Source organism: Exiguobacterium sp. UBA7533, from assembly GCF_002479335.1.
GTDB lineage: Bacteria > Bacillota > Bacilli > Exiguobacteriales > Exiguobacteriaceae > Exiguobacterium_A.
The window spans coordinates 1-56,587 of the sequence record NZ_DLMP01000002.1; the positions used below are offsets into that span (position 1 = coordinate 1).

The window sequence follows — 56,587 nt, forward strand, 5'->3', positions numbered from 1 at the left end:
TAGGACGTTGCCAGGCAATTCATTTATTCCGCAATAGCTCAGTGGTAGAGCAACCGGCTGTTAACCGGTAGGTCGTAGGTTCAAATCCTACTTGCGGAGCCAATGGCCCGTTGGTCAAGCGGTTAAGACACCGCCCTTTCACGGCGGTAACACGGGTTCGAATCCCGTACGGGTCACCATTATACTTTTTGTGCCGGTGTAGCTCAGCTGGTAGAGCAACTGACTTGTAATCAGTAGGTCGCGGGTTCGACTCCTGTTGCCGGCACTGTTTTTTCTCAATCGTATAAGTTTCCTAGACAAACTGGGGGGGTAGCGAAGTGGCTAAACGCGGCGGACTGTAAATCCGCTCCCTCGGGTTCGGCGGTTCGAATCCGCCCCCCCCCACCATGTCGAGCCATTAGCTCAGTTGGTAGAGCATCTGACTTTTAATCAGAGGGTCGCAGGTTCGAATCCTGCATGGCTCATTTCTTGCGGAAGTAGTTCAGTGGTAGAATACGACCTTGCCAAGGTCGGGGTCGCGGGTTCGAATCCCGTCTTCCGCTTTTTCTTTCGGGGCCTTAGCTCAGCTGGGAGAGCGCCTGCCTTGCACGCAGGAGGTCAGCGGTTCGATCCCGCTAGGCTCCACCAATTTTATTTAAAGATCTTAAGCGAGTTTCGTTCGTCTTAAGTTTTTTTTATATGAAATGCCAAGCATAACCAGAGTACGTACGCAAGAACACCGTGATTCCCTTCACGGTGTTTTTTTGTATATTCATGCGTTTTTTTGTTGAGTTGAACCACCTATTTGTTACCGCTTACAATACATGTAGAAGTAACTATGACATAGGGGGAATATCGAATGAATATTGCGTATATCAGCGTACCGTACCGTTATGGACAAGGAAAGCCGGGCACTGAACACGGACCTGCTGCTGTCGAAAAAGCCGGTTTGTTAGCGACACTTGAAGCACGGGGACAAGAAGCAGTACGCTACGGGGAAGCGGCTGTTTTATCCGAGGATGCGGTCCGAGAAGAAGATCCGAAGCTAAAGCGTCTTGAAGGCGTCGTCCACACGACGAATGACTTGCATCTGATTGTTCGCGATGCGTTATCAGAGCAACGCTTTCCGTTGTTAGTTGGTGGTGATCACAGCATGGCGATCGGAACGATTGCGGGGTTACGTCAGACCGTACCACGTCTTGGCGTCATCTGGTTCGATGCACACGGTGACTTGAATACACCGGAAACATCACCGTCTGGCAACATCCACGGTATGCCGCTCGCTGTAGCCCTTGGGGAAGGACATCAGCGTTTAACGGAAGTAGGAGGAACAGATGTTAAGCTGCAACCGGAACATCTCGTCTTCATCGGATTACGTGACGTTGATCCAGGCGAACAAGAACTGATTGATCGTCTTGGTATTCGTGTCTACGATATGGAAGCGATCCGAACTCGGGGGATGGACGCGATCATGGAAGAAGCGATTGCCTATTTGAAGGAAACAACGGATGCATTCTATCTTAGTTTCGATATGGACGGTCTTGATCCATCGCTTGTCGTCGGTACAGGAACACGTGTTGCTGATGGCATTTTCTTAGACGATGCGAAGACGGTGTTACAGCATTGTGCGGTAGCAGAAGATTTCATTGCAGCTGAATTCGTTGAAGTGAATCCTTTGCTTGAAGAAGGAAACGGAACCGCGGAACTTGCGAATGAACTGATCGGAGATTTACTTTTGGCAATGGAAACACATCGCTTAGTAAAATAATGGATAGAACTTGAACTCTTTTCATCGGGGTTCAAGTTTTTTTGTTACAATTTAAAAGGAGATGAAACATTTATCGGTCGACTTCGTATAAGAGATTGACCGCATAGAGCGGGGGGTATTCAAAGTGGAAGAAACGACACTACGCTTAATTGAGCGAGTGAAACAGGGAGACCGTGATGCATTCGCGGCACTTGTTGATCTATATAAGGAAGGTGCCTTTCTTGTGGCTTTCCGGGTCTTGCGCGATCGAATGGAAGCGGAGGATGCGACACAAGAAGCCTTCATCCGTGTATTTACGAAGATCGATTCGTATAATGCACAATGGAAGTTCCGGACTTGGTTATACCGAATCGTTACGAACGTATCGATTGACCGATTACGGAAAAAGAAACCTGACTATTCTCTTGATGCTGAGATGTCAGGTACTGAAGGACTGACATTGTATTCACAACTCGAAAGCAAGGACACCTTGCCGGAGGACCAAGTGGTCGATAACGAGCAACGAAGTGAAGTCGGGGATGCGATTGCAGCTTTACCAGAAAAATACCGCGTCCCACTCGTCCTGAAATATATAGAGGATCTTTCACTAAAGGAAATCAGTGAAATGATCGAATTACCTGTCGCTACTGTCAAAACTAGAATTCATCGTGGACGGGAAGCGCTGAAGAAGCATTTTGCCAAACGATGAGAAGGAGGAACTCACCATGTCACGAGAGCATGTACATGAACGAATTCAGGATTATTTAGATCAAAACCAACCACCTGAGGAATTCGAGCGATTGGAAGCAGAGTTACGGGAAGCGGACGCGATGGACGAGTTCGAAGAGTATCGACTCCTTGATGCTCGACTGCGTCAACTTCCAGCGCCCAAATTATCGGCAGATTTTACATCCCGCGTGCTGGCACAATTGCCCGACCAGGTGGATACGCCGAGCGCTGCTTTACTGCACCAACCGCAACCGTCCCGTTTTGGAGGGAAGATGAAGCAATATCCATTGCTCGCGGCGGCGGCTGTTTTCTTACTTTTGTCGGTCGGTAGCCTTGGTGGTTATATGGCACAGGAAGAACATGACTTATCTTATACAAATGCACCAGGCATCGTCGCTCAAAATGGTGAGGTCGTCGTGCCAAAAGGCGTCACGGTCGATCAAGATCTCTATGTCGAAGGCGGGAACGTCCGAATCGAAGGGAAAGTTAATGGCGACGTCATGACCGTTGACGGGAAAGCTTACACGGCGAGTGCCGGTAGCGTGACCGGAGAAATCAAGGAAATTGATCAATTATTCGAACGCGTTTGGTACGGAATCAAACGTCTATTTCAATAATCAGATGGGACGAGTCGAACTCGTCCCTTTGTGCTATAATGGAAACTGTTTAAATCAGATGAGTTAGGGGGCACGGTTGGTGAATTACTTCAGCTGGCAACCACTTCAATTTCAATTGTTGAAACTGGGAGAAAACGTACATTGGTACGATTATATTAATGATGTGATTGATATCGCGGTTGTGACGTTCGTTATTTACCGTCTCATGATCATCGTCAAAGGAACAAAAGCGGTCCAGCTCATTAAAGGGATTTCGGTCATTTTGATCAGTTGGTTCCTGAGTGGCTTTTTTGGACTCAAAACACTTCAATTCTTACTCAATCAAATTATCACCTATGGGTTACTGGGGATCATCATCATCTTCCAACCCGAACTCCGGCGTGGACTGGAACACTTAGGACGAACGAGTAAATTCTTCTCACGTAGTGCGATCAGTGATGAAGATGAACAAGTTCGAATCGTCGATGCGCTCGTATCGTCTGCCCAGTACATGTCAAAACGCCGTATTGGAGCACTCGTGACGATTGAACGTGAGACAGGACTGAGTGAATACGTAGAGACGGGCATTCCGCTTGGTTCACAAATCACGAGTCAGTTGCTGATCAACTTATTCATTCCGAATACACCATTACATGATGGCGCCGTCATCGTCCAGCAAGGCAAGTTAGCAGCTGCCGCTTGTTACTTACCGTTGTCAGAAAGTGCACATATCTCAAAAGAGCTTGGAACACGTCACCGCGCTGCAATCGGTGTCAGTGAAGTAACGGATAGTGTTACGCTCGTCGTCTCGGAAGAAACGGGTGGTGTCTCACTCGCCATCAATGGACGTCTGTACCGGGAACTCGATGAAGAATCCTTACGGACGAAGTTGCTTGAGACGATCGTTAAGGTCGAACAGACGAATACTTCCTTCTTGAACTGGATGGGGGCGAAAAAATAATGTTCGAAAAATGGTTCAATGAACGATGGTTTTTACGCATTGTTGCGGTCGTCTTAGCCGTCATGTTGTATTTGATGGTGGCAGGTTCGAATACGACAGGAAAGAGTGACGCCGCTAGTCTGTTGCCGATCGCAGGTCAAGGTTCGACGAAATTTGACGTGCCGGTCACGGTCCAGTATGATGAATCGCAGTGGGTCGCCTATAATATTCCAAATACGATGGAGGTAACCGTTAAAGGTCCATCGAGTAGCTTGACGATGCTTCGGCTTGTTCAGGATTTTGGGTTATCGATTGATTTAAAAGGACTTGACCCTGGCTATCATCGTGTCCGTGTCACAGCAACTGGCTTCGGAAAAGATGTCGAGGTGACGCCAAAGCAGGAGACGATTGAAGTCTTCCTCGATAAGAAGATTACAAAGGAAGTACCGGTACAAGTCGCCTTACTCAATAAAAACAAAATCGCTGAAGGATATGTCGCTGGGGAAGCGCAACCGAATCAACAAACCGTTGAAGTTACGGGAGGCGCAGAGAAGTTACAGGCGATTTCAGCGATCCAAGTACCGATCGATGTAACTGGTCGGGCAGAGACGTTTAAAGAGACGTTCAATGCCAAAGCGACCGATGCGAACGGGAATACGATCAATGCATCTTATCAACCGGAACAACTAGAAATCACAGTACCGATCTATAAGGAAAGTAAGACGGTACCGATCAATGTGCAGACAAAAGATGACGTCAAAAAAGGATATACCGTCGTCAAGATCGTTCCCGTTACGACGGAAGCTCGTCTATATGGAACAAAAGAAGAGTTAGAGCGTATCGGTTCCGTCGATACGGAAGCGGTCTCGCTCAAAGGATTGACGAAGACGACAGAAAAAACCGTCAAACTTGTTGAACCGGAAAATGCGACAGCGATGGATCCGACACAGGTCACCGTCAATATCGTTGTCGAAAAGGAAAATGCGAAGTCGACGACAGAAACCGTCGAGGATCGAGCGGAGAAAACGATTCCCGGTGTGACGGTCACGTTAAATGGGTTTGATGAATCGAAGTATACGATTGATTACAACCAAACGATTGATGTCGTTGTCCGTGGGAAAGAATCTGATTTAGCATCGATCGATGCGACGGATATCAAAGCGGTCATCGATGTGACGGGACTAAAAGAAGGAACGCACGGATTGCCGATTTCGTATCAGACGTCAAAAGCCTTTGATGTCCTGCGTCCGGATAATATGGATGTCACGCTAAAAGCTGTTCCGCGGACATCCGTTCCGACCAATTAAAACAAATTAGTGAAATGAGGAAATAACACATGGGTAAGTATTTTGGAACTGACGGCGTACGCGGCGTCGCAAACGTAGAATTGACACCGGAACTAGCATATCGCCTCGGTCGAACAGGTGGTTACGTGTTGACGAAACACGAAAGCACACGACCAAAAGTCTTGATTGGACGCGATACACGTGTTTCTGGTCAAATGCTTGAGAACGCACTCATCGCTGGTCTTTTATCAATCGGTGCAGAAGTCATGCGTCTTGGTGTCATCTCGACACCGGGTGTCGCGTATCTGACAAAAACGATGGATGCCACAGCGGGAGTCATGATTTCTGCATCGCACAATCCAGTTGAAGATAACGGAATCAAGTTCTTCGGTTCAGATGGCTTCAAGCTCGATGACGCAACTGAGCTTGAAATCGAAGCATTGCTCGATGAAGCAGAAGATACATTACCACGTCCAGCTGGAAAAGAACTCGGTTTCGTTCACGATTACTACGAAGGTGCACAAAAATATCTTCATATGCTTCGCCAGACATCGGATGAAGATTTCTCAGGCATCCATGTCGCGATCGACGGCGCACATGGTGCGACGTCAAGCCTCGCACCACGTCTATTCGGTGACTTGGAAGCAGAAGTATCGACGATCGGTACAACTCCGAACGGACTCAACATCAATGATGGTGTCGGTTCGACACACCCAGAACATCTCGCTGCCTTCGTTAAGGAAAAAGGCGCAGATGTTGGTTTATCGTTTGATGGAGACGGCGACCGCTTGATTGCAGTCGATGAGAACGGTGATATCGTCGATGGCGATAAAATCATGTTCATTTGCGGAAAATACTTGAATGAACTTGGTCGTCTGAAAGACAACACGATCGTTGCGACGGTCATGAGTAACCTCGGCTTCCATAAAACTGTTGAAGAAAACGGGATGACGGCACTTCAGACAGCAGTCGGTGACCGTTATGTCGTCGAAGAAATGCGTAAGAACGACTACACGCTCGGTGGTGAACAGTCGGGGCATATCATCTTCATGGATTACTCAACGACAGGGGACGGCATGTTGTCAGGCGTCCAGTTGTTGCAAATCATGAAAGCGACAGGGAAAAAGTTATCGGAACTCGCAGCTGAGATGCCGATCTTCCCACAACGTCTCGTTAACATCCGTGTCTCAGACAAAAATGGTGCAATGAGCGGTCCTGCCGTGCAAGCGATCATTGCAGAAGTCGAAGCAGAGATGGCAGGCAACGGACGTATTCTCGTTCGTGCGTCAGGAACAGAACCACTCGTTCGTGTCATGGCAGAAGCCCCGACACAAGAAGCGTGTGATGCATACGTCGAGCGGATCGCGAACGTCGTTCGTGAGAACTACGCGTTACAAGAAAACTAAGCAGCCCGAAGCAGAGCGATTGCTCTGCTTCTTTTTTACAATTATTTTAGAAAAACAAATTGATATTTTTACAAAAAATAGGGATTATGCGTATTGAATAGAAAAATATCGGGAATAGTTACAAATACGTTACCTTTCTTGCTTTTTCAGATTAAAGTTCGTATGATGGTGAAGTCGGACAGAAACGGGGTCGGACAGAAACAAGAAGCGCCAGGGCTTTCTCCGTAGGACGAAAGCTGACGAGGTGGAGGTTTATCGAATGATTCGGCGGATGCCTCCCGGTACCAGATCCATACCGTAAATCGTTCTGAAATCGTCCAAGTGATTGGGCGGACAAACAGACCGATCGGGATCCTCTCAACAAGAGCCGTTTCCTCTTCAGGGAAATACTTGTAAATGGAGAGATGTAACATGTGCGGAATCGTAGGTATGATTGGACAGGTCAACACGAAAGAAATTTTATTAAAAGGTCTCGAGAAGCTCGAGTACCGCGGCTATGACTCGGCAGGTCTTGCGTTCGTCAACGACGGCGTCCAAGTCCACAAAGAAGTAGGCCGGATTGCTGCGCTACGCGAAGTCGTTCCTGCAGATGCAGACGGCACAGTCGGAATCGGACACACACGCTGGGCGACACACGGTGTCCCAAGCGTACCAAACGCGCACCCGCACCAAAGTGCGTCAACACGTTTCACACTCGTGCACAACGGTGTCATCGAGAACGATGAGCAGTTGAAAGCAGAATTGAATGTCGATCTCCTCAGCGACACGGATACAGAAGTCATCGTTCAGATGATCGAAAAGAACTTCAACGAGACAGGTGATGTCGCGGAAGCATTCCGTCAAACACTCCGCGTCTTGCACGGTTCGTATGCCCTCGCATTGATCGATGCTGAAAATCCAGACGTTTTGTACATTGCGAAAAACAAATCACCACTTCTCGTTGGTCTCGGTGACGGGACGTTCAACGTCGTCGCATCAGACGCAATGGCAATGTTACAAGTAACGGATCAATTCGTTGAGCTGCATGACGGTGAGATGATCATCTTGACGCGTGATAGCGTTACGATTCAAGATCTCGACGGTAACGTTCAAGAGCGTGAAGCATATACGGCTGAAATCGATGCATCAGATATCGAAAAAGGAACGTATGCGCACTACATGCTCAAAGAGATGGATGAGCAACCAGCTGTCATCCGGAACATCGTTCAACAATATCAAAATGAAGCAGGCGACATCACACTCGACCAATCGGTCCGTGATCTCGTACTCGGTCGTGACCGTGTCTACATCATCGGTTGCGGAACAAGCTATCATGCTGGTTTGATTGGGAAACAGTTGATTGAACAAATCGCAGGCATCCCGACAGAAGTGCACATCTCTTCTGAGTTCGGATACAACATGCCATTATTGACAGAGAAACCACTCTTCCTCTTCCTTTCACAATCAGGTGAAACAGCGGATAGCCGTGCGGTTCTCGTTGAAGCGAAGAAACTTGGTCACCCGGCACTGACGATCACGAACGTTCCAGGATCAACATTGTCACGTGAGGCGAACGCAACATTATTGCTCCACGCGGGTCCAGAAATCGCCGTTGCTTCAACAAAAGCGTATACAGCTCAAATCGCTGTCCTCGCTGTTCTTGCGTTTGACCTCGCTCAAGCGAAAGGGGTTGCTGTCAACTTCGATCTCATGAAGGAACTCGGTAAAATCTCAAGTGCGATGGAATCGGTCATGTCTCAAAAAGATCGTTTCCAAGAAATCGCGACAGAGTACTTGTCTGAATCACGTAACGCGTTCTTCATCGGTCGCGGACAAGATGCATACGTCGGGATGGAAGGTGCATTGAAACTCAAAGAGATCTCATATATCCAAGCAGAAGGATATGCGGGTGGAGAGCTCAAGCACGGCCCGATCGCTTTGATCGAAGATAACACACCGGTCATCGCACTCGTGACACAACCACACGTTCACCTCAACAACCGTGGGAACGTCAAGGAAGTCGTCGCGCGTGGTGCAAACGCGTGTGTCATCGCAGCAGAAGGTCTTGAATTGCCGACGGATGCCTTCGTCATCCCAGCAGTCGAGCCACTCTTGTCACCGCTCTTGTCTGTCTTGCCACTTCAATTGATTTCATACTACGCGGCACTCGGTCGCGACTGCGACGTCGATAAGCCACGTAACTTGGCGAAGTCGGTAACGGTTGAATAAGAAAATAAATCGACTCCAAACGATAGGCGCGAAAGTGTCTGCCGTTTGGGGTTTTTTATATAGGAGGACAACAAGATGAATCGCTGGATCGCCGCATTTCCTAAACGATATGAACAGGACGTCCGAATCGTCCAAGCGTGTCTACCGTTTGCTTGGACGCGTTTATCACCCGGGGCGATCGAAGTAAATACAGAGCACGAACAGATACAGATTCCGACTCGCTTATATGTACCAGAGGTTGACTCGGAGCGGATTAAACAACTGACGTCGACTCAACAAACGATGTTATTTTGCCTTTACACCCGTCACCATGATGGTCACATCCGTGAACGTTATCTCCGTCAGTTACTCAAAACAAATCAACAAGATGAATGGATACTCATCTATATTCTTGAACTTGCTAGTGAATACGTCTGTGAAATCGTTGATATCATCGTACCTGTGATCGAGCAATGGGATCCGGAAGTGAAGCGGCGATTCGTCGAGGATGATCCGGCATACATGAAGCGAATCGAAGACCGGATGATCAGTTACTGGAATGCTTATTACCGGTCAAGTGGCGAACGACGATCTGAAGCGGACTACCCAGGCTTTCAGATTATAAAATCGTTACGGGAGAATACTTCGGTAGAGGAAGTTTAAAGAGATAAAAAGGAGGTGCGCCCATGATCACGAAATCAAAGGATCTGTACTTAGAAGGACCCGGACCTGCTGTTTTGCTGTTACATAGTTTTACTGGTAGTGCGAATGAGATGCGGGGGCTCGCTCGCTTTTTACATGTAGCCGGGTATACCTGTTACGCGCCCAATTACGCCGGGCACGGGGAATCGCCGGAGCGCTTGTTTGAGACGACGATCGAAGACGTCTGGCAGTCCGTGCAAGTCGGACTTGCGTTTTTACAAGATCGAGGACACAAAGACATCTTTTTGATTGGACAATCACTCGGTGGAGTGATGGCACTTCGACTGGCAGAACAGTCAGGATGTGCCGGACTCATCTTACTCTCGACGCCGATTCTTGAGCGGACGATTGCCGGACTTGAGCACCGCGTTCGTCGCTATACGGAACGGTATTTTCAATTTGACGATCGTTCGCCGGAGTGGATCGCAGATTTTGTCGACCGTCATTTTCCACGACCGGAAAAAGATTTACGGGCACTGCAACAGTTCATTCTCGACACAGGAGTCGTCTTGCCGAAGATCACACAGCCCATCGCTCTATTCCTTGGTGCCTTAGATGATGCGGTCTATCATGCCAGTCTCGAGCGAATCGAAACGACGGTGTCGAGCCGAGATCAGAAAAAGGTTCTTCTTCCGAACAGTAAACATTTACTGACGCTCGATCGGGACAAACAGCGTCTGTTCGAAGAAATCCTCGTCTTCTTGAAGACGCATCCGGTAGATTCCTTGAAACCATCATCTGCTGTGCAGTAGGCTAGATAGGTAAGCGATACGTGAAAGGGGAAGGGATCATGCGAATTTTAGTAGTAGGAGCAAGCGGAACGATTGGACAGGCAGTCGTCGAACGGCTGAGTGAGCGGCATGACATCATTCGTGCCGGACGAAGCGGAGCGGATGTGCAAGTCGATATTACGTCAGAAGCAAGTATCCGAGCGATGTATGAAACAGTCGGTTCTGTTGATGCCGTCATCAGTGCGACAGGTGGCGCTCATTTTGGTCCATTGACGAATTTAACACCGAAGCTCAATCAAATCGGAATCGACAGTAAACTAAAAGGTCAGGTCAATCTGGTCCTACTTGGTTTACAGTCAGTACGAGACGGGGGAAGCTTTACGCTGACGACCGGCATCATGATGGACGATCCGATTCGCCAAGGCGCATCTGCTGCGCTGGCGAACGGTGGGGTCAAAGCGTTCGTTCATGCAGCGGCGATCGAGATGCCACGAGGCATTCGAATCAACAGTGTCAGTCCGAACGTACTGATTGAGTCGCTCGAGAAGTACGGACCCTTCTTCCGTGGTTTTGAAGCCGTTCCGGCGTCACGTGTCGCGACGGCGTTCGAAAAAAGTGTCGAAGGGGCACAGACGGGGCAAAACTACGAAGTTTATTAAATGAAAAAGCAGGTAGCGAAAAATTGCTACCTGCTTTTTTTACAGACCGGATAGGATATAACGTTCGATTCCGAAAAGTAATAGAGTGATCCCGAGACAAATGAGTAAGTTGCGTACGAACCAGCGACCTGTCATCGTCCGGTTCATGATCAGTTTCTCCAGTGTCAGATTGACGAGAAGCACACATAAGAAGATGACGCCAAACCAAATCATCCAGACACATCCTTTCTTTCTTCTTAACGAATCCAATAGCTAAAAAGTTTCGCGCCCGTCAGGAGCAGGAAATCATTCAGATGAGCGGGAAGGAAACAAGCAGTCGATTTTACAAGGAGGAACATGACGATGAAACAAGCGGTCCTAGTGATTGATTTTCAACAGGAACTCGTTGACGGAAACACCGAAGAACGTCCGGTATACTTAAAGGAACAAGTTGCGCACGTCATCGAAGCGGTCGTACTCGAAGCAGACGAACGGAACATCCCAGTCGTCTTTATTCGGGATCTAGATGTCGCTGGCGGAACAGGACCCGGTTTTGCAGTCCATGATTCGATTCCCGTTCCAGCGTCCAGTGTCACGTTTGATAAAGCAGCGACGAATGCGTTTCATGGTACCCCATTGCTCGATCATCTACGCCAAGCATCGATTGAACATCTAATCGTCTTAGGTTGTAAGACGGAACACTGCATCGATACTGCGGTACGCAGTGCGACAGTACATGGTTTTGATGTCACACTCGTTGCCGACGGGCATACGACGAACGGGTCCGATGTCCTGACGCCGGAGCAAATGATCGCCCACCACAATCAAGTCTTGCATGGTCATTATAACGTCGAACATTTTGCGATTGTTCGTCCGTCGACGGAAGATGTCTTCACCCCAACCCACAAGGACTACCGGACATGAAGAGGAGAATAAGATGATTGAATTACGAAAAATGACAGCGTCCGATTACGATCGCTACGCGACGCTCGTCCAAGATGAACGTGTCATGCGTTACATCACGGAACAGGCATTAACAGATACGGAAACGAAACAACGCTTTGAGCGAATCCTTGAACAACAGCAGCACGACCGACTCGGATCGTATCTGATTTATACCGAAGAGACATGGATTGGAATCGGGCACATGACCCGGAGTCAAACGCAACCGTTCGAAGCAGAGCTCGGTTACATGCTACTACCCGATCAGTGGGGACGCGGATACGGCACAGCCATTGCAGAGCGTCTCTTACAGTTAGCGACAGAAGAAGAGTTACAGGTCGTCACGGCGACGATTGATCCAGCACATGAAGCCTCGCGCCGTATTTTGATCGGATTAGGTTTTGAATCGACCTATGTTGGACCGATTGACGGTCTACCAGGTGAAACGCTACAGAAAATAGTGGGAACGACGGAATGACGCGAGACGAATGGATTGAACATTTTCAACTCGACGTCGCAGCATGCGCGACTGTCGACGAATCGTATAGTTCTGAAGTCGATCGTCTCGTCCTAACGGATGGTCAGGTCGTCTTCTTGAAGCGCCCGTATACGGCTGAAAAGTGGTACCGGGAACGTGGCTGGATTCATGCACTAGAAGAATTTGTACCCGTGCCGCACATCTTAGCTGAAGCAGCTCCCGGGCAGACGACCGGGGCGTTCGTACTTGCTGCCTTAGCGGGACAGGCACCGATCACGATGAATAAAAAATTGGCGTACGAAATTGGTCGAACGCTCGCAATGCTGCATACGTGTACAGGAGAAGTTTACGGCGAGTATACGGAAGATGGATTTTATGCCTATCCGGTTCAGGACTGGCGACGCTTCCGGAATGAAAAACTCGATGGATTCATGCCGTTCATCACGACCGAACTCGATCCCAGTTTTTTAGAGAACATCCAAACAGAGTTAGTCAGACGAGAACAGTCGTTACCGGAGCCTTCACGTCCCGTTGCCACACATTGTGACTTCCGCCTAGCAAATTTACTGACGGTAGGTGATCAAGTCACAGGGGTGATCGATTTCGAGACGACCCGCTACGGGGCCGTCGAGATGGACTTCACGAAGATCGTCCGTAATCTCAATACGTTCGGTTCCATTTACGTCACGGCATTTCAAGAAGGATACGCAACATTACACCCAGACGTGCCGATTGAGACGTATCTAGCATACTATGGTTTGTGGGAAGCACTCACGGCCGTCGGCTGGTGCATCAAACGTGGACTAGAAGAGCACCGGGTGTTCTTTGAGGAGAACATCATGCTCATCGAGCAGGAACTACAGATGACGAGCATATCGGACGGGTATTGATTCACCCATGTCTTGGAAGAAACCTCTATACTTAGAGAAATGAGGAATATGAGGGGGAAGCGAGATGACAGGGAAACGAATCGGAATCATCGGTGGTGGACTCGCCGGAATCTTTGCGGCACGTCAATTGCAGGCAGCAGGACATGCTGTTGAAATCATCGAAAAAAGCCAGAGCGTCGGGGGGCGAATGGCGACTCGTCGGATTGATGAAGGAACAGCGGATCATGGTGCCGTCTTCTTCACGGTTCGGACGGAAGAGTTAGGACGCGAAGTCGACGACTGGCTTGAGAAAGGGTGGGTTCGTAAATGGTTCGGAACGGATTTTCCACGCTATGTCGCGACGGACGGCATGAATCAACTCGTACAAGCGATTGGTCGAGGGATTCCCGTCCAGTTGAATGAACAGGTCACGCATATTACGGCAATGGAGGACGAACTCGTCACACAAGCGACGGATCATCAAGGTGCGTATGATGCGTTACTTGTGACGGCGCCTGTACCGCAAGCATATGAACTGTTGCAGGCTTCTGATCTGGCGCTCGGAGAGGACGATCATGAGCAGTTACGCCAAGTGACGTTCGAGCCGACATTCGTGGGTCTGTTTGAAATCAAAGAGCGACTGACGATCGGGGAAGTCGGCCTACAAGACGAACAACTCGTCGATGGGATGTTAAAACTCGTCAATAATGCCGAGAAACAGATTTCGAAGACGACACTCCTGAGCGTCTATATGACAGCTCGCTTCAGTGAAGACTGGTACGAGCGCCCAGAAGAAGAGACACTCGCGGAAGTCGAGCGTCTGTTACAACAGCAACTCGGACCAGTGACGATTATCTCCCGCCAGCTCAAGCGTTGGCGTTACGCTCAGGCACGCGCAGTTTACCGGACACCGCATTTGAAACTGTCGTCACATCCACTTTGGCTTGCTGGTGATGCGTTCCTTGAAGCCGATGATGCATCAGGGCGGACGCGCGTCGAGAGTGCTGTCATCTCCGGATTACGCGTCGCAGAGGCGATTGATACCCACTTACGTCAGACGGTGACAGCGACGGAATGAACGACAACATGCACTTCTTTTCTGAATCGAGAAGAAGCGCATGTTTTTTTGTTACTCACGATTATTCCCCCTGGAAGTGTTGCTCACTCCAAGCTGCCATTTGGTCAAGAATCGGTAAAAAACTATGTCCGGCATCCGTTAGAGAATATTCAACACGAGGGGGAACTTCGCCAAAGACGTGCCGTTGAATCAAACCATCTGCTTCGAGCTCACGTAGCTGACGTGTCAAAGTTCCCTTAGAGATACCTGTTAATTGTTGCAGTTCATGAAAACGATGTGTCCCGTGTGTCAGGTGCCACAGCAAGATGATCTTCCATTTGCCAGCGACCATCTGTTGGACCCGAGTGACTGGACAGGCAGTGCGTTGATTGGTCGTTGTATCGAATACAGCCACATTCATCCTCTCCCATTGGTTCGTTTTGAGGGACCTAGTTTCAGATAAGTGCCTACTTTTTTTAGTGTATCACCTAGCGTATCATGAAGAACAACATCAAACTTCAAAGGAGTGGTTTCATCATGAAATGGTTAATTACAGGAGCAACCGGAAAATTAGGCGCGCGGATCGTGCAACACCTCAGTGAACAAGTCGGCAACGAACATGTAGCAGTTAGTGTCCGCGACGTCGAAAAAGCAACAGAGCTTGCAGCACAAGGAATCGATGTCCGATACGGAGACTTTGATCAGCCCGAAACACTCGGACAAGCGTTTCAAGGAATCGATCGATTGTTGATCATTTCGACGGACGGTGAAGAGGCGACTCGGATCCGGCAACACCAAGCCGCTGTCACGGCAGCAAAAGAGGCAGGCGTCAAGCTGATCGGCTATACGAGCATCGCCAATGCGGCACACAGTACAAACGGACTTGCTCGAACGCATCGTGTCACAGAGGAAGCGATTCAAGCGACAGGTATCCCGTATGTCTTTTTCCGTAACAACTGGTATCTCGAAAATGAACTCGGAACGATTGACGCCGTCGCGCAAGGCGCAGACTGGTTAACGGCAGCAGGCGAAGGGAAAGTCGGATGGGCGTTACAAGATGAGTATGCGCTAGCAATTGCGACGGGACTGACGCTTGAGCATCCAAACCCCATCTATGAACTATCGGGTCCGTTGCATACACAAGCAGAACTCGCGACTGCAGTCGGAACAGTGCTTAACCGATCGGTCGCTTTAGATGAAGTGGATGAAGCGACATATGGTGAGCGGATGCAAGCAGCTGGCTTACCTGACTTCTTGATTCCAATGCTGACTGGTATCCAGGCAGATATCGCAGCAGGGACTCTGGCAGTAGAAAGTACTGATTTTGAAGCATTACTTGGTCGTCCCGTGACGACGCTGGAAGAGGGAGTCCGTCTCCTTTTGAAAAGATAAGTTCATCTGAACGTTTTCAGGATGAATGAGTAGGGTAAATCCCCTTTAGAAGCAATTAAAGGAGGAGCCCTACCATGAAACTGTCATCCTATCGTGTTAAGGAAGGCGAGCAAGTCTCGTTTTCGAATTACCCGACATCAGAAGAACATAAAATTTCGGAAGCAGAATTGCGAGAGAAACGGATTCCAAAAAGTGTTGAGACGTTACAAGAGTTACATTGGCGTTTGCATGCTGAAGAGAAAAATGGCGTCCTCGTCATCCTGCAAGCAATTGATGCAGCGGGGAAGGACGAGGCGATCAGCTATATCTTTTCTAACTTGAACGCACAAGGACTCCGAACGATTTCCGTCAAAAAACCGTCGGATACGGAGCAAAAACATGACTACCTATGGCGGATCCACGAAGGACTACCAGAAAAAGGGGAAGTCGGCATCTTAAATCGCTCCTATTATGAGGAAGTCATTGCCCCACGAATCCATGATTTGCTCGAGGAGGAAGAAAAGCCGGATGAGGGTGACGTGTGGCAGATGCGCTATCGTCAAATTAATGACTTTGAACGCTATCTCGTCGAGAATGGCTTCCGAGTCGTCAAGTTCTTGTTTCATGTCTCAAAAGAGGAGCAACGGCAACGGCTGTTGACTCGTCTGAAAGATCCAACGAAAAACTTCGAATTCTCGTTTAATGACATTGAGGAACGCAAGCACTGGGACGAATACCATGAGATTTTTGCTGAGCTCGTCTCAGCGACATCGACATCACATGCACCATGGTATATCTTACCGGCAGATGACGAATGGTATTCCCGCTATATCGTCACCGAAGTCATGAATGACGTCCTGAAGGAAATTGATCCGCAATATCCAAAGCTATCAGAAGAGGATCAGGAACAGCTGGATGAAGCGATTAAACGACTGGAAGAAGAAGCATAAACTATTTAAATACACCAAATGCGATTGTTCTCAGCAAGAGAACAATCGCTTTTTTAATACACTTAGAGTTGTATGAAATTCTATTTACTCATCATGATTTCTGAACTTCTGAACATCTCGGGACAAATGTCCTGTTCAAATCAGAAGGACTCTCGTTAAATGAGAGTATCATGGAAGAAGAGAGGAGTATGCATATGCGTGGTATCTTATTTGCGATTGCTGGTGGCTTTTTCTTAACGCTTCAAAGTGTCGCCAATGCCCGGATCAGTCAAACGATCGGGACGTGGCAAGCAGCGACGATCACTCAGATGACCGGGTTCATCGTTGCGATCCTCTTAGCGGTCGTCTTACGGGATCGTAGTTTTTCAGCGATGCGCCGTGTCAAACCGCTTTATCTAGCAGGAGGTGCCTTTGCGGCGATCATATTATTCAGCAACATGACGGCGGTCCACCGGATGGGTGTGACCTTGACGATTTCGCTCTTTTTATTAGCGCAATTAGCGCTGGCACTCTGGATTGACGGAAGAGGCTGGTTCGGCGTCATGAAACGCCGACTGCGGGGGCCGCAGATCATCGGCATCTTGATGATGGTTGCAGGCATCTTCATCTTAAAGAGCTAAGGAGGAGAAGAAGTGACGGACATTGTGAGCTATTTGGAACGGTATCAGTTAACGCATGTCTTTGATGTATCGCTACGCAAGGCGATGCACATCCAGACGTTCGCACCGGGTGAGGCTTTATGCCGACAAGGCGATGTTGCGCATGAACTGTACCTGCTCGTCGAAGGGAAATTGAAGATTACGCATATGTCGGTAACGGGGAAACGTCTCGTGTTGTCCTTCAAGCATCCGTTTGATCTCGTCGGCGATATTGAGTTCGTCCGAAAGATTGATTTGATGAACACGGTCGAGGCAGTGACACCAGTAACCGTCTTACGCATCGCCTATGCGGATTTGGAAGAGGCACGTGTACATCATTCTGCTTTTCTATTATTTTTACTCGAGACGATCACGAAAAAGTTTGAATTAAAATCGCATACGCTCAGCTTCAATCTGCTGTATCCGGTAGAAGTTCGGCTAGCCAGTTATTTGCTGTCGATGACACCTGATACGGATGCTTTTGCGAGTAAGGAACTGGTCGATGCGGCAGATTTGATCGGGACGAGCTACCGTCATGTCAACCGTGTCTTACGTCAGTTCGTCGACGATGGGTTGATTCGCAGAACGCAGCATACGATTGAGATCATTGATCGAGACGGATTGATGGAGCGCGTTGGAGAAAGCATTTACGAATGAAAGAGGTGCGACATGGTTACGGGAATCATCCTTGCTCTTTGTGGGGGCATGCTCGTTTGTATTCAAAATACGTTTAACGCAAAAGTCAAAGAACATGTCGGTGCTTGGGCGACGACGACGCTAGTCCTTGGACTCGGGTTCCTCGCTTCACTGACGATTGGTTTGATCGTCGAAGGGTCACAATTGTTTGCACTCGAACAGGCGCAAACTTGGTTTTGGTTCAGTGGGATCATCGGTGTCGGTGTCGTCCTCTGTGTGACGCAAGGAGTTCAACAACTCGGACCAAGTCGAGCGATTTCGATCGTCATGGTGTCGCAAATCTTATTTGCCTTGCTGTGGGACACGCTCGGCTGGTTTGGTTTACAGACCGTTCCGTTTACGTGGACGAAAGCACTTGGTGTCCTATTGATTGGTGGCGGCGTTCTGTTATTTCAACTGGGCGGGAAAACAACGACTGCACAACGCTTACGAAAAGGAGCTTGAATATGTTTTACACGACAGTATTATTCGATATTGACCATACACTACTTGATTTTGAATCGACGGAACGGATTGCCTTTCGCCATCTGCTCGAGCAACAAGATCTAACGTGGACGATTGAGCGAGAAGCGCGCTACAAGGAAATCAATCACGCGCTCTGGAGAGCACTCGAACGGGGTGAAGTGACACGTGAGGAAGTCATTCACTCGCGATTCGTGACGTTCTTTGCGGAAGAAGGACGAGAAGTCAACGGACGAGAAGTTGACGAAACGTATCGCGGATACCTCGCGCAAGGGACGGAATTGATTCCGGGTGCGACTGCCCTGTTAGAGCAACTAGAAGGGAACGTCGAGATGTACGTCGTCACGAACGGTATTTCGAAGACGCAACGCGCACGGCTCGAGGGGGCTGGATTAACGGACTTCTTTGAAGCGATTTTCGTTTCAGAAGAGACGGGTTTTCAAAAGCCGATGGCAGGATTTTTCGATCATGTGTTTGCGCGGATTCCACAATTCGACCCGGCGCGAACGATCATTATCGGAGATTCCTTGTCAGCTGATATTGCAGGTGGCAATCAAGCTGGTATCGCAACATGTTGGTTTAATCCAGAAGGAAAGCCGGCAACGGATATCAAGCCCACGTTTACGATTACCTCTTTAGCCGAACTACCTGCAGTGCTTGAAAACGCAGCAGTCCTTCAACAATGAATCAAATCAGTCGATAGGAAAGAGAAGGAAAGGGGGCGATCACAGTGCAACGATGTGATCAACAGACGCTGGAGGCAACTCCCGTCTAATTAAAAGGGGAAATGAACATGATTCAACTCGTACCGGTAACAGCAGAAAATTGGGAAGCTTGTTGTGAGCTGACGCTGACAGCAGAACAGCAGGACTTCATGGAAGCGAATGTCTATTCGATCGCGCAAGCGAAGTTCGAACCAAGCCTTGTCCTTCGGGCGATTATGATGGACGATACGGTTGTTGGTTTTGTGATGTACAACACGGAACTAGAAGAACTCGACGGTTACTGGATATACCGCATCATGGTTGATCAGGCGCAGCAAGGGAACGGTATCGGGCGATTAGCGATGCAAGCCCTGATTGAAGAGATGCGAATGTTACCTGCAGCGAAACGAATCGTCGTCGGCTATCGACCGGATAATCAGGCGGCGCACAGTCTGTATGCGAGTCTCGGCTTCATCGACCACAGGGACCGATTCGGTCGGGAAATGGCAGTACGATTAGACATTTGAAGGATGGAAGGACTCTTGAAACGCAAGAGTCCTTTTCTTTTGGATATTTTTTGAAACTTTTTGTGACTCGTCATGCTCTAATAAGTAAAGGGAGGGAACACGATGGACTTACGAAACGAGCACACGACACTCGTCCGCCGTGCGATGAAGCACGATGAAGCGGCGTTCGAGCAATTGGTGCTCCTACATAGCGAACAACTCTACCGAACAGCATATCTTTACGTGAAGAACGAACACGATGCCTTAGACGTCGTACAAGAGACAGTTTATAAAGCGTTTATCTCGATCGAACAAGTGAAGGAACCGAAACATTTCGTGACGTGGATCACGAAAATTCTGATCCGTAATTGTTACCGCGTGCTGGAAAAACAACAACCAACAGATGATATCTTACTTCATGTTCTGGTACAGGAAGACCGGTCGCGAGACGAACACCTTGATCTTGTGTACGCTTTATCGCATCTGCGAAAAGAATACCGGGACGTCTTAGTTCTCTTCTATTTTCATGATATTCCGATGAAAGAGATCGCAAGTTTCATCGGCATCACTCTCAATACGGTCAAGACGTACTTAAAGCGAGGACGCGAAGAATTGAAGATACAGTTAGGAGGAATGGATTATGGCACAGCACGATCTACGAAATGACTACGAAAAAATTCCTGTCCCGACGAACGCCTTACAAGACCGGATTCGTCAAGGGATTACGCAAGGCGTAGCGGAAAGAAAACAACAACGTCGTCATCGGAAGCAATACGTCGCCATTGCGGGTCTTGCCGCCTCACTATTCGTGACGACGTTCATCGTTCCACCGTTTGCTTCCGCGATGTCGCATGTGCCATGGATTGGTGGATTGTATCGCCCCTTTACAGAACAGGGCACAGTCGGCACGGAAATCGAGAAGAAACAACTTGCAACAGCAATTGATCAGACGGTAACCGATCAAGGCATTACGATCAAGATCGTCGACGCCTATTATGATGGTACGACGATCGGGATGAACCTGACAGCAACTGGTGCACCAGACGTCAATGAAACGAAACGAGCTGCGTTTTATGAATTGTTCAAAGGGGATAAACGATTCGAAGGTACTGAAAATCAAGAACTGGCACATTTCAAACAGGACGGTAAGGTATGGAAAGCACGAATCGAATATGATGTCAGCTTACAGAAATTAAGTGATTCCATGCAGGTGCCACTTGTGATTTCGGAAATGTTTGGTGTAGACGGAAACTGGCAATTCGAGGTTCCCGTCAAACGACTGCAAGCGATTGAACAGAGGTTTAATACGACGGTGAAGAATCCTGATTATGCGGTCGATGTCACGTTGAAACAGATGACAAAAGGACAGGCAAGTACGACGTTTGATTATACGGCGGTTTATCCGAAGTCATATGATTACCGAATCATATTTTCATTGTTTGATGATAGTGGGAAAGAAGTCATTCACAATTGGTCAGAAAGTACAGCCTTAGTAAGCCATACGAATACTTCATCCGAGCGAACCGATACGTCACGGCTTAGTCTAGGCAACTATGTGATTCCGAGTGGGGCATACACATTGCATCCTCAATTAAGCATTACACCTAAAACAACGTTTATTCCATTGACGACATCGTTACCTTACGCGGAGCAGAATCCAACACATCCGTTAAAAATGACGACACAAAAAATTAAGATTACGGACTCTCAAGTAATCGTCGATTTTGAAACGAATGCAGTCGAAATGTTATCAAACATTAAATTGGATGCAGTGAGAAGCATGTTCTTGATTCAAGGAAACGAACCACCGGATGGGCGTGAAATCAAACCACACATCACGGTACGAGATGCGAACCAAAAGCAATTCCGAGCAACGTTTACGTTATCAGCTTCACAAATGGCATCCATTGACGAATTTTATCTGGAGACAGGTTACTCGAATATCATGACGAACACACCAATCGACTTGAAACCGATTCCGTTCACCGTCGATTAAACAGGAGTCTCCTGACATGCTGTCGAACTAGAATCAGCATGTGAGCAACAAAGGAGTCTGATGAGATGAAAGTACGTCAAATGACAGCGGACGATTACGAAGAAGTCGTCCGTATTTACGAACAAGGAATAAAGACGGAGAACGCGACGTTTCGCACGGAAGCATTACCGTACGAAGAATGGACGAGGCATCACCATGAACACAGTCGTCTCGTTGCGATCGAAGGCGAGCAACTGCTCGGCTGGGTTGCGTTAAGTCCATTTTCTTCGATTCCAGCATACGCTGGTGTCGCTGAAATCAGTCTTTATATCGCGGAAGAAGCACGCGGTAAAGGTGTCGGCACACGCTTGATGGAAGACGTCATTAAAGCAAGTGAAGCAGCAGGCATCTGGACCCTGCAATCGCAAGTCTTTCCGGAAAATCATGCGAGTCTGCGCCTTCATGAACGTTTTAATTTTCGCGAAGTTGGTCGCCGGGAGCGAATTGGTCGGCTCGGAGGCAGATGGCGCGATACGGTATTGCTCGAGCGACGCAGCCCATATCTCTAAAATTCGGCAAGTGGACGCAATGTTCCCTTGCCTTCTTTGTGTTGAAAGCAAGGGATAACGGGAAAAGACAGACAGCAAAAGAAGGGGAGGGATCACGATGGATGATTTTTTTGGTGAGGGACTTGAGACCAATCAACAAAAGCGGAAACGCAAACTGGAGGAAATCTTTGATCAGTCGTTTGAATCGGAGCGACGGGATTTTAATCAATCGTTGGAGCAGGACGTGACGGTTGCTCTGATCGGAGATGTCAATGCGGGGAAATCCTCGACCTTGAACGCAATTCTTGGTCGTGAAGTGGCAACGGTCGGAGCACGCCCAGGTGAAACGGTCCGCATCGATCAAGTAAGGCAACATCCGGAAGATAAAGTCATCTTCGTCGATACACCGGGACTAAATGATGCCAATACACAGAACTCGGAAGCGACATGGACGTATTATCAAAGTGCCGATGTCATCCTTTATTTTTTAAATGCGGCAGGTACTGTCTTGTCTGAGACAGAGACGAAGAATTTCCAGAAAATCTATCAACATAACCAAAATGTCTTGATCGTTGTCACGAAGATGGATGCGACGGATGATGTCGACACGATCGTTCGCCATATTGCAGAAAAACTACCAGGACCAAAAATCATTCCCGTATCAGCACGAGAAGGAACGAATATTGATCGGCTCCGCCGGGAGGTCCTCGATATCTTAAAAAAGTTCGACAAGGATAATGTGTTCGTTCGCCAGATGGATCCGACCGTTCGCGGGAAGATCGCCAACAATTGGATCGTGGGTGCCGGAACAGCTGCTGGTGCGATTGGTGCTGTCCCGTTTCCAGGAGCTGATATCATTCCGTTGACTTCAATTCAAATCGGCTTGATGCTCAAGTTATCAAATCTGTATGAACGGCAGTTATCCAAGGAGAGTGCCAAAGAGTTGCTTGTCGTGACAATCGTCGGAAACTCCGGGAAAACGGCTTTTCGACAAATAGCGAAACTGGTTCCTGGATATGGTGCCGTCATTGCCGCGGGAGTCGCTTCGACCGCCACCCTTGCACTTGGATATGGAACGAAATATGTCTATGAGAATAAGCTCGAACTAACGCCGGAACAACTAATGGGATTCGTCAAACGATTCCGAAAGAAGGCGGAGGAGTCGTCAGAAGAGACAAACGAGTAATCTCCTTGCTATTCCATACAGCAATGAAGGGGGAGAACATATGACACGACTACTCGAAGAAATCAAACAATATCAATCGAAATTCCGACAAAAGGCACCTGCTGAGAAACAACGGTTGATGGCGGAAGCGACAGCTGAACTGGCTGCTTCTGGAGTCGCTAAAGGTCTAGGTGTCGGTGATACGATTCCACACTTTACGTTACCCGATGTATCTGGCAAGTCTGTGGCGATCGAGACATTACTCGAGCAAGGTCCTGTCATCTTAACATTCTACAGGGGTGGCTGGTGTCCATACTGCAATCTCGAACTTCGCGCGTATGAACGGGAAATCGACCGAATTCGTGCTCAGGGAGCGACCGTCGTTGCGATCAGTCCAGAGACACCTGATTTTGCTGAACAGACAGCAAACAAGAATGCGTTAAGTTTCCCTGTCTTAAGTGACGTTGATTTACATGTATCCCGTCAATTTGATCTCGTGTTTGACCTGCCAGCTTATTTGATTGAGATTTACAAAGCATCGGGACTCGATGTAGCGAAGCACAATGGAAATGAGGATTGGCAGTTACCGAAACCGGCGACGTTTATCATTGATACGAATGGTGTGATTCGTTTCGTAGAAGTGCCGTCCGATTATACGAAACGCGTTGATCCAGAACACATCCTCCAAAACCTTGAACAGAATAAAAAGTATGAAGATTGACTTAAACGGTCTGGCTTCTCTCTACTTGTTGGGAGAAGTCAGACCGTTTGAAGTTTCCCTTTATTTTGTATCAAGAAGTACTCGTCTCAGCCATTCTTGAAATTTAAGATCAGTCTGTTGCCAATCCATTGCCCGTGCAAAATGATGAGCGGAGATGCGAATGGCTTCGTACTCCTCTGAATCTCGGAAGCAAGCTCGCATTTCGGCAGCGAGTGCACCAGGTGTTTTGTTTTTAGCCATGTAGCCTGTCATGCCGTACTGAACGGCGTCTCGGACACCAGGAGCATCGTATACGATGGATGGTGTTCCGACAGCTGCCGCTTCAATTATAGGAAAACCCACGCCTTCGCGTATAGAAGGGAAGAGGAGAGCGGTGGCACGACTCATCATGCTGCGCGTTTCTGTTTCAGTGACTGAATCGTAATATGTGATAGCATCCTTCACTTCTTTAGGAAGGGGAAGTGTAAGGTATTGCAAAAGATGAGAGCTGTTACGAATACCAATCAGCCAGAGGCGTGTCTCAGGAAACTCACGTTGGACCATGAGAAATGCCCCAATCGTATCTTGAAGTTCTTTTTCGTTCAGACGGTTGATATATAGAAAGGTTGGAACATGTTCTTTTAACTCCCATTCCTGTTCAGACCACGGGGAAAAGGAAAGTCCTGGCGGCAACATCGTGATATGACTGTTAGTAAAACCAGCACTTTGTAGTTCATCTACAACAGAGGGGCTGACAGTCAAGGCATGACTATCTTTATACCAGCTTAACCGTCGAGTCTCTGTCCATTCGCCAAGCTTTGAAAAAGGAAAAACAAGTGTCGTCGACCAACGCTCACGAATCAATTGATAAAGAAATAAAGTTCGTTTATGACGTGGAACATAAAGTGGTGTGAAGAAATGAAACCCATTCAAATGATCCAGAACTAAATCAATCGTTTTAGCATAAGACCAGTAATAATAAAGTGCATATGGAATAAGAGAAGCTGTCGTACCATAACGGAGGTAAGTGATACCATCTCGATACTCCGTCGGTGATCCGCCCTTGAATGAGACAGACAAATGGGTAACTCGGTAGGTAGTACTGACACGCCGCAACATTTCATGAATAAAAGTTTCAGCTTCTCCGGCTTGTGGATGTCGAGCATCACGCCAAGATAAAAAAAGTAGATGAGGTTTCATGTCGTACCTCCTTTGCGTAGAAAAAATTTGATCCGAAAGATCGGTTCTGCTACTAATCTTCTCTACAGTAGAAGGATATTCCTAGAAAATGCATCAAATCAATAGACTTCTGTTTCATCCATGAAGTCCTGAAGCGTTACGTATAAAAGCTTTTGGGTAAAGAACAATAACGAAATGGGTAGGAGGAAAGCGCATGAAATGGAAGGGAAGAGAACGGAGTTCGAACGTCGAGGACCGGCGGGGAATGGGTGGGAAAGGAATCGCCGGTATCGGCGGTGGTGTCGGGATCATCCTGCTGATCGTCATCACTTTGATGGGCGGTAATCCAACTGAACTACTCGGAGACTTAACCGGTGGGGATCAGCAAAATACGACGTATGAGGAAACAGCGCAGGAAAAAGAAGCAGCGGACTTCGTCTCCGTCGTCTTGGCCGATACGGAACGAGTCTGGACGAAAGAATTTAAAGAAGATGGTAAGACCTATAAAAAACCGACACTCGTCTTATATACGGATCAAGTTAGTTCGGCTTGCGGACAAGCAGGGAAGTCCGTCGGTCCCTTTTACTGTCCCGGTGATCAGAAATTATACATTGATTTAAGCTTTTATGATGAACTGCAGACGAAATACGGAGCACCGGGCGATTTTGCGATGGCGTATGTCATTGCGCATGAAGTAGGGCATCATGTCCAGACGTTACTTGGAAAATCGGATGAGATCATGCCACTTCGAAAGCAAATGAGTGAGGAGAAGTTCAATAAATACCTCGTTCGATTCGAGCTACAGGCAGATTATTATGCCGGCGTATGGGCGCATCACGCGCAAGGAGAAAACTTGCTCGAAGAAGGCGATCTTGAAGAAGCGTTGACAGCAGCCAATGCTGTTGGGGACGATACGTTACAAGAGAAAGGACAAGGATATGTCGTACCGGAAAGTTTCACTCACGGCACATCGGCGCAACGAGAGCGTTGGTTCCAAAAAGGCTTTGATAACGGCACGATCGAAGGTGGAGACACATTCAAAGCGAAGAATCTATAAAACGAAGTAAAGACATACCTTTTGAAACATTTTCCAGTCGTTTCCGTAAAGAAGAGATAAGGATTCAAAGGGGAGTGTCGAAGTTGAAGCACATCAGTCTATTTTTGTTGCTGTATACGGCTGTCGTCGTATTGACGTACATCGTGTCACGATTTGCGCCAAACTTGTTGGTCTACATGGTCTATATTGCGATTGCGTCGTTACTCGTCATCACGGGCTATTTATTGAAACGGCTTGTACTGAAACGTTAAATACCAAAAAGGGGCTGACTCACATGTCGTCCTCTACAAAGATAAGGGTGGCAGAATGATGATCTGCCACCCTTATTTCGTAAAAAAAAGAATGACACGTCACACGTCACTCCTACAGGAAAAAGCGCATTATGCGCTGCCAGAGACAAATAAGACCCGCTTTCCTGCTTGAATGAAGCAGGAAAACTGGCTTGTGTCTCGCCTGAGGAAAGGACGTGAAAAGACGCGTCATTCTTTTTTGAGTCAGCCTCTTTCGCTATTTAAAAGCAATCTTATGAACGGAACATCGTCGGATCATCTGGAACGTTCTCCAGGTAAGTGATCCGTCCGTTTTCATTAAGACGTGCGATATCTTTTCCGTCTTGCGTGAAGACGCTACCGTCTGCCCGTTTTCCGCAAACTGCCCAGCGTGTTTCATACGTTCCTGGTGTTGTTTCTTCCCAGCCGGCGTACATGTGCTTAATATCCTGATTCGCCGTGAACACATGACGGACGAATTGTTTCCAGGCGTCGATGCCGTGCTTTGGTTGTCCGTTCAGAACGAACGTGATGTCTGTCGTAAACAAGGAAACGAGATCCTCGAACGCTTGTGCGTCCGTGCGTGACGCGTCGAATAAGTCGAAATAACGATTCAATACCATAGTAAAAACCTCTTTCTGTTCATTAAAGTGTCATCATCCGGTCTGTGATTAACGCATGCAACCGTTCTAAATGTTCCGGTGGACAGGAGGTATCGATTGCTTGACGGATCGAGCCGATTGATTCGCGCTTCAACGTCGATTGCCAAGCATCTTCTGCCTCTGTCATCAGATTCGAGAGCAGACCGATCTCCTGTTCCTGAATCCCCATCAAATCTTCAAAGACACCACTTGACGCGTACAATGTCTGTTTGCCCTCAATGGCTTGATAGACATCGAAGATTTGAATTTCTTCTGCCGGACGTCGCAAGCGAAAGCCCCCTTTGACACCAGGTACGGAATACAACAGATCCGCCTGAACGAGTTTTCGTAAGAGCTTTTGGAAATAGGTCGGTGAAGCACCGAGTTGCTGACTAATGAACTCACCGGACAAAACGGCGCGCTCCGGCAGGAAGGTTAAGAGCAACATCGCATAAACGGATTGCTCGACTCCTGTTTTCATTTGCATAGAAAGACTCCTTTCGTTAAACGTGGATAATGTATATCCATAATAGTTCGATGATGAAAAATTGTCGAATGATATGCTCTCACAAAACCGTCACACCTTTTCGACAGCATCTGCATGGCATCCCCGTTCCGGATTCGGTATACTAAATGTACGATATGTGAAAATATTCACTAAAAGTCGTTCACACTTTGTGAAAGGACGTTTGTATATGAATCCATTAAAAGGAATCGTCCAGATTCCACGTAGTATTCTCATTCAATTCATCATTGCGGCTTTCTTAATGGGGGTCGCGGTCGTCGGTCAGTCATACGGCATCGTGTTGACGGTCGATCGCATTTTCCTAAAAGAACAACCGTTTGAAGCTGTCATTCCGTTACTACTCACCGTTCTCGGTATGTTGTTGCTCCGAGTCGCCGTGACGTATTGGAACGGTCGTCTTGGTACGACGTTATCGGCACACATGAAGCAGGCGCTTCGGGAAGCACTCGTTGCGAAATATACGAGTCGCTCAGTCGAGATGATGCTACAAGGGCAAGCGGGACAGAAGGTCAGTGTCTTGCTCGATGCAGTAGACGAGATGGACAGCTACTATAGTCAATATTTGCCGAAAGTCGTCCAGACGACGATCGTTCCCTTGATGGTCTTGATTGCGGCATTCAGCTATGACTGGATCACGGGTCTTGTCATGATGATCACGGCGCCGTTCATTCCGTTGTTTTACATCATCATCGGCATCATGACGCAAAAGCGGGCCGATGCTCAACTCGAGAAGATGACGGCATTCTCAGGAACGTTCCTCGATACGTTACAAGGACTGACGACGTTGAAGTTATTCGGTCGCGCGAAACGACAGCGTGACGTCATCGAAAAAAGCAGTCTCGATTTCCGAGATGCGACATTAACGGTCTTGAAGCTCGCCTTCTTGTCGTCATTGATGCTTGAGTTCATCTCGATGCTCAGCATGGGAATGATTGCACTTGAAGTTAGTCTGCGTTTGATTCTGTTTCAAAGCATCACCTTTATCCCAGCGTTCTTGATGCTCGTGTTGGCACCAGAATACTATCTTGCCTTAAAAGAGATGGGGGCTGCTTTCCACACGGGACGCGGTAGTGTGGCAGCAGCGAAACAAATCGCAGCCGAATTGACGGCAGACGATCGTCCTGTTGCATTCGGTCAATCGGAACTCACGATGAATCGTCCACCACAAATCGTCTTGGATGAAGTCGGCTTTACGTACCAAGAAGGACGTTTTGCCTTGCAAGATATCGGGCTTACGATTGAGCCGTATCAAAAGGTAGCGTTAATCGGTCGCAGTGGGGCCGGTAAATCGACCGTCTTGCAGTTGATTGCCGGACTCGCGGATCCACAAGAAGGACGGATTCTACTCGACGGAACCGAGCGCGGTCAGGTGGAGGAAACAAGCTGGTTTCGTCAGTTGAGCTACATTTCTCAACATCCGTATCTGTATGCCGGAACACTGGCAGAAAACATCGCGATTGGTGAGCTTCGTCAAGCGACGCCGGAAGAGATTTTCGAAGCGGCGCAGGCGGCAGGGCTCGAGGAGTTGATTGCGACGTTGCCTGAAGGGATCGACACGGTGATCGGAGAAGGTGGACGCGGTCTATCGGGTGGCGAAAAACAGCGTGTTGCGTTAGCACGAGCGTTCTTGAAACGCCCGAACGTCGTCGTCTTTGATGAACCGACGACTGGACTTGATGTCAAAACGGAGCGACTGCTCCAACAAGCGATTGAGCAACTCGGACAATCGGCAACGGTCATCACTGTCGCGCACCGTTTGCATACGATTGAACGATCGGATCAAATCGTCGTTCTCGACGGCGGACGAATCGTCGATCGTGGCACCCATGATGAATTGCTTGGTCGCGATTCGGAATATGCGCGGATGCGTAGCGTCCAGAGAGGGGAGGAAACACGATGAAGGAATTATTAGGAGTCTTTCGGTTGATGGTGCATCAAAAACGCGATATCGCCTGGTCGATCTTCTTCGGTGTCCTCGCCGGTGTGACAGCGGTCGGTTTATTCGCAGCAAGTGGTTACCTGATTTCAAAGGCAGCCTTGTTACCACCGATCCAGACACTCGCCGTCTTGATCGCCCTGCAAAAAGTGTCGAGTCTGACGCGCGCCGTCAGTCGGTATGCGGAACGTTACTATTCGCACCGGGCGACGTTTACGATCCTTAGTGACATCCGAACGTCATTTTACCGTCGTCTCGAGCCGCTTGCGCCAGGGATTTTCGGTAAGTACCGCAGTGGTGACTTACTTGCGCGGATCGTCGGGGATGTCGAGAGTCTACAAAATACGTTCTTACGTGTCCTCTATCCACCGATCGTGTTACTGCTCGTTTTCTTCTGTACGATTTTTTTCGTCAGTTTCTTCTCATGGACGATTGCCGGGATTCTGTTGCTTGGTTTAATTCTGACCGGTTTCTTGATTCCGGGATGGTTCGCGTATCGTGAACAACGCTTCGCCCGTTCAGTCCGTGTTCGACGTGGTGACTTGTCGACAGAAGTGACAGAGTTATTCCAAGGCTATCGTGATTTGAAGATTTACCAACAGCTCGATCAAAAGGAACAGGACTTGAATGCCGTCGCGAAACGGTATGTCGAGGAAGAGAAACGTAATGGTTTACACGCTGTCTCGAACCTGGCCTTAAATACGATGGTGACGTTGATCATCTCTTGGCTTGTCCTCGGTGTGGGTGCCTATCTCGTCGCAAGCGGACAACTCGAGGGAGTTTTCCTCGCTTTACTCGTCATGACATCGCTGACCGTCTTTGAAAATGCGGCACCGATGGCGATCTTACCCGGCTTTTTTGAAGATAGCCGCCATGCTGCGAAACGACTCGATGAAGTCGTGACTGAGCAAGAGGAGCCGACGTACGCTCCGTTCGTCCTCGATCAGGCACCATCCTTTGAAACGAATGCGCTGACGTTTACGTTTCCTGATGCACCCCGTCCAGTCTTACGTGACGTCACTGTCTCGATTCCGGCTGGTAAGAAGACGGCGATCGTCGGAGCGAGTGGTTCCGGGAAATCAACGTTACTTCAATTGATGTTACGGATGTATCCGACGGACGGATTAACGATTGCTGGACAGGACAGTCAGACGGTTGATCCGGAAGGACTCTGGCAGCACGCGAATGTCGTCCTGCAACAAAATCACTACTTTTATGGAACACTTCGTGATAATCTACTTCTCGCAAACGAAGCAACGACGGACGAAGCGATGCGACAAGCACTCGATGATGTCGGATTAACGACATTCGAGTTGAGTGATCGTGTGTTTGAAAAAGGAGAGAACTTATCCGGAGGAGAAAAACAGCGGCTAGCGATTGCCCGCGTGCTCTTGCGAGAAGCATCGCTTTACTTGCTTGACGAACCGACGTCATCCGTTGATGCTTTGACGGAACAGATGATTCTCAAGCGACTGTTTGCGCGAGCAACGGATGCGACACTTGTCCTCGTCAGCCACCGCTTAGCAGGTCTTGAAGCGATGGATCAAATCATCGTCATGGATCAGGGTCACGTCATCGAAGTCGGAACGTATGCCGAATTGATGACACGACAAGGGGCGTTTTATGAGTTAAAACAAGTCGAGCAGTCGGTGTTTGCTCCGATTGGATAAAAAGTATGAAAGGCAATGAATCAAGTAAGGTTCATTGCCTTTTTTATTTAGCTTGGAAGAACTGAAAAGACATGACAGTCCACCTCTGAAATGGTAAAGTCTAGAAAAAACGTGGAGGGGTTTCATGGATATCAAACAATCATCCATCGTCGTCGATCAGACGACCGTTTCATATGATCATTTTCAAATGGGATCCAAACAGGTCTGCTTCTTGATTTCGGGAGCATCGTACGTATACGACCATCCATACTTTTACTACAGTCGAATGGCATTACTCGCGCGAGGCATCGATGTCATCTGCATTCACTATGTGACAGAAGATCTATTTTCAATGTCAGACGCTGAATCAAATGCCTGCATGACGCGCCGGGTTGACGCTGTCGTCTCGGAAGTGCTGGCAAAGCATCCATACGAAAACGTTCAGTTTATCGCAAAATCGTTAGGCACGATTCCGCTTGCCGCGTTACTTGCTAAGCCGAGTCTACAGACAGCGCGCTTCGTTTTCTTAACACCCGTCCTAAATGAAGTGGTTGAACAAATCGCCACATCGACGCAAGCTGGACTGATCGTCATTGGCACGGCCGATAAGTTTTATGATGAGGCAGCACTTGAAACGTGTCGGACATCACAATTAATGATCGATGTTATCGAAGGAGCGAATCATTCACTAGACCAAGGATTTGAGGTCGATTCGTCACTTGCAGTTCTCGGACATGTCATTCGTCAGATCGAAGCCAGTTTATTCGAACCACTACATCAGTAAAAAATCCGTCCAGCAGAGAGGCTGCTGGACGGATTTTTTAGTATGGACGAAGTAAGGCGCGAACGGGACTACCATCGCCGTCGACGAGCGGGAGCGGGACGGCATTCAAGTGGTAATCACCAGGCGTGATCGCATCGAGGACGAGTCCTTCGAGGATATGGATTCCATGCTGTGCCAGTGCGTGATGGGCTGCCATTTCCTTGCTATCAATCGCATCGACGCTTGGTAAGTCAAGACCAATCAGCGAAATCCCGAGTTCTCCGAGACGTTCAGCAAGACTTGGTGTCAACACAGGAATCGTCTCTGGGAAAGTCGATTTGTCGATCCAACCATCCGTTTTGATGATCAAGCGCTGGACGTCATTTAGCTCAAAGCCATCTAAATCAGCGGCTGTGATTTCTGTACGCCCTGGTAAGTAAATGACACGTGCATGTCCGATATAGAGGTCTGGATCCAGGTCGATGATTTTTTGTCCAGCATCATCAAAATGAAACGGCGCGTCGACATGGGTACCGGTATGCAGACTCATCGTAACTTTGCCGACGTTAACGGAACCGGTCTCTGCCTTATTCCATGTCAATGTGGCTTCAAACGGTGTATCCCCCGGCCACGTCGTGACGTGACGATCAAGTGGTTGTGAAACATCAATCCATCGTTTCATCGTTTCATCCTCCTCATAATGTCGTGCGGACCGACCACAGTTCCGGGAAGAACCGGTGGTCGAGCACACGCCGTAGATAACTGACACCAGACGAACCGCCCGTTCCTGGTTTTTGTCCGATGATCCGTTCGACGGTACTCATATGGTTAAAGCGCCACATCTGTTGCTGGCTCCCGATATCCAGTAGTTTTTCACCGAGTTCATACAGATCCCAGTACCGCTCGACATCACGATAGACGCTTGCCCAAGCGGCCTCGACACTTGTATTTGGTGTCCAGTCTTCCGTGACATCACGCTCAAGGACGGACGCGTCGATCGGTAGCCCATGGCGCGCCATCGCCCGGATCGTTTCATCGTAGATGCTTGGTGTCTTCAAGTCTTCGAGCATCATCGGATAGAGTGTTTCATCATGTGCATAAACTTTTAGCATCTGCTCATTCTTGAAACCGAGCGCGAATTCGATTTGCCGGTTTTGATACGATTGGAAACCGGATGAGTGACCAAGTGCGTCACGGAATTCCAGATATTCGGCAGGGGTCAAGGTCGACAAGACATTCCACGACTGGATCAACTGGTGCTGAATCTTTGAAATCCGTGCGAGCATCTTAAACGATGATTCGAGATCATCGTTTGCAACGGCTTGCGTCGCTGCACGCATCTCATGCAGGATCAGCTTCATCCATAGCTCGCTCGTTTGATGAATGATGATGAACAGCATCTCGTCATGATGCCCCGATAAGCGATGTTGACTCGTAAGCAATGGATCCAGTTGCAAATAATCCCCATAGGACATATCTTTCTTAAAATCCGTTTGAATCGATGCTTCAATAGACGTAGGATCTGTCTTTGTCATTCCCATTCATCCCCTTTATCGAGTTAATTCAGTTTTCGTTTTTCAGCGGTCTTCAGTTGTTCTGGATGCGCCCGTTTCCAGAAGAAATAGGCGATAGATAAGAACACTAACCACGGTATACCAAACTTCAAGACGATTTGGAAATCTGTGAACCATGTCGTCAGGACGAGTGCGAATAACAACAATGCACCGAGGGCCGTCAGATACGGATAGCCCATCATCCGAACCGGTAACGTCCGTCCACCTTCACGTTCCCAGGCTTTACGGAAGTAGAGGTGGGAGATGAAAATCATGAACCATGTGAAGATCGCCCCGAACATCGAAATCCCCATCATGAACGGATAAGAGACGCTCGACTGACTGCTGATGATCGCAGCGAGAAAAATGCCGAGTGTTGATAAGGCGAGTGCGAAGAGCGGTACACCTTTTCGATTTAAACGACCAAATACTTTTGGCGCATATGTTGCCTTGGATAATGAATACATCATCCGTGTCGAAGCATACAGCTGACTGTTCATCGCGGAGAGCGCTGCCGTCAGGATGATGAAGTTCATGATACCGCCTGCATATGGAATCGATAGCATCTCCATTACTTTGACGAACGGACTTTGATCGACGCCGCCTGCTTGTTGCCACGGGACAATCATCAACATTAAAGCAATCGTGACGACATAAAACGTCGAGAGACGGAAAACCGTCGCTTTTAATGCTTTCGGTACGGCAACGTCCGGGTCCTTTGCTTCACCGGCAGTGACAGCAATCAATTCCGTTCCGAGGAAACTGAACAGGGAGATGAAGATCGCAATCCAGAGACCCGAGAAGCCGAATGGCATGAAGCCACCATCATTCGTGAAGTTTTGTGGACCAATCTCAGGGCTCGGACTACCGATGACCAAGTAAGCACCAAGCAGGATGAACAGTAAGATGGCACTAATCTTAATGACCGAGAACCAGTACTCAAAGGTTGCGAACGTATTGACTGTCGTAGCATTGATGTAAATCAACGCGGCAGCGAATACGAGAATCCAGACGACCCCGGGAACGTCCGGGAACCAGTATTTCATATAGATGGCGATCGCACTAACTTCAACGCCGATTGCGAGAACGTTTGCGATCCAGTACGAATAGCGGACGAGAAAACCCGCGTACGGACTAATGTATCGTTCGGCAATCGTACCGAACGAGCCAGATGTCGGATGGGCGACCGTCATTTCAGCCAGACAGCCCATTAAAAGTAGGACGATGAAGGCGCCGACTGCGTAACTGATCAAAACGCTCGGTCCAGCAAGACCGATTGCAAGCCCACTTCCGAGGAAGAGACCGGTACCGATCGCGCAGCCCATTGCAATCATCGTGAGTTGGCGTGTCTTGAGTTCACGCCGTAGTTCAGTAGGTTGTTCCATGGTGTACTCCTTAAGCAACGACTTCGCGTTCATTCGCGAAACGTTCGTATTCTTTATCTTCCATGATTCGTTTAAGTGTCGCGACGACGTCATAGACATCGGTAAACGTGTTGTAGAGCGCGACGGGTGCTAGACGGACGATGTTCGGTGCCCGGAAATCGGGGATGATCCGATTTTCCTTGAGTGCTTTACAGATCCGCGCCGCTTCCGGGTGCTCGAGGCTGAGATGCGCCCCACGGCGTTTATCGTCAATTGGATTTCCGATGACGAAACCGTACGGTATGAGTTCCTGCTCGACAAGGTCCATCATGTACTGCGTCAGGGCGAGTGACTTCGTTCGGACGGCTTCAATACCGACTTCGTCAAACATCTCTAACGCACCGATTTGTGGGGCGAGACTTAAGACGTGTGGTGTTCCAATCTGGAAGGCACCTGCGTGCTCGGCCGGTGTCATCGTGTGATCCATGTCAAACTGCTTGTCCTTGCGCGAACCGAACCAGCCCGTCAGCCCAGGCAACGTTCCGAAATGACGTTCGTGGACGAATAATCCACCGACTGTTCCAGGACCGCCGTTCAAGTGCTTGTAATTACACCAGTAAGCAAAGTCGACGCCCCAGTCATGGAAAGCGTGCGGAACGGCTCCGACGGAGTGACAGCCATCAAAACCAATCAAGATACCGCGGTCGTGTGCCGCTTTCGTTAAACGCTCCATATCAAGAATCTGTCCGCTTCGGTACAGCACGGCAGGCAAGACAATCAAAGCGATATCGTCTGTCATCGCGGCAATGATATCGTCCTCCTCTAAAAAGCGACCATCATGACTTGGTACTTGGACGAGATGTGTCTCCGGATCCAGTCCGCGTAAACGAAGCTGACTTTGTAAAGCATAGATGTCCGACGGGAACGTCAGCGCATCCGCTAAAATCTTATCTCGTCCTTCTGTTGGTTGGAAGAATGTCGCGACGAGTTGATGTAGATTGACGGTCGTCGAACCGGTGACCATGACTTCTTCCGCTTGTGCGCCGACAAGCGGAGCGTTGAGGGCAGCGAGACGTTCTGATAATTCGAACCAAGGATGACGTCCTTTCATCCAGCCGTCGATTCCGAGTTCTTTCCAGTCTGATAGCGACTCGAGCAACGTCTTCTCGGCACGCTTCGATAATAAACCGAGCGAGTTTCCGTCCATATAGATACTACCCGGTTGCAGATAAAACTCATCACGATAGGCGGCGAGTGCATCTTGCTCGTCCCGAGCAACGGCATCCGTCCGTTTTGCTTGTAATGTCATACGTCATCCTCCTCAAATGAATACTCAATCAATTTTGACAAAAGCGTAGCAAACAAATTGACATTGTGTCAATATTATCGAATAGAGAAAACAAAAGGAGTGAAGGACATGTCATCTTCTCAACCAGAAAAAATCGATAAACGACATCTGCGCACAGTGCGGACACGCGAAAAACTGTTGAGTGCGGCACGTGACGTCTTCTTAGAACAAGGGTTTCAAACGTCAACGATTTCACAAGTGATCAAACAAGCTGGCGTCGGCTACGGAACAGCCTACGTGCATTTTGAAGGGAAAGATGAGTTGCTCGTCGTCCTGATGGAAGATGTCATGAGTCGCTTCCATGCGATTGCGGAACGAACATTTGAACCGACGACGTCGCTAGAGGCAAAGGAACGTATCGTGACGCAAGCTACGGATTTCTTACGTCTCGCGGAAGAAGAACGAGCGATGCTACGGATCGTTGAGCAAGCAATCGGCGTCTCTTACATCGTCCGTGCGAAATGGAAAGCGATTCGAGAACGCTTCATTGATCGGATCAGTCAGGACATTCGATATGCTCAGGAGACAGGACTCGCGCGACAAGATGTCGATCCGAAGCTCGTTGCCCGTGGCTGGTTCTTCGCGAACGAGATGTATTTATTCGAAGTCGTCCGTGAAGAAGCAACAGCGACGATTGAAGAGATCGCACACGTCTTAGCGACGATTTATACGCAAGGACTCTACCGGATCGAGGATTGATGAACGGACAGGAAGGGAACGTTTCAAAGTAGAAGGGAGCGTGACCGGGATGCCATTTGATTACGATCTCGATTTCAAGACGACGGATTTTCGCAAGGAGCCGGAAAAATACCGGGTTGGACGCGGGGAGCAAGGAGTCTTGCTCGTCGAACCCTATAAAAGTGAGATTTTGCCACATTGGCGTTTTAAGACGCCGGACATCGCGAAGGAATCCTCTGAGAAAATTTATGAGATGTATTTAGCTTATAAAGAAGACGGGGACTTCGTCGGCATGGATATGGCGCGGAAGTTCATTCAGATGGGGCATACGCGCGCGCGACGTTACGCGAACTACAAGGGTGGGCGCAAATATAAAGATAAAGAGACCAAAGAATTACACACACGCGAAATCGACGAAGAAAAAGCAAAATCCGCGGCCATCTTCCAAGAAAAATGGGATTTGATTCGGGCGGACGAAGAATACCTTGAACTCAAACGTGCGCATCAAAAGCAGTACGGATAAGTCATTTCAAAATAAAGGGAATCCATTCAAACCATGCGATACTGAAAAGAAAACGGGAGGCATGAGGATGAACCGTTGGTGGATTCCGCTGTATCCAATCGGTCTATTTTTACTGGTCGATCACTTTTTCTATGATATTTCATTGATATGGCTTATCATGCTTGGTATTGTGAGCATCCTTTTAAGTATCCGTCCGAAGCGACCATCCTTTTCGTCATATCGTCCATTAATGATTGGGACGTTTTTGATCGGCTGTGGTCTGATGCCATGGTTGACGCTGGATTTTACAGGAGTCGTCTTCGTCTTCTTGTTAACAGAAATCGCTGCAAAACTGCTCATGTCAGTAACGGAGGAACAATTCGTATGACGAACGAATAGGGATAAATGAAATAGCCTCGATTACTCTGTCCAATAGGATAGAGCGATCGAGGCTATTTTTGATTCATTTAAGAACTCTGTTCGACCTTGGCAATTAATCGTGCTTGACGTTTTTGCCAGATGAATGATCCGATGAACGTCACGACGAGGAAGATCAGACCAAGTGCGAATGGATAGAAAATGTTGACGTCATACAGTACACCGGCAAGCGTCGGTCCGAGCACGTTCCCGATGCTCATATAGGCATTGTTCATTCCCATAGCAAAGCCTTGCTCATTACCAGCGAGCTTTGAAATCATCGTATTCAAGACGGGGCGTAAAATCGATGTCGCAAGGAAGATGACGAGGGTAATCGCAAAGAATCCACCGTAACTTGATGTCAATAATGACAACAGGAAGCCGAGTGCTGCGATGAACAGGAACAGGTTCAGGACCGTTCCTTCGCCTAAATTACGGGATAACTTATCGACGATGAAGATTTGAGCAATGACGCTGATGATTCCAGTTGACGTCACCATGATCGCGATGTCCTTCGGTGAAGCACCGAATTGATCATCAACGAACAGACCTAGTACCGATTCGTATGCCATGAGACCAAAGCTCATGACGAGTGTAATGACGAGCGGTACGAAGTACGGTTTTTTAAACGATGTCCCCAGTTTCTTAAGCATCGACCCTTCATCTGGTGCCATCGCTGTTGCATCGTGTTGTTCGCTTTCTTGAAGTAACAGGACGCTGAATAAGACAGCTGCACCCGAGACGATCGCTGAGATGAGCAACGGCAATTTTAAGTCATACTCGGCAAGGAATCCACCGATTCCTGGACCGATGACGATCCCGAGTGACATCGCAGCTGAGACATAGCTGTTTCCTTTTGCACGTTGATCCATCGTCGTGATGTCCGCAACGTAAGCAAAAATCGCTGGAATCAGGAGTGCGGCACCGGCACCACCGATTGCGCGCGAGATGTAGAGAACCGTGACAGAGTTTGAGAAATAGAAGACAAACATCGAGAGCGTCAAGCCGATCAATCCATAGATGATCATCTTACGACGACCATATTGATCTGCCCATTTACCAGCAATCGGTGACATGACGAGCTGTGCTCCGGCAAAGATGGCAATCATTAATCCAGCCGCCGTTCCACCTTGTCCAATCGACGCTAAGTAAGCGGGTAGAATCGGAATGATGATCCCGAAGCTCCCGACCGCAATAAACATATTGATCATGAGAACCGTTAATTTTTTTCGTTGATCCGCGTGCAAGGGGACCCCTTCTTTCGACCCGCTTTTTGTAAGCGGTTATTTGTTTCACCTTCATTATCTTAGATTCAAGCTAAAGCGTCTGTCAACGTAGACGAGTCGATGATTTGAAAAAGACTCTATCCTTCAAGAAGGATAGAGCCAATTCAAACTTATTGCTCTTTTTTGAATAACCATTTGACGTTCGGTGACAGCAACGGTCGGAAAATCGTCACGATGGGTCGACTCGACAGCAACCAGACGAATCCGGTAGCGAGCAAGAAAGAAAGTCCAATCAATAACAGTGGTGACTCTGTAATGGCTGGTGGAACCGAATCTCGGAACAAACGAACGATGAACGAGTGGATCAAATAGATCGCGAGCGTCTGAATTCCGATCTGGTCGAACCGTTCACCGAACGACCGATGCGGTACGAGCAGGAGAACGGAGAAGATCATGATAGTGCTGATGGCGTAAAGAAACAGTTGGATTGCCACTCCCTTGAGAAGCGGGACTTCGAATTCACCATACGTATCGCGGTAAAAGAGCCAGACCGTGTCAAACCCATTTTTTGTCCAGAGAATCATGAAGACGGCAATCAAGAGTGAGATGATCAGTCCGGTCAACCGTCCGATCGGTGCTGTCATCTGTTTTCGCCAGCCGGTATCAGTTAACCAGCCACGCTCCTTGACGAGATACCCCATCAAGAAGAACGGATAAAAGCTGACGACTTTTTGTAATGATAGGAAGTTCGTGATCGAATCTGGATTGGCGTTGATCAATAAGGCGAATAAGACACTGACGATCAGCGGAAAACGCATCGCTAGAAAAGCCGGTGTGACGGTCTGCCAAATGATAATGCCGAGCAAATACCAAAGCGTCCAGTTCGGAACGAGTGGATGAAGTAATCCATCGAGCATTTCCCGTAAGGAGTCATCCTGCGTGTAAGATAAATAAATTTCGTGAATCGACTGCCAGAGAAAATAGAGAACGACGAACGCGATGATTCGTTGTGGTCGCGCTTGTTTGAAGAAATAGCCACTCATGAAGATGAAGGCTGGCATATGCAACAGGTAAATGACGTTATATGCCATCTTGACGACATCATTTCCTGGTAAGTCACGGAACGTCTCGATCAAGTGACCAAAGACAACCGTGAAAATGAGTAGCACTTTATAGTTTCCAAGCCAATGATCGTACATAGGAGCGGTCACTGGTTTGATAGCAGTGGTCATTTTTTTTCACCAAGCAGAATTTGATCGACGAACCGGGCACTCGATTTCCCGTCCTGATGCTCGAAGAAGTACTCCGCGAATGCTTTGACGTTGTGCATTTCGAAGTCTTGATTTTTAATTCGCTCAATCAACTCTTCTGATGTCTTGACGATCGGACCAGGTACGAATTCCTCGAAATCATAGTAAAAATCGCGTTTCGAGATATAGTCTTCAAGATCGTACGCGAAGAACAACATAGGTCGATTCAATAGAGAGAACTCGAAACACGTCGATGAGTAATCCGTGATTAAAATGTCTGAGACGAACAGCAATTCATTGATTTCACGATGATCCGTCAAATCAAGGAAGAAGTCGGCATAGACTTCAGGAATCTCCATCCGACGACGGATGAACGGGTGGAGTTTTAGGACAAAGACATACTCCTCATGAAGTGCTTCATACAACGCATCGAGATCCAGCTGATCAAAATCATAATAGGCACTCTTCGCACCATTTCCTCGGAATGTCGGAGCAAACATGATGACTTTCTTTTGTTTGAAGATTGGATATTCCTCATAAATACGTGCTTTCGCTTCCTCGATGAACGGTTGATCGAAGAACATATCCGTCCGAGGAATACCGGTCGCGATAACTTGGTCTTCCCGTAAACCAAAACCTTCTGCGTAATGACGGGCGACATTATGAGAGCTAACGATCGCTTTCGTGTAGTTCCGGTGACTGAGCGAGTTCGCACTTGGACCACCTGGTTTTCCGAGGCGACTGTAACCGAACGTCTTGAAGGCGCCAACGGCATGCCAGACTTGAACGAGGTCACTACCTTTACGAATATTCAACGGATAGATCATCGGATAGAAATCATCGACAAGAATCGTCTTTGCTGTCGCTAAGTGATACGGCAGCGCAAACTTATCACGCCAATCACGGCGAGACTGGAGATTCGGTTTGAAGAACGTCTTCACGTCGAGATTGAGATTGCGCCGCTCGACTTCATCCAAGATATAGGCGAAGTTACCACTAATATCGCTTCGTGAGTCGGAAGCGAGGATGACTTTATTCTCTTGGATCGGTTGGGTCCATTTCGTGACGTTATAAATCGCCTTGAACGTAAAACGGCGGAACTTGAACGCCCGCTTTTTCATGTTTTTCTTCCATTTCTTATACCGATCGATGACTTGAACTAAACGTTTCGATTCGCCTTTTTTCAGGGAATGGAAACCTAAAGAGTTGCTGTATTGTGAATACTGCACGACAAGTTCGTACTCAAGTAAGATCAACGCGTTACTATGTTTCGTATCAACGCGGTAAGCGATAGGAATGAGTGAACGTGTATCACCAAAAGGCGCTTCATGTAAGATCGTCTTTCCTTGCACGATGGCGAAAAAAGCATCAAAATAACCCATCGGCAACGGACGACCCGTTGGTGTAATGTGGTTCAAATTTAATTCGCCTGTAAAGGACTCTTCCGTCCAGTCTCCTTCAAATGGAAATCGGCAGATGAACGTCCGTTTATTTCGTTTGTTCCGAAAAACGATGGCACGTTCGAGTGGTACCGATACTTCAACAGGTTCAGACTGAATATAGTCGTCGACCGGTTCCTCGGAATCAGTTTGATGCAATATAGAATTTTCAAATAATGTTTGTTCGGCGTGCAAAAAATCAGTCAATCCGCTTAAACGTGCTTCGAAACGAAACGTCGTTCCGGCTAATTCCAAGTAGGTGACCTCGGCATGTAAAGTAGGCATAAGTGTCTCTTCTGTCAAAACCATCTCTCCTCGCTCGAATAATTACATTACATTTACACAATAACGATAAAATTTTAAAATGCAGTTGAACATAGTATAGTGAAACTAGAAATCACCACTCATTATATCGTGAGACATTAAAATTAATAGGGATTTCTTTATTTTTTTGTGTTTTTGTAAAATAACAGTTTAATACAGACTGGATCATTACAGATACCCTGAACGATAGGGAGAGAAAACCGACATACGATTATTTCATAAGGGAGGGAAGCAGGTCGTCTCGTGCGGAATAGGTAACGAGACACTGCGTCAGAAGATGATTTATGCAGCCATTTTAGCTGGAGGAAAAGGAACACGAATGGGGAATGTCGATCGCCCGAAACAATTCTTATCGATCGGAGAACGTCCGATCATCGTCCATACAGTAGAAAAATTTTTGTTACATGAAGATTTTGACCGCATCATCATCGTCACACCGACTGCTTGGATTAACTATACACGCGATATTTTGGAAAAATACATCGGAAAAGATGACCGTCTTGTCATTACACCGGGTGGACAAGATCGAAATGAATCAATCATGGCAGCGGTGAACTGGATTGAAGAGAAAAACGGTCTATCTGAAGAAGACATCATCGTCACACACGACGCCGTCCGTCCGTTCCTGACGCACCGCATCATCAAGGAAAACATTGAAGCGGCGCAAGAATTCGGTTCATGTGATACGGTCATTTCTGCAATTGATACGATCGTCGCGTCAACGAACGGCAAAACGATCACGGATATTCCAGTACGGGATCAAATGTACCAAGGACAAACGCCACAAAGCTTCCAAATCACGAAGTTAAAATCGCATTATGGGTCGCTTTCAACGGAAGAACGGGCGATTTTGACGGATGCGTGTAAGATTCTTCTTCTGAAAGGAGAAGATGTGGCGCTCGTCACAGGAGAACTGTTCAACATTAAAGTGACGACACCATATGACCTACGGATCGCAAATGCTATCTTGAAGGAGCGGATTCATCAATGATTAATCAAGTCTATCAACTCGTCGCCCCGCGTCAGATCGAAGTGACGTATGATGAGCGGTCTTTGAATACCGATCGTGTCGTCGTACGTCCAACATATTTATCGATTTGTCACGCCGATCAACGCTATTTCACAGGTAGTCGTAGTGCGGAAGTATTGGCGAAAAAATTACCGATGGCGATGATTCATGAGGGAATCGGAAAAGTCGTCCATGATCCAAGCGGTACATTCAAGAAGGGAACACTCGTCGCGATGGTACCGAATACACCGACGGAAGATGATGATATCATCGGTGAAAACTATCTGCGCACGAGTCGTTTTCGTTCGAGTGGATATGACGGCTATATGCAAGACTATGTGTTCTTGAAAGCGGATCGCCTTGTTGAGGTACCGGTCGATCTTGATCCTGAGGTCGCGGCATTCACTGAACTTGTCAGTGTATCGGTCCATGCCTTGACTCGCTTTGAAAAGATTGCGCACCCGCGCCGTGAGACGTTCGGTGTCTGGGGAGATGGAAATCTTGGTTTCATTACGGCACTTTTGTTGCGTAAATTATATCCGGAAGCAAAACTATTCGTCTTCGGTAAAACCCAGTCGAAGCTCGACTACTTCTCGTTTGCGGACGAGACATATCACATCGACCAGATTCCAGCTGATGTCTCCTTCAACCACGGTTTTGAATGCGTCGGTGGAATCGGTAGCCAATATGCGATCAATCAGATGATCGATTACATTATTCCAGAAGGCACGATGGCTTTGCTCGGTGTGTCAGAAGATGCCGTCGCGATCAACACGCGGATGATTCTTGAAAAAGGACTGCGTGTCTACGGATCAAGTCGAAGTACACCGGCTGATTTCGCACGGACGATGGAATTGTATCAAACTCATCCGGACATTCCAGCCTATCTATCGAATCTGGTTTCGGGCGTATTCCAAATCCGACAAATCGAAGATATTCATAAAGCGTTTGAAAACGATTTAACGAATCGCTTCGGAAAGACGGTCATGGAATGGTGCATGTGATGATATGCGCTGAAAAAGAGGAGAATCGTCTATGAAACAAAAAATTCGGTTATTGCAACGACGGACGGTCCACTATTTGCTTGCTATGACATATTGGTTGACGAAGCGACTGCCGATCCAATCAAAGAAAGTCGTTTTTGCGACCTATCGTTCCGATCGTCTCGTCGATAACTTTCGTGCCGTCTACGATGAACTAGAGCGACGCGATTTAGGATATGAATACGTTTTTTTGTTGAAACGATTTCCTCAATCGTTGGTGGGACAAATTCAATACGTCTTCCACATGATGCGAGCGACGTATGAATTAGCGACTGCCCGTTATTTCATCATCGATGATTATTATTATCCTGTATATGTCTCGTCCTTACGGAAAGGAACAGAAGTCATTCAGCTATGGCATGCTTGTGGAGCCTTTAAAAAGTTCGGCTATAGTGTGCTTGATAAATCCTATTCGCCGGATGATGATTATTTGAAGATGGTCCAGATTCACCGGAACTATAGCAAGGTCTATGTTTCCGGTGAAGCATGTATCGCACCATATGCGGATGCTTTCGGAATGACGCAGGAACGGATCTACCCATTAGGGGTTCCACGGACGGATCAACTACTGAACACAGCACGCCAAGCCCGTGTGCGAGAAAAGTTGTATGACCGATATCCAGAATGGCGCAAGAAACGAATCATCTTACTCGCGCCGACGTTCCGAGGAAATGGACAAACAACGGCACATTACGATCAAGAGCTCGATTTTGAGAAGTTTCGTCGTGAGCTTGGACCGGATACAGTCCTCTTGCTTCGCATGCATCCGTTTGTTCTTAATCCACCAATCGTACCGGACGCGTATTCGGATCAAATCATTAACATGACAGACTATCCGGATATCAATGATCTGATGCAGATTGCGGATATTCTGATCACGGATTATTCATCTGTCATCTTCGAGTTTGCCTTGTTGCAGAAGCCAATGATTTTCCTTGTTAACGATCTGCAGTCGTACAAAGCAGAACGCGATTTCTATTTCCCGTATGAATCCTTCGTACCGGGACCGATTGTCTCGACGTTCGAAGACGTCATCGCTTGGATTAAACGCGGGCAATTCGATACGCAGAAGATCGAGACGTTCGCGAATCAGTTCTTTACGTATCAGGACGGGGAAGCAACCAAACGAATTGTCGATCATTTGTTATATGACACGATTCCGGAAGCACCTGTCTATACGAAAACGCTGGTGTGAACACAAAAAAACGTTCCGATTGCGTCTCCATTTGGGGAGAGAGACGTCATCGGAACGTTTTTATTTTGAATTGGGGCTTGATTGGCGCGAGCAGGGGTAGCTCGCAGAATGCGCACCTCTTAAAAGTGCGTCAACTTGTCCTTCAGGGACGTTCTCGGTTTGACAGGTGGAACGAGGGCTGGCCAGCCGATTTGAATGACGCCGAGAACCCGTTCATTTTCTGAAGCGTGAACGATTGAAGCATATTCTGGTGTAAACCAATGTTTTCCGCTCTTCCAGCAGCAACCAAGGCCGCGCTCTGTCGCCACCAACTGTAGATTTTGAATCATGGCAGCTGTTGCGAGTGTATCTTCTAGCTGTTGATCCGGTGTCCCTAGTACCTGACAAAGTACTGTTAAGTAAACCGGGACTTCCCGTAATTTTTGTTCAGCCTGTTGACGTTGTTCAGACGTTTTTGTCTCGAATTGACCACGCGCTGTCAGTAACTCCATCAAAGCATCGACGTACCGAGTTTGTCCCTCTTCGATTGCGAGAACAAAACGCCAAGGTTCTCGTAGCTTATGGTTCGGGGCATACATCGCCGTTTCGAGTAATGCCTCTACTAATTCGACCGGAACTGGTTGTGCCGTATAGGACCGGATGGACCGGCGTGTTTCAATCACTTGTTGAACATGCATCCGTTTCATCTCCTCACTGAGTACTTTTTCACTATAAATGATAACGATTATCATTGTCAATGTTATTTGTCAGAAAACAAAAAGACGATTTCCAAGAGGAAATCATCTTTCGTTGAATTTGTATTAAGAGGCTTTTCGTTCCTCTTCTTGAGCAACAGTCGTTAGTTTCTTTTTCATGAGACGAATCCGGTACAACGCAAATAAATAATGGGCGAAATAAATCGTGAATCCCAGGAAAAGCGTTAATGCTACATGAATCTGAACGCCAGGAACAGCATGAAGCTGAATGAAGAGCAAGACAGCCATTGCCATCGTATAGAGCACCATTTCCACCGATTGTGGCATGACGCGTTGACGTTTTAGGAAAAAGGAACGCATGAGTGGTAGGACGACGAGACTGACGAGACGATCGACCAGACCGATGACGAGCACACTGATCACCATCGCTAAACCATTTTCAAAAGTGATTAATCGTGGAAAAACAAGATATGTGACGAGTAATAGTGGTCCAACTAACAAAAAGATTGAAATCGAGGCACGTGCAAAGACGAAGAGCCCGTTGACACTTGTTAAAAAGGCGCGAAAAATCTTTTGCGACCAAGGCGATGGTCGACCGACTTGCCAAGCAAAACAACAAGCAAAGATGAACGCATAAAATTGCAGAAAGGCAACCATAAAGCATCTCCTTTAGATATGAAACTCATTGTCCCTAGTGTATCGATTTTAAGAGAGAAGTGCAAAGAAGAACTTTTCACGAAGTATAGCAAAAGACCAGCTGATATGACATCAACTGGTCCTTCATGAATCAATCCAGATTTGGTTCTTTTTTTCCGTGCAAGAAGAAGGACAGAATCAATGCGAGCGCAGATAAAACGGTCGCAATCCAGAACGCGTCAGTGATCCCTTGGATCGTTGCTTGTTTTGTCAGCATCGTAAACCAACTCGTTGAAGCAGCTTGTGAGCTACCCAGCTGTTGTCCAAGATCGTTTAAATGTTGCGAAAGCGTCGGGTCGAGCGTCGTGAACTGATTCGCATCGTCTGCCAAGTGAGCCGTCGTTTGACGGGTCATGACGGTGACGAGAATTGCCGTTCCGATGGAGCCGGCGACTTGACGAAGTGTGTTTTGGGTTGCGTTTCCGTGCGGGATCATCTTCATCGGTAAAGCGTTCATACCGGCAGTCATGATCGGCATCATGATGAATGCCATACCGAATGACCGAAGCATGTAGATGCCCATGATGGAATAATACGACGTATCCATGTTTAATTGCGTCAATTCCCATGTCCCGTACGTCATCAACGTCAAACCGAAGATAGCGAGCGGTCGAATACCGAAGCGGTCAAATAAACGACCGGCAATCGGTCCGGTGATTCCCATGATCAGTGATCCGGGCAAAAGGAGAAGACCTGAATCGACCGGTGAAAAACCGCGAATGCTTTGAAGGTAAATCGGTAAAAGCAACATCCCACCGAACAACGCCATCGTGACGATGACATTGATGAAGAGGGTGAACGAAAATTCCGGAACCTTTAACACACGAATATTCAACATCGGATCTTCCATCGACAGCTCACGCATTGCAAAAGCAGCGATTCCAATTAAGCCGATGACGATCGTGCTGATGACGATCGGGCTATCCCAGCCGTCATTCCCGGCTTCACTGAATCCGTAAAGGAGACTCCCGAATCCGATCGTACTGAATAAGACGCCCAGTGCGTCGAAAGAAGGTTTCGAGAGTGGCTGCGTCAGGCGGAACCAGGCCGTACCGAGTAACAATGTCACTAATCCAAAGAACGACATCGCATAAAACATGACGTGCCAGTCATAGTTTTGGATGACATATCCTGTGATCGTAGGTCCGACAGCAGGAGCGAGAATCATAGCGATTCCGAGCATTCCCATGGCAGCACCGCGCTTATGCGGTGGGAATAATGTCATGAAGACGTTTGATCCGAGTGGCATCAAGATACCAGCCCCCGCTGCCTGAACGACACGACCAATCATCATGACCGGGAAGTTCATTGCCATCGAACAGATGACCGATCCGAAGAAAAAGAGTGTCATCGAAGCGAGGAACAACTGGCGGAACGTATAACTGCGCATTAAAAAAGCACTGATCGGAATCAAGATCCCGTTGACGAGCATGAAACCTGTCGTCAACCACTGGGCAGTGGACGTCGACACGTTGAAGTCATTGATTAGAACCGGTAACGCGACATTAATCAACGTTTGGTTCAAAATAGCAATGAACATACCAATCAGTAAGACCGTCAGTACTTTCGGAATACTGACGTTTTCAGTCGATACTTGTTTTGAAGGTGCTGCGACTGGTGGTGTCACGGTCATCGTCGGTTCCGTCTCGAGGGACTCCTCAAGTGTCGGTCCGTCAGTGGCCAGTGCGATGTCGGATTGACGATTCCGGCGGGCGATCCAGTTGACGCCGATGATGATCAGAATCGTGAACGCACTATATCCGAACAAGAAGGTAGTAGACATGAACGTCCCTCCTTAATCCTTATGAATGCGGACGGTCACATTCATACCAGGTCGAATGTCGAGTGATTTTTCTTGCGAGAGTGATACTTTAACTGGAATGACTTGTGCGACTTTCGTGTAGTTCGCATTTCCGTTTGAAGAAGGCATCATCGAGAACGTCGAAGCTGTCGTCATTCCGATCTGTTCCACTTCACCAGAAAGTGTCGTGTCAGGATAGCTGTCGACATATACGTCAACGGTTTGTCCGACTTTGATTTCATCGATTTCTGTTTCTTCGATGTTCGCTGTGACCCAAAGGTCGTTTAAGTCAAAACCATAGGCAAGTGGTGTACCGGCTGCGACGAAGCCGTTCTTTGTCGCCATCGACTGAACGATCGTTGCCTTCGCAGGCATCGAAACAGAAAGATCTGTTGGTTTTTGTCCAGCTTGCGCAGTCATGATGTGACCAAGTGTTGCACCGCTGTCGAGCGATTCGCCTGTTTTAGCAGACCAGTCCGTTAATTTACCAGCGCTTGGGCTAGCAATCGTTATCATTTTGCCATCGATTTTCGCATTGTCTGTTTTGACATAGCTTGTTGCTTGATCGTAATAGTAGTATCCGACGACCCCACCACCGATCAAAACGATGAGTGTAACGACATTAATGATTAGTAATTTTTTCATACTCATGAGTGTGTTAGCATCCTTTCTTGTGTACAATCGATTCAAAAAAAGTACTCCTCTGGGGGGAGGAGTAATTAATATAGTTAATTATATGGATAGTTAGATAACAAACAACCAACAATTTCCGACAAAATGTTGGAAAAATAAATGATAACGGATTCATTTTTAAAAAAGATGATGGAAAAGGAGTGAAATGCACATGAAAGAGAGCCGTGATCCACGACCAAAACGGTCACGTGACCGTATTACGATGGAATTGTTTCGTTTACTGAAGACAAACAGCTTTTCGAGCATCACCGTCAAGATGCTGACGGATGGGGCGGGTGTGAACCGCTCGACCTTTTATGCGCACTACACAGATAAATATGATTTGCTTGACCAAATCGTTGAGGAACAGATGATGGCGCTCGAACAAGCGATTCGGATTACAGGTACAGGCACCGTATTTCCGACAGTCGAACAGGTCAGTCGTTATTTTGCTCGTTTGTTCATTCACATTGAAGAAAACGAATTGTTTTACCAGACGATGCTCGTTCAAGGTCCTATCAAAACGTTCATCTCACGTTTTCTTGATACGTTGAAAGAAAATTATCGCCTCGTCTTTCGATCCCAAGTCGCAGAAGATGCGACTTTCGTCGATCGGGATTTGTTACTGAACTATGTCATTGGTGGACAGTTAGGATTATTGATTTCCTGGTTGCGAAACGGTCGGCCATATTCATCCGCATATATGGCGGAGCAATTGAGCCGGATGATCGTCTTTGGAACGGTTGAAAGCATCGGTTTTCCGAAAGAAACGGAATAAGGTCATAGAAAGAGACACTCCCGCTAGGAAGTGTCTCTTATTCAAGCTTGTCGGAAGGCAAGTTCCTTCGTATAAATCGTACTTCGGTTTCGTCCGCTTTCTTTTGAGTAATACAACGCTTTATCTGCTTTTTGTAATGCTTCTAAAGACGTATGGGAACCACTAGAATGTGCAATCCCAAGCGAAATCGTGATTTGCAGATCAGGTACGTCTGCCGTCGGGAACAGGTTGCGTGCGACCGTCATCCGAGCCAACTCTGCGATTTTTTGAGCTTCTTTAGCTGTAGTGCTTGGTAAAATGATCAAAAACTCTTCACCACCGTATCGTCCGACGAGGTCATCCGGTCGTGTTAAGGAAGCGAGTGTCATGCCGAGTTGACGTAGGACATCATCCCCGGCGTCATGACCATATGTATCATTGACGTGCTTGAAGAAGTCGATATCAATCAAGACAAGTGAATACCCTTGATCCGTTGAACCGACAAGTGACAGTGAATCATCGAGACGGCGCCGATTGGCAAGTCCGGTCAAAGCATCCGTCATCGCTAGTTTTTGTTGATACTGAATGTTTTCGAAGTGACGGCGTAATTCCGTCAGCAGTCGAAAAGCAACAAAGCCAGCCAATAGATTAAAGAAGATATAAGCGATTGAAATTTTAAAGAATGTCGACCAGCTGTTTGTTAGGATATAGATGGCAGGTAACGAATAGAGAACACCAATTGACACCAATAATTGAAAATGGCGCGTCGAGACATGAACGAATCGACGTACGATTCCGATCGTCGTAATGATTAAGACTATAATCAGTGTGGACAGATAAAAACCCTCCATTTGATCGACGGGTGTCAAAAAGTAACGTGTCCCGATGATCATTATACCGGCGACGATGGCGCTCGGGAAACCACCGAATAGCATAGCGATCGCGACTGGGATGATTCGTAAATCCACACGGGCGACATCAATCTGAATGCCATTGAATATCAACAAAACTGCAATCAGACCACAGACACTTCCCAATATGAGGCGTGTACTCCAGCTGGAATTCAGCGAAATACGTGGTCGATTCCGAAATGGTAAGAATAAGAGAGTAATCGTCGTGAACAGTAGACAAAAGTTAATGATGAATTGATTCATGATGGACAACAAATCCTCCCAACTCCCCCAGCTAACAGATTTCCATATATATACTCCAGTATACTCATCTAGGTAACGGTTAGACAGAGGTAAATGTTTAGATAAAACATAAAAAACGGTAGAAAATCTACCGTTTTTTATGAAGACGAAGTGAGCGTATCCTCATCCATCGTCAGTAAAATCTTATCGAAGACACGAATCATCGTTTCCAGTTCTTCTTCTGTTAAAGTTCCGAAGCGATCTTGTAAATAGTTTCTTCGGACGACCTCGAGTTCCCGAAAAGCACGCTCTCCGTCATCCGTCAAAGCGAGGACAATCGAGCGACGATCTTCCGTCGAACGCGTCCGTGTGACATATCCTTGTTTATAGAGCTTATCCGTTAAAGCAGTGACTTGACTCGTCGCCAGCTCAAATTGTTCCGCAAGAAGTGTCGGACGCTGGGGACCGTTTTCTGAAAGACTCCGTAAGATGAAAAATTCGCTTCGGGTTGCTGTTCCTTCAAATAGTCGATTAAGTTCACGTCGCAGGGTACGAAGAATGACACGCATTTGTTCCTCGAGTCGGTAAGTCAGCAAATCACGTTCCTGTGGCATGCAAGCAGCATCCTTTCTCTCAGTGGACTTCTATCATTTAGTGTACTAAACATATCGGATTTTTACCATCTACTACCCCAGATTCAAAAAAGGCAATTGACAATTTCGTGGCGGTTTGTGTAATATGGCGTAGTAATAACTAATTTAATTCAGTTCTCACTCAACCAGTGGGATGGAGGTTGCAGTTCTTAAGAGTACGGTTACGGATGTCGTCAAGCGACAAATGAAGTGACCTGAAAGGAAGAATTGCCGAAATCAATCATCGCTTTGAAGATGATCGATTGGGATTAGATCGAATAGGTCTAATACTGTCACAAGTCGGGTATCACTTACTTGTGGAGAGCTATCTTTCACGACGGTAGAATGAGGCGCATTCATTTTATTATGTTGCGTTCTCATCTTCCATCTGGAAGATGAGGGCGCTTTTTGTTTTTTCATTCAAAAAGTGTCCTCTCAAAAAATCTAAACAGAGAGAAGCGAACGAAATGAACAAACTAGATGTGAAACAAACAACAGATTCGACAGCCGAAGGATTAAAACGTGGATTACAAGCCCGTCATATGTCGATGATCGCCATCGGTGGGGCAATCGGAACAGGACTTTTCATCGCGTCCGGTGCTTCCGTTGCAGCAGCAGGACCAGGTGGTGCACTCCTATCGTATGCAATCGTTGGTCTGATGGTCTACTTCTTAATGACAAGTCTTGGCGAAATGGCGGCGTATATGCCTGTCGCCGGATCCTTCTCGACATACGGGACAAAATTCGTCGATCCCTCATTCGGCTTTGCCCTCGGCTGGAACTACTGGTACAACTGGGCAGTCACGATCGCAGTTGAGCTCGTTGCAGCACAAATCGTTATGACGTATTGGTTCCCGGACGTTCCTGGATTTTACTTCAGTGCCTTATTCCTTTTACTCATGATCGGCTTGAACTACTTCTCCGTTAAAGGTTTTGGGGAAGCGGAGTATTGGTTCGCCATGATTAAAGTCGTCACTGTCATCGTCTTCTTAGTCGTCGGTGTTGCGATGATTTTCGGTGTCTTTACATCGGAGCCACCAGTTGGCTTTAAAAACTTTGCTCTCGGGGATGCGCCGTTCGTCGGTGGTATTCCTGCCGTCATCGGAATCATCCTCGTTGCTGGATTCAGTTTCCAAGGAACAGAACTAGTCGGAATTGCCGCAGGTGAATCGGAAAATCCGAAAAAAAACGTTCCAAAAGCAGTCAAACAAGTCTTCTGGCGCATTTTACTCTTCTACATCCTTGCGATTTTCGTCATCGGGATGCTCATTCCGTATACGAGCCCGAACTTGGTTTCCAATGACATCACGGACATTGCCGTTAGTCCGTTTACGCTCGTCTTTGAAAAAGCAGGTCTTGCGTTCTCGGCAGCACTCATGAACGCCGTCATCTTGACATCTGTTCTATCTGCCGGTAACTCAGGTATGTATGCTTCCACACGGATGCTGTATACACTTGCTCGTCAAGGAGATGCACCAAAGTTCTTTGCAAAAGTGTCGAAAAATGGGGTACCGCGTAACGCCTTGCTTGCAACAGGAGCAATCGGTGCGCTCTGTTTCTTAACATCGATGTTTGGTGGACAAGTCTACCTGTGGTTACTCAATGCTTCAGGTATGACAGGATTCATCGCATGGCTCGGAATTGCGATCAGTCACTATCGTTTCCGTAAAGGATTCCTTGCACAAGGTCATTCGTTGAAAGATTTACCTTACGTTGCACCAGCGTTCCCGTTCGGTCCGCTGTTTGCATTCGGTCTTTGTTTCCTTGTCATCGTTGGTCAAAACTATGCAGCATTCCTTGCTGATCAAATTGATTGGGTCGGGATTGCCGCGACATATGTCGGAATTCCGTTGTTCCTTGCCTTCTGGTTAGGACACAAATTCAAAAACCGGACGTCGATTGTTCGTTACGAAGAGATGGACTTCCCAGAACATCCACGTCAATCGTAATCAACTAGCCGCCTTCTATTTATAGAAGGTGGTTTTTTGTTCCTAAAAAAGAAAACGTTTTCTAAAATATAGTTTTGAAAAAGTATAAAAAAGGAATCAATGAATACATATTTGAGAATAGGAATTTTGAAAAAGAGAGGGAGGGAGATACATGACTACATCTGAATTATTTTTTACATTAGGTTCTGCAGCATTTTTCATGTTGCTCGTTGCCTACATATCGTACCGGTTGACGCGCGGGAAAACACAAGGTGTTGATGAGTACTTCTTAGCAGGTCGAGGGCTAAGTGGCGTTTTCATTGCCGGATCGCTACTGCTGACGAATTTGTCGGCAGAACAGTTGATTGGACTAAATGGACAATCTTTCATGGGAAACATGTCGAGTATGGCGTGGGAAGTCACGGCGGGATTTGCTGCCATCATCATGGCGATTTATCTACTCCCGAAGTTTCTCGGGCTTGGTATCTCGACGTTACCGGAATACTTAAGTCACCGGTATGATGAGACGGTTCGTCGGATGACAGTCTTACTCTTTTTACTCGGATATATGTGCGTCACGATTCCTTCGATGCTTTATTCGGGTGGGATTGCTGTCTTGCAGCTATTCGATGTTCCGGAACTATTTGGTCTTAGTTATACGCAATCTCTTTGGTTAGTCGTCTGGGTCGTCGGGATCATCGGAGCAATTTATGCGATTTTTGGAGGACTACGTGCGGTGGCTGTCTCGGATACCTTGAACGGGATTGGGCTCGTCTTCGTCGGATTCTTAGTTCCGGTACTCGGCTTTATCACACTGGGTGATGGGAATTTACTTCAAGGGATGAAGACGATTGCGACTGTGCAACCGGAGAAGCTGAACGCAATCGGAAGCTCAACCGATGCCGTTCCGTTCTTCTCGATTTTCACGGGTATCCTATTTGCGAACTTATTTTATTGGTCACTCAATCAATATGTCATTCAACGTGTGCTCGGGGCAAAAGATTTGAAGGAAGGACAGAAGGGCGTCCTCATGACAGGATTCTTAAAGTTATTAGTTCCAATCTTCATGCTGATTCCTGGGATCATTGCCTATCACTTGTATGGGAACACACTAACAAGCGGTGATTTATCATATCCTCGACTCATTACGGAGTTACTGCCGGTCTCGCTGATGGGATTTTTCTTAGCTGTCTTACTCGGAGCCGTCTTCAGTTCGTTTAACTCGTTGCTAAATAGTATTGCAACACTTTTCGTCCTCGATATCTATCAGCCGGTGTTTGCGAAAGAGGCGAGTGATGAACATTTGATTCGTGTCAGTAAATGGTTCGGAACGATCGTTGCTTTAATATCTTTCGTCATCGCACCATTCTTGATGTACGCGCCGGACGGCTTATGGAGTTTGATCCGGCAATTCACAGGATTTTTCAACATTCCGATTCTCGTCATCGTATTAATGGGAATTTTCATGAAACGAATTCCGGCAATTGCGGCGAAAATCGTCATCGTCTTTCACGTGTTCGCGTATTACTTATTCGTCTTCGGTTTCAAACAACTGTTCGGCTGGGATCATGGCATTAGCTATATTCATGGGTACGGTATTCTACTCGTGATTGAAGTGCTGTTCATGATGTTCATGGGATATCGTTACCCGGTCGTCCAGTCAAGAAAGGTCAATCGACGACAGTCTGTCGAGCTCACTCCATGGAAGTTCGCGATTCCGGTCTCAATCTTATTATGCACATCCATCATTTGGACGTACGTCTTGTTTTCAAAAATCGGACTGGCTTCGACAGCAGGCATCGTATCGATTTGGTTCTGGCCGATTACGTTAGGACTTGTCATGGCAACGATCGTATTATGGCGTGTGTCGCTAAACGCTTGGGAAGCGAAGTATCGGACCTATCTCGAAGAAGAGTACCGTCAAGCCGAATAATCCTCTCGCAGAAGGCATGACATATCGGGTAAGATGAAAGAAAAACAGGAGGCGATCTTCGTGAATTACTGGTACCACTTTAAGCGTGCCTTCTTACCGATCGCATTATTGCTTGTGACGCTTGCCTTGTACCAAATGATTTATCGTTTGAATAACATCTTGTACTCGCTTGGAGGACTTCTTCTTGTCTTCGCAGCAATTTACTTCGTCATGCGTCGCCTAAAAACGAACCCAGAGGATTGAATGAGCAGGAAAGTCGAGTCCATTCTCTGAACGCGGTAAAATAGAGACATACAGAGGAGGGGAAGATAGATGGCAAAAGCAATATTTGCAGGTGGTTGTTTCTGGTGCATGGTCAAGCCATTCCATAAATATGATGGGGTAGAGCAGGTCATTTCAGGATATACCGGTGGTCATACAGAGAACCCAACTTATAAAGAGGTCTGTTCGGAAACGACAGGTCACTTGGAGGCGGTTGAAGTCACGTACGATCCGTCCGTCATTACGTACGAAGAATTACTCGATATCTTCTGGCGTCAAATCGATCCGACAGACGGGGGCGGTCAATTCAATGACCGTGGTGAATCATATCAGCCGGCCATTTTTTATGTCGATGAAGCGCAGCGTGAAGCAGCTGAACGTTCGAAAGCAGAGCTTGACGCATCAGGACGTTTCTCGCGTCCGGTCGCGGTAGAAATTCGTCCGGAAAAGCCGTTTTGGCCAGCAGAAGAATATCACCAAGATTATTATAAAAAGAACCCATTCCGCTACCAGATGTATAGCGTCGGCTCCGGTCGTGCGAAATTCATTAAGGAAGCGTGGAAGGATCATGGTAAGGAAAAAGAATTAAAGGAGCGTCTGACACCGATTCAGTATAAAGTCACACAAGAGAACGGGACAGAACCCGCTTTTCGTAACGAATACTGGGATGAAGAACGTCCAGGTCTTTATGTCGATATCGTCGATGGTA

The 56,587-nt window shown here is 47.5% G+C and carries 60 protein-coding genes, 7 tRNA genes and 1 riboswitch (1 of these 68 cut by a window edge); of the genes, 49 read left to right on the forward strand and 18 right to left on the reverse strand.

The window, feature by feature from the left end:
* The first annotated feature begins 27 nt into the window (after positions 1–27).
* The 17 genes from B2U10_RS04080 (at position 28) to B2U10_RS04160 (ending at position 10,962) form a co-directional block, all read left to right on the forward strand.
* A tRNA-Asn gene (locus B2U10_RS04080) sits at positions 28–102 on the forward strand.
* Between the two features lie 2 nt (positions 103–104).
* Positions 105–179 (forward strand) — tRNA-Glu (locus B2U10_RS04085).
* A gap of 13 nt (positions 180–192) precedes the next feature.
* Positions 193–265: transfer RNA gene (locus B2U10_RS04090), tRNA-Thr, on the forward strand.
* A 38-nt stretch (positions 266–303) separates the two neighbouring features.
* Positions 304–387, forward strand: a tRNA-Tyr gene (locus B2U10_RS04095).
* Positions 388–391: 4 nt separating this feature from the next.
* A tRNA-Lys gene (locus B2U10_RS04100) sits at positions 392–464 on the forward strand.
* 6 nt (positions 465–470) lie between these two features.
* Positions 471–542: transfer RNA gene (locus tag B2U10_RS04105), tRNA-Gly, on the forward strand.
* A 9-nt stretch (positions 543–551) separates the two neighbouring features.
* Positions 552–627, forward strand: a tRNA-Ala gene (locus B2U10_RS04110).
* 211 nt (positions 628–838) lie between these two features.
* Positions 839–1,747, forward strand: a complete 909-nt coding sequence (rocF, locus tag B2U10_RS04115) for an arginase (RefSeq protein ID WP_056064598.1) — start codon at positions 839–841, stop codon at positions 1,745–1,747.
* Positions 1,748–1,871: 124 nt separating this feature from the next.
* A complete protein-coding gene (sigW, locus tag B2U10_RS04120) occupies positions 1,872–2,435 on the forward strand; it encodes an RNA polymerase sigma factor SigW (RefSeq protein WP_056064595.1) in 564 nt (187 codons plus the stop codon).
* 16 nt (positions 2,436–2,451) lie between these two features.
* Positions 2,452–3,072 (forward strand): hypothetical protein, encoded by a 621-nt coding sequence (locus B2U10_RS04125; protein WP_056064592.1) that lies wholly within the window; start codon positions 2,452–2,454, stop codon positions 3,070–3,072.
* 79 nt (positions 3,073–3,151) lie between these two features.
* On the forward strand, positions 3,152–4,012 hold the full coding sequence (gene cdaA, locus B2U10_RS04130) for a diadenylate cyclase CdaA (RefSeq protein ID WP_056064589.1): 861 nt from the start codon (positions 3,152–3,154) through the stop codon (positions 4,010–4,012).
* Positions 4,012–5,298, forward strand: a complete 1,287-nt coding sequence (locus B2U10_RS04135) for a CdaR family protein (protein WP_056064586.1) — start codon at positions 4,012–4,014, stop codon at positions 5,296–5,298. The genes cdaA and B2U10_RS04135 overlap by 1 nt, the downstream gene beginning before the upstream one ends.
* A 29-nt stretch (positions 5,299–5,327) precedes the next feature.
* Positions 5,328–6,683: a phosphoglucosamine mutase gene (glmM, locus tag B2U10_RS04140; RefSeq protein ID WP_029343107.1), complete on the forward strand. Its 1,356-nt coding sequence runs from the start codon at positions 5,328–5,330 to the stop codon at positions 6,681–6,683.
* A gap of 411 nt (positions 6,684–7,094) precedes the next feature.
* Positions 7,095–8,891, forward strand: a complete 1,797-nt coding sequence (gene glmS / locus B2U10_RS04145) for a glutamine--fructose-6-phosphate transaminase (isomerizing) (protein ID WP_056064583.1) — start codon at positions 7,095–7,097, stop codon at positions 8,889–8,891.
* Between the two features lie 75 nt (positions 8,892–8,966).
* Positions 8,967–9,533, forward strand: a complete 567-nt coding sequence (locus B2U10_RS04150) for a hypothetical protein (protein ID WP_290785842.1) — start codon at positions 8,967–8,969, stop codon at positions 9,531–9,533.
* A 23-nt stretch (positions 9,534–9,556) separates the two neighbouring features.
* Positions 9,557–10,324: an alpha/beta hydrolase gene (locus tag B2U10_RS04155; protein ID WP_290785845.1), complete on the forward strand. Its 768-nt coding sequence runs from the start codon at positions 9,557–9,559 to the stop codon at positions 10,322–10,324.
* Between the two features lie 38 nt (positions 10,325–10,362).
* Positions 10,363–10,962, forward strand: a complete 600-nt coding sequence (locus B2U10_RS04160; protein WP_290785847.1) for a short chain dehydrogenase — start codon at positions 10,363–10,365, stop codon at positions 10,960–10,962.
* A gap of 39 nt (positions 10,963–11,001) precedes the next feature.
* Here the strand turns inward: B2U10_RS04160 and B2U10_RS04165 are convergent, their stop codons facing one another.
* On the reverse strand, positions 11,002–11,175 hold the full coding sequence (locus tag B2U10_RS04165; RefSeq protein WP_155960197.1) for a hypothetical protein: 174 nt from the start codon (positions 11,173–11,175) through the stop codon (positions 11,002–11,004).
* Positions 11,176–11,304: 129 nt separating this feature from the next.
* Here B2U10_RS04165 and B2U10_RS04170 point away from each other — a divergent pair, with 129 nt between their 5' ends.
* From B2U10_RS04170 to B2U10_RS04185, 4 genes are all read left to right on the forward strand, one after another.
* Complete coding sequence (locus tag B2U10_RS04170) at positions 11,305–11,865, forward strand: isochorismatase family protein (RefSeq protein ID WP_290785850.1); 561 nt, start codon at positions 11,305–11,307, stop codon at positions 11,863–11,865.
* A gap of 13 nt (positions 11,866–11,878) precedes the next feature.
* Positions 11,879–12,361: a GNAT family N-acetyltransferase gene (locus B2U10_RS04175; RefSeq protein ID WP_290776627.1), complete on the forward strand. Its 483-nt coding sequence runs from the start codon at positions 11,879–11,881 to the stop codon at positions 12,359–12,361.
* On the forward strand, positions 12,358–13,251 hold the full coding sequence (locus B2U10_RS04180) for a phosphotransferase family protein (RefSeq protein ID WP_290748496.1): 894 nt from the start codon (positions 12,358–12,360) through the stop codon (positions 13,249–13,251). Before B2U10_RS04175 ends, B2U10_RS04180 begins: the two co-directional genes overlap by 4 nt.
* A gap of 64 nt (positions 13,252–13,315) precedes the next feature.
* Positions 13,316–14,308, forward strand: a complete 993-nt coding sequence (locus B2U10_RS04185) for an NAD(P)/FAD-dependent oxidoreductase (protein ID WP_290748493.1) — start codon at positions 13,316–13,318, stop codon at positions 14,306–14,308.
* A gap of 61 nt (positions 14,309–14,369) precedes the next feature.
* Here the strand turns inward: B2U10_RS04185 and B2U10_RS04190 are convergent, their stop codons facing one another.
* The gene (locus tag B2U10_RS04190; protein WP_375092162.1) at positions 14,370–14,702 is read right to left on the reverse strand and encodes a winged helix-turn-helix transcriptional regulator; all 333 of its coding nucleotides are present in this window, start codon (positions 14,700–14,702) and stop codon (positions 14,370–14,372) included.
* 122 nt (positions 14,703–14,824) lie between these two features.
* On the opposite strand from B2U10_RS04190, the gene B2U10_RS04195 reads away from it, so the two are divergent.
* From B2U10_RS04195 to B2U10_RS04250, 12 genes are all read left to right on the forward strand, one after another.
* On the forward strand, positions 14,825–15,679 hold the full coding sequence (locus B2U10_RS04195) for an SDR family oxidoreductase (protein WP_035411591.1): 855 nt from the start codon (positions 14,825–14,827) through the stop codon (positions 15,677–15,679).
* A 74-nt stretch (positions 15,680–15,753) separates the two neighbouring features.
* On the forward strand, positions 15,754–16,608 hold the full coding sequence (locus tag B2U10_RS04200) for a PPK2 family polyphosphate kinase (RefSeq protein WP_290748483.1): 855 nt from the start codon (positions 15,754–15,756) through the stop codon (positions 16,606–16,608).
* Positions 16,609–16,802: 194 nt separating this feature from the next.
* Complete coding sequence (locus tag B2U10_RS04205) at positions 16,803–17,228, forward strand: DMT family transporter (RefSeq protein ID WP_035411585.1); 426 nt, start codon at positions 16,803–16,805, stop codon at positions 17,226–17,228.
* A gap of 12 nt (positions 17,229–17,240) precedes the next feature.
* Positions 17,241–17,903 (forward strand): Crp/Fnr family transcriptional regulator, encoded by a 663-nt coding sequence (locus B2U10_RS04210; protein WP_290785853.1) that lies wholly within the window; start codon positions 17,241–17,243, stop codon positions 17,901–17,903.
* A gap of 12 nt (positions 17,904–17,915) precedes the next feature.
* Positions 17,916–18,386 (forward strand): DMT family transporter, encoded by a 471-nt coding sequence (locus B2U10_RS04215; protein ID WP_290748479.1) that lies wholly within the window; start codon positions 17,916–17,918, stop codon positions 18,384–18,386.
* Positions 18,387–18,388: 2 nt separating this feature from the next.
* Complete coding sequence (locus tag B2U10_RS04220) at positions 18,389–19,090, forward strand: YjjG family noncanonical pyrimidine nucleotidase (protein WP_290748476.1); 702 nt, start codon at positions 18,389–18,391, stop codon at positions 19,088–19,090.
* Positions 19,091–19,197: 107 nt separating this feature from the next.
* Positions 19,198–19,635, forward strand: coding sequence for a GNAT family N-acetyltransferase (locus tag B2U10_RS04225; protein WP_414655312.1), 438 nt, complete (start codon positions 19,198–19,200; stop codon positions 19,633–19,635).
* 102 nt (positions 19,636–19,737) lie between these two features.
* The gene (locus B2U10_RS04230; protein WP_290785859.1) at positions 19,738–20,280 is read left to right on the forward strand and encodes a sigma-70 family RNA polymerase sigma factor; all 543 of its coding nucleotides are present in this window, start codon (positions 19,738–19,740) and stop codon (positions 20,278–20,280) included.
* Positions 20,255–21,610, forward strand: a complete 1,356-nt coding sequence (locus B2U10_RS04235) for a DUF4179 domain-containing protein (protein ID WP_290785861.1) — start codon at positions 20,255–20,257, stop codon at positions 21,608–21,610. The genes B2U10_RS04230 and B2U10_RS04235 overlap by 26 nt, the downstream gene beginning before the upstream one ends.
* Positions 21,611–21,675: 65 nt before the next feature.
* Positions 21,676–22,158, forward strand: coding sequence for a GNAT family N-acetyltransferase (locus B2U10_RS04240; protein ID WP_290785863.1), 483 nt, complete (start codon positions 21,676–21,678; stop codon positions 22,156–22,158).
* Positions 22,159–22,255: 97 nt separating this feature from the next.
* The gene (locus B2U10_RS04245) at positions 22,256–23,323 is read left to right on the forward strand and encodes a YcjF family protein (protein WP_056064534.1); all 1,068 of its coding nucleotides are present in this window, start codon (positions 22,256–22,258) and stop codon (positions 23,321–23,323) included.
* Positions 23,324–23,363: 40 nt separating this feature from the next.
* The gene (locus B2U10_RS04250; RefSeq protein WP_290785867.1) at positions 23,364–24,023 is read left to right on the forward strand and encodes a peroxiredoxin-like family protein; all 660 of its coding nucleotides are present in this window, start codon (positions 23,364–23,366) and stop codon (positions 24,021–24,023) included.
* Positions 24,024–24,083: 60 nt separating this feature from the next.
* On the opposite strand, the gene B2U10_RS04255 is transcribed toward B2U10_RS04250, so the two are convergent.
* Entirely contained in the window at positions 24,084–25,202 is a 1,119-nt protein-coding gene (locus tag B2U10_RS04255) for a glycosyltransferase family 4 protein (RefSeq protein ID WP_290785870.1), read from the reverse strand.
* A gap of 193 nt (positions 25,203–25,395) precedes the next feature.
* Between B2U10_RS04255 and ypfJ the strand changes: the two genes are divergently transcribed.
* Together ypfJ and B2U10_RS04265 are read left to right on the forward strand one after the other, a co-directional pair.
* On the forward strand, positions 25,396–26,238 hold the full coding sequence (gene ypfJ, locus B2U10_RS04260) for a KPN_02809 family neutral zinc metallopeptidase (RefSeq protein ID WP_056064528.1): 843 nt from the start codon (positions 25,396–25,398) through the stop codon (positions 26,236–26,238).
* Between the two features lie 83 nt (positions 26,239–26,321).
* Positions 26,322–26,489: a hypothetical protein gene (locus B2U10_RS04265; RefSeq protein WP_155960196.1), complete on the forward strand. Its 168-nt coding sequence runs from the start codon at positions 26,322–26,324 to the stop codon at positions 26,487–26,489.
* A 272-nt stretch (positions 26,490–26,761) separates the two neighbouring features.
* On the opposite strand, the gene B2U10_RS04270 is transcribed toward B2U10_RS04265, so the two are convergent.
* Positions 26,762–27,130: a nuclear transport factor 2 family protein gene (locus B2U10_RS04270; protein ID WP_035411560.1), complete on the reverse strand. Its 369-nt coding sequence runs from the start codon at positions 27,128–27,130 to the stop codon at positions 26,762–26,764.
* 22 nt (positions 27,131–27,152) lie between these two features.
* Complete coding sequence (locus B2U10_RS04275) at positions 27,153–27,635, reverse strand: Rrf2 family transcriptional regulator (RefSeq protein WP_035411554.1); 483 nt, start codon at positions 27,633–27,635, stop codon at positions 27,153–27,155.
* Positions 27,636–27,843: 208 nt separating this feature from the next.
* Between B2U10_RS04275 and cydD the strand changes: the two genes are divergently transcribed.
* The 3 genes from cydD to B2U10_RS04290 all read left to right on the forward strand — a co-directional run bounded on the left by cydD (position 27,844) and on the right by B2U10_RS04290 (position 32,043).
* Entirely contained in the window at positions 27,844–29,574 is a 1,731-nt protein-coding gene (gene cydD / locus B2U10_RS04280; protein WP_056064522.1) for a thiol reductant ABC exporter subunit CydD, read from the forward strand.
* Positions 29,571–31,280 carry a thiol reductant ABC exporter subunit CydC gene (cydC, locus tag B2U10_RS04285; RefSeq protein WP_290748450.1) on the forward strand — a complete coding sequence of 570 codons (1,710 nt, stop codon included), beginning with the start codon at positions 29,571–29,573 and terminating at the stop codon, positions 31,278–31,280. The genes cydD and cydC overlap by 4 nt, the downstream gene beginning before the upstream one ends.
* Positions 31,281–31,404: 124 nt before the next feature.
* Positions 31,405–32,043, forward strand: a complete 639-nt coding sequence (locus B2U10_RS04290; protein WP_290748447.1) for a cyclase — start codon at positions 31,405–31,407, stop codon at positions 32,041–32,043.
* Between the two features lie 37 nt (positions 32,044–32,080).
* Here B2U10_RS04290 and kynB read toward each other — a convergent pair whose 3' ends face one another.
* From kynB to kynU, 4 genes are read right to left on the reverse strand one after another with little or no spacing between them, the layout of a single operon-like run.
* Entirely contained in the window at positions 32,081–32,704 is a 624-nt protein-coding gene (gene kynB / locus B2U10_RS04295; protein WP_290785876.1) for an arylformamidase, read from the reverse strand.
* Positions 32,705–32,717: 13 nt separating this feature from the next.
* Complete coding sequence (gene kynA, locus B2U10_RS04300; protein ID WP_290775525.1) at positions 32,718–33,557, reverse strand: tryptophan 2,3-dioxygenase; 840 nt, start codon at positions 33,555–33,557, stop codon at positions 32,718–32,720.
* A 23-nt stretch (positions 33,558–33,580) separates the two neighbouring features.
* Positions 33,581–34,960, reverse strand: a complete 1,380-nt coding sequence (locus B2U10_RS04305; RefSeq protein WP_035411537.1) for an amino acid permease — start codon at positions 34,958–34,960, stop codon at positions 33,581–33,583.
* Positions 34,961–34,970: 10 nt separating this feature from the next.
* Entirely contained in the window at positions 34,971–36,248 is a 1,278-nt protein-coding gene (gene kynU / locus B2U10_RS04310; RefSeq protein ID WP_290748439.1) for a kynureninase, read from the reverse strand.
* Between the two features lie 108 nt (positions 36,249–36,356).
* Here kynU and B2U10_RS04315 point away from each other — a divergent pair, with 108 nt between their 5' ends.
* The 3 genes from B2U10_RS04315 to B2U10_RS04325 all read left to right on the forward strand — a co-directional run bounded on the left by B2U10_RS04315 (position 36,357) and on the right by B2U10_RS04325 (position 37,855).
* Positions 36,357–36,986 (forward strand): TetR/AcrR family transcriptional regulator, encoded by a 630-nt coding sequence (locus B2U10_RS04315; RefSeq protein WP_290785879.1) that lies wholly within the window; start codon positions 36,357–36,359, stop codon positions 36,984–36,986.
* Between the two features lie 49 nt (positions 36,987–37,035).
* Positions 37,036–37,488, forward strand: a complete 453-nt coding sequence (locus B2U10_RS04320) for a DUF4385 domain-containing protein (RefSeq protein ID WP_075642788.1) — start codon at positions 37,036–37,038, stop codon at positions 37,486–37,488.
* Positions 37,489–37,555: 67 nt separating this feature from the next.
* Positions 37,556–37,855 (forward strand): hypothetical protein, encoded by a 300-nt coding sequence (locus tag B2U10_RS04325; RefSeq protein ID WP_290785882.1) that lies wholly within the window; start codon positions 37,556–37,558, stop codon positions 37,853–37,855.
* A gap of 79 nt (positions 37,856–37,934) precedes the next feature.
* On the opposite strand, the gene B2U10_RS04330 is transcribed toward B2U10_RS04325, so the two are convergent.
* The 3 genes from B2U10_RS04330 to B2U10_RS04340 all read right to left on the reverse strand — a co-directional run bounded on the left by B2U10_RS04330 (position 37,935) and on the right by B2U10_RS04340 (position 42,084).
* A complete protein-coding gene (locus B2U10_RS04330; protein WP_290785885.1) occupies positions 37,935–39,131 on the reverse strand; it encodes an MFS transporter in 1,197 nt (398 codons plus the stop codon).
* Positions 39,132–39,280: 149 nt separating this feature from the next.
* Positions 39,281–40,342 (reverse strand): acyltransferase family protein, encoded by a 1,062-nt coding sequence (locus B2U10_RS04335; protein ID WP_290748427.1) that lies wholly within the window; start codon positions 40,340–40,342, stop codon positions 39,281–39,283.
* On the reverse strand, positions 40,339–42,084 hold the full coding sequence (locus B2U10_RS04340) for a CDP-glycerol glycerophosphotransferase family protein (RefSeq protein ID WP_290775531.1): 1,746 nt from the start codon (positions 42,082–42,084) through the stop codon (positions 40,339–40,341). Before B2U10_RS04340 ends, B2U10_RS04335 begins: the two co-directional genes overlap by 4 nt.
* Positions 42,085–42,400: 316 nt before the next feature.
* Between B2U10_RS04340 and B2U10_RS04345 the strand changes: the two genes are divergently transcribed.
* The 3 genes from B2U10_RS04345 to B2U10_RS04355 are packed head-to-tail and all read left to right on the forward strand — an operon-like array spanning position 42,401 to position 45,370.
* On the forward strand, positions 42,401–43,114 hold the full coding sequence (locus B2U10_RS04345) for an IspD/TarI family cytidylyltransferase (RefSeq protein WP_290785888.1): 714 nt from the start codon (positions 42,401–42,403) through the stop codon (positions 43,112–43,114).
* Positions 43,111–44,136 (forward strand): ribitol-5-phosphate dehydrogenase, encoded by a 1,026-nt coding sequence (locus tag B2U10_RS04350; RefSeq protein ID WP_290748420.1) that lies wholly within the window; start codon positions 43,111–43,113, stop codon positions 44,134–44,136. Before B2U10_RS04345 ends, B2U10_RS04350 begins: the two co-directional genes overlap by 4 nt.
* 31 nt (positions 44,137–44,167) lie before the next feature.
* Positions 44,168–45,370, forward strand: a complete 1,203-nt coding sequence (locus tag B2U10_RS04355) for a CDP-glycerol glycerophosphotransferase family protein (RefSeq protein WP_290785891.1) — start codon at positions 44,168–44,170, stop codon at positions 45,368–45,370.
* A gap of 119 nt (positions 45,371–45,489) precedes the next feature.
* Here the strand turns inward: B2U10_RS04355 and B2U10_RS04360 are convergent, their stop codons facing one another.
* The 4 genes from B2U10_RS04360 to B2U10_RS04375 all read right to left on the reverse strand — a co-directional run bounded on the left by B2U10_RS04360 (position 45,490) and on the right by B2U10_RS04375 (position 49,213).
* On the reverse strand, positions 45,490–46,047 hold the full coding sequence (locus tag B2U10_RS04360) for a nitroreductase family protein (protein WP_290785893.1): 558 nt from the start codon (positions 46,045–46,047) through the stop codon (positions 45,490–45,492).
* 123 nt (positions 46,048–46,170) lie between these two features.
* A complete protein-coding gene (locus B2U10_RS04365) occupies positions 46,171–46,722 on the reverse strand; it encodes a hypothetical protein (protein ID WP_035411503.1) in 552 nt (183 codons plus the stop codon).
* A 130-nt stretch (positions 46,723–46,852) separates the two neighbouring features.
* A complete protein-coding gene (locus B2U10_RS04370; protein ID WP_056064486.1) occupies positions 46,853–48,544 on the reverse strand; it encodes a DHA2 family efflux MFS transporter permease subunit in 1,692 nt (563 codons plus the stop codon).
* A gap of 12 nt (positions 48,545–48,556) precedes the next feature.
* A complete protein-coding gene (locus B2U10_RS04375; protein ID WP_035411497.1) occupies positions 48,557–49,213 on the reverse strand; it encodes an HlyD family secretion protein in 657 nt (218 codons plus the stop codon).
* Between the two features lie 193 nt (positions 49,214–49,406).
* Here B2U10_RS04375 and B2U10_RS04380 point away from each other — a divergent pair, with 193 nt between their 5' ends.
* Complete coding sequence (locus B2U10_RS04380) at positions 49,407–50,012, forward strand: TetR/AcrR family transcriptional regulator (RefSeq protein ID WP_290748409.1); 606 nt, start codon at positions 49,407–49,409, stop codon at positions 50,010–50,012.
* Positions 50,013–50,053: 41 nt separating this feature from the next.
* Here B2U10_RS04380 and B2U10_RS04385 read toward each other — a convergent pair whose 3' ends face one another.
* Positions 50,054–51,145: a diguanylate cyclase gene (locus B2U10_RS04385; RefSeq protein ID WP_290785898.1), complete on the reverse strand. Its 1,092-nt coding sequence runs from the start codon at positions 51,143–51,145 to the stop codon at positions 50,054–50,056.
* 137 nt (positions 51,146–51,282) lie between these two features.
* Positions 51,283–51,738 (reverse strand): MarR family winged helix-turn-helix transcriptional regulator, encoded by a 456-nt coding sequence (locus tag B2U10_RS04390; protein ID WP_290748404.1) that lies wholly within the window; start codon positions 51,736–51,738, stop codon positions 51,283–51,285.
* Between the two features lie 165 nt (positions 51,739–51,903).
* Positions 51,904–52,092, forward strand: a riboswitch (Lysine riboswitch).
* Between the two features lie 131 nt (positions 52,093–52,223).
* Between B2U10_RS04390 and B2U10_RS04395 the strand changes: the two genes are divergently transcribed.
* The 4 genes from B2U10_RS04395 to msrA all read left to right on the forward strand — a co-directional run.
* The gene (locus B2U10_RS04395) at positions 52,224–53,705 is read left to right on the forward strand and encodes an amino acid permease (protein ID WP_035411488.1); all 1,482 of its coding nucleotides are present in this window, start codon (positions 52,224–52,226) and stop codon (positions 53,703–53,705) included.
* A gap of 151 nt (positions 53,706–53,856) precedes the next feature.
* Complete coding sequence (locus B2U10_RS04400) at positions 53,857–55,617, forward strand: solute:sodium symporter family transporter (protein WP_290785901.1); 1,761 nt, start codon at positions 53,857–53,859, stop codon at positions 55,615–55,617.
* A 60-nt stretch (positions 55,618–55,677) separates the two neighbouring features.
* Positions 55,678–55,860 carry a hypothetical protein gene (locus B2U10_RS04405; RefSeq protein WP_290785904.1) on the forward strand — a complete coding sequence of 61 codons (183 nt, stop codon included), beginning with the start codon at positions 55,678–55,680 and terminating at the stop codon, positions 55,858–55,860.
* 69 nt (positions 55,861–55,929) lie between these two features.
* Positions 55,930–56,587, forward strand: the 5' portion of a protein-coding gene (msrA, locus tag B2U10_RS04410) for a peptide-methionine (S)-S-oxide reductase MsrA (protein WP_035411485.1). The gene runs 290 nt beyond the window's last position; the window shows 658 of its 948 coding nt (coding positions 1–658); it begins with the start codon at positions 55,930–55,932; its stop codon lies off the right edge, out of view.

Coding starts and splice junctions, on each gene's coding strand:
- B2U10_RS04395 (WP_035411488.1), top strand. CDS start 52,224: ATGAACAAACTAGATGTGAAACAAACAACAGATTCGACAGCCGAAGGA.
- rocF (WP_056064598.1), top strand. CDS start 839: ATGAATATTGCGTATATCAGCGTACCGTACCGTTATGGACAAGGAAAG.
- glmM (WP_029343107.1), top strand. CDS start 5,328: ATGGGTAAGTATTTTGGAACTGACGGCGTACGCGGCGTCGCAAACGTA.
- B2U10_RS04165 (WP_155960197.1), bottom strand. CDS start 11,175: ATGATTTGGTTTGGCGTCATCTTCTTATGTGTGCTTCTCGTCAATCTG.
- glmS (WP_056064583.1), top strand. CDS start 7,095: ATGTGCGGAATCGTAGGTATGATTGGACAGGTCAACACGAAAGAAATT.
- ypfJ (WP_056064528.1), top strand. CDS start 25,396: ATGAAATGGAAGGGAAGAGAACGGAGTTCGAACGTCGAGGACCGGCGG.
- B2U10_RS04335 (WP_290748427.1), bottom strand. CDS start 40,342: ATGACCACTGCTATCAAACCAGTGACCGCTCCTATGTACGATCATTGG.
- B2U10_RS04380 (WP_290748409.1), top strand. CDS start 49,407: ATGAAAGAGAGCCGTGATCCACGACCAAAACGGTCACGTGACCGTATT.
- B2U10_RS04135 (WP_056064586.1), top strand. CDS start 4,012: ATGTTCGAAAAATGGTTCAATGAACGATGGTTTTTACGCATTGTTGCG.
- B2U10_RS04400 (WP_290785901.1), top strand. CDS start 53,857: ATGACTACATCTGAATTATTTTTTACATTAGGTTCTGCAGCATTTTTC.
- kynB (WP_290785876.1), bottom strand. CDS start 32,704: ATGAAACGATGGATTGATGTTTCACAACCACTTGATCGTCACGTCACG.
- B2U10_RS04345 (WP_290785888.1), top strand. CDS start 42,401: ATGATTTATGCAGCCATTTTAGCTGGAGGAAAAGGAACACGAATGGGG.
- B2U10_RS04230 (WP_290785859.1), top strand. CDS start 19,738: ATGGACTTACGAAACGAGCACACGACACTCGTCCGCCGTGCGATGAAG.
- B2U10_RS04215 (WP_290748479.1), top strand. CDS start 17,916: ATGGTTACGGGAATCATCCTTGCTCTTTGTGGGGGCATGCTCGTTTGT.
- B2U10_RS04180 (WP_290748496.1), top strand. CDS start 12,358: ATGACGCGAGACGAATGGATTGAACATTTTCAACTCGACGTCGCAGCA.
- B2U10_RS04235 (WP_290785861.1), top strand. CDS start 20,255: ATGGCACAGCACGATCTACGAAATGACTACGAAAAAATTCCTGTCCCG.
- B2U10_RS04350 (WP_290748420.1), top strand. CDS start 43,111: ATGATTAATCAAGTCTATCAACTCGTCGCCCCGCGTCAGATCGAAGTG.
- cydC (WP_290748450.1), top strand. CDS start 29,571: ATGAAGGAATTATTAGGAGTCTTTCGGTTGATGGTGCATCAAAAACGC.
- B2U10_RS04175 (WP_290776627.1), top strand. CDS start 11,879: ATGATTGAATTACGAAAAATGACAGCGTCCGATTACGATCGCTACGCG.
- B2U10_RS04360 (WP_290785893.1), bottom strand. CDS start 46,047: ATGCATGTTCAACAAGTGATTGAAACACGCCGGTCCATCCGGTCCTAT.
- B2U10_RS04275 (WP_035411554.1), bottom strand. CDS start 27,635: ATGCAAATGAAAACAGGAGTCGAGCAATCCGTTTATGCGATGTTGCTC.
- B2U10_RS04385 (WP_290785898.1), bottom strand. CDS start 51,145: ATGAATCAATTCATCATTAACTTTTGTCTACTGTTCACGACGATTACT.
- kynU (WP_290748439.1), bottom strand. CDS start 36,248: ATGACATTACAAGCAAAACGGACGGATGCCGTTGCTCGGGACGAGCAA.
- B2U10_RS04200 (WP_290748483.1), top strand. CDS start 15,754: ATGAAACTGTCATCCTATCGTGTTAAGGAAGGCGAGCAAGTCTCGTTT.
- B2U10_RS04250 (WP_290785867.1), top strand. CDS start 23,364: ATGACACGACTACTCGAAGAAATCAAACAATATCAATCGAAATTCCGA.
- B2U10_RS04305 (WP_035411537.1), bottom strand. CDS start 34,960: ATGGAACAACCTACTGAACTACGGCGTGAACTCAAGACACGCCAACTC.
- B2U10_RS04170 (WP_290785850.1), top strand. CDS start 11,305: ATGAAACAAGCGGTCCTAGTGATTGATTTTCAACAGGAACTCGTTGAC.
- B2U10_RS04325 (WP_290785882.1), top strand. CDS start 37,556: ATGAACCGTTGGTGGATTCCGCTGTATCCAATCGGTCTATTTTTACTG.
- B2U10_RS04355 (WP_290785891.1), top strand. CDS start 44,168: ATGAAACAAAAAATTCGGTTATTGCAACGACGGACGGTCCACTATTTG.
- B2U10_RS04205 (WP_035411585.1), top strand. CDS start 16,803: ATGCGTGGTATCTTATTTGCGATTGCTGGTGGCTTTTTCTTAACGCTT.
- B2U10_RS04315 (WP_290785879.1), top strand. CDS start 36,357: ATGTCATCTTCTCAACCAGAAAAAATCGATAAACGACATCTGCGCACA.
- B2U10_RS04320 (WP_075642788.1), top strand. CDS start 37,036: ATGCCATTTGATTACGATCTCGATTTCAAGACGACGGATTTTCGCAAG.
- B2U10_RS04220 (WP_290748476.1), top strand. CDS start 18,389: ATGTTTTACACGACAGTATTATTCGATATTGACCATACACTACTTGAT.
- B2U10_RS04375 (WP_035411497.1), bottom strand. CDS start 49,213: ATGAGTATGAAAAAATTACTAATCATTAATGTCGTTACACTCATCGTT.
- B2U10_RS04195 (WP_035411591.1), top strand. CDS start 14,825: ATGAAATGGTTAATTACAGGAGCAACCGGAAAATTAGGCGCGCGGATC.
- kynA (WP_290775525.1), bottom strand. CDS start 33,557: ATGACAAAGACAGATCCTACGTCTATTGAAGCATCGATTCAAACGGAT.
- B2U10_RS04225 (WP_414655312.1), top strand. CDS start 19,198: ATGATTCAACTCGTACCGGTAACAGCAGAAAATTGGGAAGCTTGTTGT.
- B2U10_RS04245 (WP_056064534.1), top strand. CDS start 22,256: ATGGATGATTTTTTTGGTGAGGGACTTGAGACCAATCAACAAAAGCGG.
- cydD (WP_056064522.1), top strand. CDS start 27,844: ATGAATCCATTAAAAGGAATCGTCCAGATTCCACGTAGTATTCTCATT.
- B2U10_RS04270 (WP_035411560.1), bottom strand. CDS start 27,130: ATGGTATTGAATCGTTATTTCGACTTATTCGACGCGTCACGCACGGAC.
- B2U10_RS04365 (WP_035411503.1), bottom strand. CDS start 46,722: ATGGTTGCCTTTCTGCAATTTTATGCGTTCATCTTTGCTTGTTGTTTT.
- B2U10_RS04150 (WP_290785842.1), top strand. CDS start 8,967: ATGAATCGCTGGATCGCCGCATTTCCTAAACGATATGAACAGGACGTC.
- B2U10_RS04240 (WP_290785863.1), top strand. CDS start 21,676: ATGAAAGTACGTCAAATGACAGCGGACGATTACGAAGAAGTCGTCCGT.
- B2U10_RS04255 (WP_290785870.1), bottom strand. CDS start 25,202: ATGAAACCTCATCTACTTTTTTTATCTTGGCGTGATGCTCGACATCCA.
- B2U10_RS04125 (WP_056064592.1), top strand. CDS start 2,452: ATGTCACGAGAGCATGTACATGAACGAATTCAGGATTATTTAGATCAA.
- B2U10_RS04160 (WP_290785847.1), top strand. CDS start 10,363: ATGCGAATTTTAGTAGTAGGAGCAAGCGGAACGATTGGACAGGCAGTC.
- B2U10_RS04290 (WP_290748447.1), top strand. CDS start 31,405: ATGGATATCAAACAATCATCCATCGTCGTCGATCAGACGACCGTTTCA.
- B2U10_RS04340 (WP_290775531.1), bottom strand. CDS start 42,084: ATGCCTACTTTACATGCCGAGGTCACCTACTTGGAATTAGCCGGAACG.
- B2U10_RS04370 (WP_056064486.1), bottom strand. CDS start 48,544: ATGTCTACTACCTTCTTGTTCGGATATAGTGCGTTCACGATTCTGATC.
- B2U10_RS04185 (WP_290748493.1), top strand. CDS start 13,316: ATGACAGGGAAACGAATCGGAATCATCGGTGGTGGACTCGCCGGAATC.
- B2U10_RS04155 (WP_290785845.1), top strand. CDS start 9,557: ATGATCACGAAATCAAAGGATCTGTACTTAGAAGGACCCGGACCTGCT.
- B2U10_RS04390 (WP_290748404.1), bottom strand. CDS start 51,738: ATGCCACAGGAACGTGATTTGCTGACTTACCGACTCGAGGAACAAATG.